Raw genomic sequence first — 49,831 nt, 5'->3', positions numbered from 1 at the left:
ACGAAGTAGGGCGAGAGATAGCCGCGGTCGAACTGCATGCCTTCGACGACTTCGAGTTCGGTCTCGGCGGTCTTGGCCTCCTCGACCGTGATGACGCCCTCATTGCCGACCTTCTGCATCGCTTCGGCAATCATCGAGCCGACCGAAGCATCGCCATTGCCGGCGATGGTACCGACCTGGGCAACCTCTTCCGAGGTCTTGATCTTCTTGGCATTCTTGATCAGCGTCGAGACGACGTCGCCAACCGCAAGGTCGATGCCGCGCTTCAGGTCCATCGGGTTCATGCCGGCGGCAACCGCCTTGTGGCCTTCCTGGACGATCGACTGCGCCAGAACGGTCGCGGTCGTGGTGCCGTCGCCGGCGATGTCGTTGGTCTTCGAAGCAACTTCGCGGACCATCTGCGCGCCCATGTTCTCGAACTTATCGGAAAGTTCGATTTCCTTGGCGACGGTGACGCCGTCCTTGGTGATGCGCGGTGCGCCGAACGACTTGTCGAGGACGACGTTGCGGCCCTTGGGGCCGAGCGTGACCTTCACAGCGTCGGCGAGGATGTTGACGCCGCGCAGCATGCGCTCACGGGCATCGCGAGAAAATTTTACGTCTTTGGCAGCCATTTTTAGCTCCTGGCAGGGGCTTGAATTGAGCCCGGGGTTTAAGCGATGGTGAGGCCGATATTCAGCCGATGATGCCCATGATGTCGGATTCCTTCATGATCAGAAGGTCTTCGCCATTGAGCTTGACTTCGGTGCCCGACCACTTGCCGAACAGGATGCGATCGCCGGCCTTGACGTCCAGCGGCACGAGCTTGCCGGCTTCGTCACGGGCGCCGGAACCAACGGCGATGATGTCGCCTTCCTGCGGCTTTTCCTTAGCCGTGTCGGGGATGATGATGCCGCCTGAGGTCTTGGATTCGGATTCAACCCGACGAACGACCACGCGGTCATGCAGCGGCCGGAAATTCGACTTTGCCATTTTGGATATCCCTGATGCGGAGGTTGAAAGGTTCTCCATTGCCGGAGCGTCGTTGGCACTCGCCAGTGGAGAGTGCTAACGTGGCAGTGAGATAGGCTGTGGGGTCGTGCTGGTCAAGACGGATGAGCGGACGGCCGAAGAGCCAAAAGATTTGGAATCGACACGGAAGCCTGGCCCCCATTACGGCGCATCCCACCGCCTAAGCGCGTTTCGGCCGTAAGCTCTGGGTCGACTTTTGTGTCTTATTTGGAATGTGAAATTATGTGAAATTAACGGCCGAGCAGTCGGCCGGAATCGACGGCCAGCCGAACAGTCTTGAGCTTTTTGCAATTCATCATAACCTGAGTGGCATCGCCAAAAGGAGCGCTTATCGCAATCGATGGTCTGCAAATGCCTGCCGAAGCGCCTGGCAATCCTAAAGCAAGGCGCTCGCAATTTGCTTGTTCGGTAGTTCCGATCAGCAGGTCGAGAGGAATGCTCGTTTTGAGGACGATGTTTGGGATTTCGTGATCGAGGTGGATTGTTTCCGTGGTGAGGTTTGCGTCGGCGATTAGATAGACAAGATGGCGCGCCCGTCCAGTGCGCCTACCGCGCGAATCTCTCCCTTCACGAATTCCGCCGTGAACGCAGCGCGTTGAGCCGCAACGGCACCGGAAAGCCTTCACGATCATGCCCGGTACTGGCGTGTGCTGCGATGTTGTAGGGTGGTCAGGCGGGCCTTGACGTCATTGCGACGGTAAATGAGCAGCGGGGACCGGGTGGGGGGGCTTGGGGTTAGTCCCCGCTGCTTTGAGCTGCCTTCGCAGGGTGCAGTGGCAGCACAACTAAATAGTGACTGAGCGATGACAGGACCCAGACAGCGGAGCCTTGGGCACCCTGTCAGTCTTACATCGGCTAGTGCCGCCCCCCAAGGCTACCCGGGCGGGTGTCTCAAGAGTGCGGCCGGCGACGGACCTTCAAAGATTGCGACTTCCGCGCCCCAGCCTACACTCCGGCCTGACGCGCGTGCCCACCCAATGACGAGTGCCCACCCAATTGACCCCAGCGTCAAGCGACAGGTCATTAGTAGCCGATAAAGATCGCCCCCAAATCGGCCCCTTGGGCTAGCTCGGATAAACAATTCGGGTGAGCGGGTTCAACGGGGTCAAAAGGAGGGGTCGGAATATCCGGGCCAAATTTTCTTACGACCCATCGGATAACAGGCTCATGCGTGGCACCCCCCGTGCCCCTTCGGTTTCACCACACAGGCCCGAGCGAGACGACCGCCAGACGCCGAGAGGCTGCCCGGTGGCGGTACCTCAGACCGACATGAGCACGCGCTGGCGGGGCAATCCTTGTCCAGCGGTTGGAGTGCGGAGTGTGCGTAGGGCATACCAATCGGGTCGCCTACTTGCGGCTGTCGTCAGTGCAACGTAGCTACCGGGCAACGAAATGGAGGGGTCTATGTTTCTATGGCCGCATTGCGCTCCTGGTCCTCAGGCCGCTCCCGGTAGCGCCCTTCCTGCTTGGCCTTCCGGATACCCTGGGCCTGCCGCCGCCGCCTGTCGTCATAGTCCTTGTGGGCAATCGCAGCGATCATGTCCAGCATCATCCCGTTGATGGCCTCCTGCATCCGGCCGGTGAACTCGTCGGTTCCGCTTGAAGCCATGCTCCAGGAGGTGGGGAGGTCGAGACTGGTCTTCGTCTGCGCGATGTGGATCACCGGCTTCGACGTGCCAACCTGCTCGACGATCCATCTCGACAAGCCAATGAAGAACCACACTCTGATGCAGACGATCACGCGCGCGAACCGAGTTGCGCCCGGCAAACAAGCGGGTCAGCGCGGATCGATCCGCTGCGCGACCAAACGCAGTCGTTGCGCGTGTGCAAGGTCGAGGAGGCGATCTTCAAGTTTACGGATCCCAACATTGCGGGGAAATCCAAGCTCACGCGGCGACTCGCGCCCGGTCGGCCGGACCATCCGCAGGAAACATCGCGGAGCGAACCGACGCCGGCAGACGACCAATGACAAGCGTCTGAATTGTGACGACCTGCTCGCGCCGATAGGCCCCTTCGGCGACATCCCGCCAACGAACGCGTCCGCGCTGGCGAACCCAACGGACCTCGGCGACGGTGATATGCATATAGTCGCCGGCAATGGCCAGGCCACGATCAGATCCATCGCAGCTTCGTTGCGCACCGGGACGACCGCGGCGACGGAGCACATAGCCTTCGGCCTGTTGGCCTTCGCGATACATCGGTTTTCGCGCGCAAGCGTCCACACCGCGTCTGCCGCTCCCTTCGCGCTGCTGTATTCCTCTATGAGCCTTTTCGCGATCGCCTTCCGCATGGCGTCGTCCATTGACGCTGCATGCTCTCTGCGTAGCCGAAAGGCCTCGAGGAATCGCTGGTGCAAGGAAGAGACTGCCATCCGGAACTCGTTCACAATGTCGTTGATCACTGCTTGTGCGACAGAGGGGTTGGCGGGCCTTCGCTCTTAATGATCTTGAGTGAAACGAAGCCGGGTCGGCTGCTTACGTCGACCGCTTAGGAAGAGGCGACCGTCGCGCGTTGGGCCGAGCAGTACGGAAATGGCTGCAGAGAGATAGCACGCGGGTATAGATATTGGGACATGCGAACAGCGTGTCGAAGGAGCGCCGTGTCGATGTCACCATCGGCATCGACGTAGATGCAGCGCATCAGCTTCACCAGTTTGCCTGTCTCTGCGTGTCTTCTCGATCGTTTCCCCGACCAGATGGAGAGGCATTCTAATTTTTCCGTACTTCAGTACGTACTGCGGAGAAAGCCTTTCTTGGGTCGTCTTCCGAAGCGGAAACGTTGAAGGACAGAGGATCATTGGGCCTATGTGTCCACGCTAGCACGGTGACTCATCCAAAAAAATGCACGACAAGCTCCATCGAACAGGAGATTTGTCGTCAACCTGCCAGCGTATTACGTGATGTTGCTAGCACCGAAGAATTTCAAGCATCAAAGACTTGCCAATGAACGACCTCAAAAAGGTGTGCCCACACAATGTCACAGCAGATGAGAATGCGAAGCTTTGGCCGATCGAGGATCGACAGGATTCGACACGACACCATCTCCTGCCAGCCCATTCCCGTCTACTCGACCTAGGGCTGTCGAGCATGAGCAAGACCGTCCTTGCCTTATGGTCTGTGAACTCCGGCTTTGACCTCGCCGAATGGCAGTCGTAAATAATGCAGTCAAAAGTGTGCATACCGCGACGGCGACCACATTGTTTTAGTCTTTTCAACAGTCTAAAAATCTGACGGTATTCTTGACGGCATTCCTTGGAAAGATGATGAGATTTTACAAATCAAAACAATCAGTTATAGATCTCATTGATCATTGAGTGGGAGTGAGGGAAAGACCTTAAATTCGGCGAAGCGGCTGTTTTTGAGTAGATTAGCGTAGGATCTTCGGCGGTCCGGAAGATCATCTGCCGCACATGATCAATGACGATCCTGATCGTTTTGTCACAGTAACGCCCGCCATAGTGATTCCACTGTTCACTCGATCGACCCGGATGTTTACCACGAAGGTTTCGCGTCCGACGCTGTGATGTCGCCCGGCATACTCTTCTGTCTCGAGGGGCCAGCCCTGGAGCAGGCGCTTGAACAAATGCAAGAGCGCCAGATTCGTCACCTTTCAGTGCTCAACCGGTAGAAGCGGACGACGGGCCTCATCTCGCTGAGTGATATCGCTCTGAAGAGCGAAAGTTCGATCCTCGCGCCGCTTACCAAAATCGTCGCACGCGACGCTGAACGGCACCTGCACGCCGCCTGGGGTTCAGGGACGCCTGCAAGAACTAGACGAGAGCGGCATGCGTTTAGAGGGAACCAGGCATGCGCCCCCGAGCCCGACGGAATTGGCTTCCGAATCCGTGACGGCGCTCTCGGCTGATCGATGAGCATCGGCGACGGCACGGCGACCCGTGTAGCAGGCGGCGGTTTGTGTGAGCCAATCATGAAGGCCTACCGCCAGGAAGCACTGGCGCCTGAGCACGCAAGTCGGGCTTGAAATATGAAGGCGCGCGGCGCACGATGGGCAGAAATGCACTGAGAGGGAGACGGGGCGGACGGCTGGAGCGTAGCAACGCTTGGAGGAAGCCATGAACGTCAAAGCGATTCTCGAGGACAAGGGTCGAGCAGTCGAGACGATCGGCCCGAACGAGGCGCTCGCCGTGGCGATCAACAGGCTCGCCGAGCACAGGATCGGCGCACTGGTCGTTACCAATGGCGATCGCAAGGTGGTCGGCATCGTGTCCGAGCGCGACGTCGTCTGCGCCTTGGACAAGCATGGGGCTGCGGCGCTGGAGCAGAGTGTCCGTCACGCAATGACCGCCAAGGTCAAGCTCTGCACCGAGAACCACACGATCAACCAGGTCATGGAGATTATGACCACAGGCCGCTTCCGCCACCTGCCCGTGGTGAAGAACGGCCAACTGGACGGCATCGTCTCGATCGGCGACGTGGTGAAGAAGCGCATCGAGGAGGTCGAGCACGAGGCCGAAGAGATTATTCACTACATCTGGGCGGGGTAAGCTCGCCAAAGGCCCGCCGTCTGGCCGCGGCAGCCTGAATAACGGATAAGCAGGCTGCGGGATCGCACACCGTATCAGATACTGAGACTTGGGCATAACGTAGCGCCAAACCATGCAATCTTGAGAAAAATCCGATACTAGGGCACAATTTGTAGACGCATCTGAAGTGCGCAGCTATCTCAAACCCGGCCGTCTCGCGCCGAGTGACGGATCGCGGCGGAGGGTTGGCGTCGATGGATCAGGCGTTCTTTCTTCTGTTCGCTGCGGCGTCCGTGATCACGGCACTGACCGTGGTCCTGGCGCGGAATCCGGTTCACAGCGCATTGGCGCTGATGGCGTGTTTCCTGCAGATCTCGGCAATCTTCGTCTTGCTCGAGGCATCGTTGCTCGCTGTCATCCAGATCTTCGTCTATGTCGGCGCAATCATGGTCCTGTTCCTGTTCGTGATCATGATGATCGATGTGCGCGAAGCGGTGTTGCAGCGGTTTTTGCCGGGCGGCAACCTGCCGGCTCTGGTGCTGCTCGTCCTGCTTGGGGTCGAGATGCTTGTACTGGTGCTCTGGAGCGACCGCTTTTCGGTCACGGAGCCCGTCGCGATGCGCGGCGGCGATCAGATCAGGCAGCTCAGCATGACACTTTTCGCCGACTATCTCCTACCGTTTGAAGCCGCCTCCGTGATCCTGCTGGCGGCCCTGGTCGGCGCCATCGTGCTGGCGCGGAAGGAGCAGGGGTGATGGTTCCGCTCTGGTGGTATATTTTGCTCGGAGTGGTCCTGTTCGTGATCGGAGCGGCGGGCGTGCTGCTCAGGCGCAACATCCTGGTCGTGCTGATGTCGCTGGAGTTGCTGCTCAACTCGGTCAACATCAATTTCATCGCTTTCGGGCGTTACTACGACGATTTCCGCGGGCAGATCTTCGCGATCTTCGTCATCGCAATCACCGCGGCGGAGGTTGCGGTCGCCCTCGGGATTCTGGTCGCCCTCGTGAGGAACAAGTCCACCCTCAAGGTCGACGACGTGACCATGATGAAAGGATAGCGGCTTGGACCCGGTGATATCGATCCGGCCGCTGCTTGCCGTCGCCGTCGCAGGCCTGGCGGCCCTTGCAGTTCTCGTTCTGAACAACCGCGAAAAACTCCGCGATCTCGTCTCGCCCTTAGCCGCGATCGCCATGTTCGCAATTGTCGCCTCGATGGCACCCACGGTGCTGGCCGGCGGGACGGTCGATTTGCGCCTGTTCGAGATTCTGCCGGGGATCGACTTCGCTTTCCGGGTCGATGCGCTCGGCATGGTGTTTGCCACCGTCTCGTCGCTCTTGTGGATCGTGGCGGCGATCTATTCCATCGGCTACATGCGCCACTTGAACGAGCACGCGCAGACCCGGTTCTTCGCCTGCTTCGCCACCAGTCTCGCGGCGGCCGTCGGGGGCGCCTTCGCCGCCAATCTGTTCACGCTGGTGATCTTCTACGAGGTGCTCAGCCTCGTTACCTATCCGCTCGTCTATCACCACGAGGACGAAGAGGGATGGACGGGTAGCCGCAAGTATCTCGTCTATTTGATGGGGGCGTCGAAAAGCGTGCTTCTCGCCGCGCTGGCGCTGACCTACCATCTGGCGGGGTCGCTCGACTTCGTGCCAGGCGGGCTGCTGGCCGGGGTCGATGCCTCGCCGGCGCTGCTGACCGTGGTCTACTTCTGCTATCTGTTCGGCTTCGCCAAGGCCGCGGTGATGCCGATGCACGCCTGGCTGCCTGCCGCGATGGTCGCGCCGACACCGGTCAGCGCTCTCTTGCATGCGGTGGCCGTGGTCAAGATGGGCGTGTTCTGCGTGCTGCGGGTGGTGTTCCATGTCTTCGGCACGGGGCTGGTGGACGGGCTGGGGCTCGGCATCGCAACGGCCTATCTGGTCTCGTTCACCATCCTGATGGCGTCCATCTACGCCCTGACGCGGGACGACCTGAAGGCGCGGCTCGCCTATTCGACGGTCAGCCAACTCTCCTACATCGTGCTGGGCGCGGTCCTGCTGTCGCCGGTCGCGATGGTCGGCGGGATCATCCACATTGCGGCGCATGCGTTCTCCAAGATCACGCTCTTTTTCTGCGCCGGGTCGATCTATTGCGCGTCCGGCAAGCGGAACATCAGCGACATGGCCGGCATCGGCCGCAGGCTGCCCTGGACGATGGGCGCGTTCTTCGTGGCCTCGCTCAGCATGATCGGGGTGCCGCCGACCGCGGGCTTCGTCAGCAAGTGGTATTTGGCGCTGGGCTCGGTGGAGGCGGGGGAGATTGCGTTCCTGGTCGTGCTCTTGGTGAGCTCGGTCCTGAATGCCGCCTACTTCCTGCCGGTCAGCTATGTCGCTTTTTTCGGGACGGAGACACAGGAAAGTCCGGCGACGGTCCGTGAAATTCCGATGGTGACGATCCCGCTGGTCGCGACCGCGATCCTGTCGGTGTCGATGGGTATTTTCCCCGGCTATTTTCTCACCCTGGCGGAAGGAGTGGTCAGATGATCAGGCGTGTCGTCGATTTCTTTGGTGAGGCGAGATACGCGGAGCAACGCCGCCGGCTGTTTTATCTGGCGCTCGTTCTGATCGTCATCGCCGATTTTCTGGTCCCCCGCGAACACGCTGAATTCCTGTGGGACCGCTTGCCGGGCTGGTCGGCCGTCTATGGCTTCTTGTCCTGCGTCCTGCTGATCTTCGTCTCCAAGTTCCTCGGCCATCAGGGCGGGTTGATGCGGCGCGAGGACTATTATGATTGACTTCGTCCATCCCGCCCTGCTGTTCATTCTTGGCGCCCTGCCGATCCCTTTCCTGAAAGGATCAATCCGCAAGGCCTATCTGATGTTGATTCCCGCGCTGGCGATCCTCGCCGTGCTCACCGTGCAGCCGGGCAGCTACGGCGCGGCGGAGTTCATCGGGCAGGAAATCCTGATTGCGAAGGTCGACAGGCTGAGCATCGTCTTCGCCACCGTTTTCACCATTATGGCGCTGATCGGCGTGGTCTATGCGCTGCACCTGACGGGCGCCGGAGAGCATGTGGCGGCGTTCGTCTATGTTGGCAGCGCGCTCGGCGTGGTGTTTGCAGGCGACTACCTGACCCTGTTCCTGTTCTGGGAAGGTATGGCGTTTGCCTCTGCCTATCTGGTCTTTGCCCAGCGCGGCAAGCAGGCGATCCGTGCGGGGTTCCGGTATCTCATGGTCCATATCACCGGCGGCGTCGCCCTGCTGGGTGGCGTCATTCTCCACGGGCTCGCCACAGGTTCGCTGCTCTTCGGCCCGATCGAGGGGGGGATGGGCGTCGCCGCCTACCTGATCCTTGCCGGGTTCATGCTCAACGCCGCGGTGCCGCCTCTCAACGCCTGGCTGACAGACGCCTACCCGGAGGCGACCGTCACCGGAGCGGTGTTCATGAGCGCCTTCACCACCAAGACCGCCGTCTATGTGCTGGCCCGGGCCTTTCCGGGCACCGAGCTTCTCGTTTGGCTCGGCACGGCAATGGCGCTTTACGGCGTCATCTACGCGGTGCTGGAGAACGACTGCCGTCGGCTCCTGGCCTATCACATCGTCAGCCAGGTGGGCTACATGGTGGCGGGCGTCGGCATCGGTACCGAGATGGCGGTGAACGGGGCCTCCAGCCATGCCTTCGCGCATATCCTCTACAAGGCGCTCCTGTTCATGGGTGCGGGGGCGGTGATCCACGTCACCGGGCGGCGCAAGCTCACCGAGCTCGGTGGGCTCTACAGGACCATGCCGCTGACCGTGGCGCTCTACATGGTCGGCGCCTTCGCGATCTCGGCATTTCCGTTCTTCTCGGGCTTCGTGACCAAATCGATGGTGGTGGCCGCCGCCGGACAGGATCACCGCGCGCTGGTGGTGCTGGCGCTGACGATGGCATCATCTGGGACCTTCCTGCACACTGGGCTCAAGCTCCCGTACTACATGTTCTTCGGCATGGACCGGAAGCTGGAGGCGCGGGAGCCGCCCCGCAATATGCTTGTTGCGATGGGAATGGCGGCGGTGCTGTGCATCGCGATCGGGGTGTTCCCCCAACCACTTTACGCGCTGCTGCCCCATCCAGTCGACTTCGAACCCTACACCGGCGTCCATATCACCGAGAGCCTCGGCATACTGATGTTCACCGCATTGGGCTTCGTGCTGTTCCTCAGGGCGCTCGACCCCGAGAACACGATCAGCATCGACACCGACTGGTTCTACCGCAAAGGCGCGCGGCATTTCATGTGGCTCGCCGAAAAACCGCTGGCGAGCTACGAGAAGGCGGTGAGCGAAGTGTCCGAGACCGTGGTGCTGCCCTTCCTGCACGGAACCGCACGGGCCGGACTGCGGATCGATCTCAACGGTGTGGACGCCGTTGTGAACGGCGTCGCCCGCTCAATCCTGCGCGGTGGCGGTGCGCTGCGCAAGCTGCAGACCGGCGTCGTGACCCATTACGCGCTGGCGATGATCGTCGGTGTGATCGCAGCCATCGCCGTCTTCGCTGTGGTGGGGCGGTAGGGGTGCGATGGCGTTCCCGCTGCTTAGCCTCATCGTGTTCATGCCCGCCGCCGGGGCAGCGGTTCTGATGCTTCTCCGCAGCGACGATGCGGTGCGGTGGACGGCGCTAGGTGTCACCGTCCTCGACCTCGCTCTCTGCATCGCTATGCTGGCCGGCTTTGACACCACTACCCACGAGATGCAGTTCACCGAGACGCGCCCGTGGGTGCCCGCGCTCGGAATCACTTACGCGCTCGGCATCGACGGAATTAGCGCGCTCTTTGTATTCCTGACTGCGTTATTGGGCTGGATCTGCGTGCTCGCCTCGTGGGTCGCGATCGACCGCAAGGTGAAGGAGTTCATGGTCAGCCTGCTGGCCATGCAGGCGCTGATGCTGGGGGTGTTCTGCGCGCTCGACCTGTTCCTGTTCTACGTCTTCTGGGAGGCGATGCTGATCCCGATGTACGTGATCATCGGCGTCTGGGGTGGCGACGGCCGGGTCTATGCGGCGTTCAAATTCTTCCTCTACACGCTGGCGGGCAGCCTTCTGTTCCTGATCGGTGTCATCGTGCTCTATTTCCACGGCGGCGAGACTTTCGACATCCTCGCCCTGACGGCGCAGGATTTGCCGTTCCGGGTTCAGTCCTGGCTGTTCTTTGCCTTCCTGATCGCCTTCGCAGTCAAGGTGCCGATGGTCCCGGTCCATACCTGGCTCCCGGACGCCCATGTGCAGGCGCCGACGGCGGGTAGCATCATCCTCGCCGGCGTTCTCCTGAAGATGGGCGCCTACGGCTTCCTGCGGTTCTCGCTGCCGATGCTGCCGGAGGCGTCGCTGTATTATTCGACGCTAATGCTTACGCTTTCGGCGCTCGCAATCGTCTATGGCGGGTTACTCGCGCTGGCGCAGGACGACCTCAAGAAGCTGGTGGCCTATTCCAGCATCAGCCACATGGGTTTCGTGACGCTGGGTATTTTCACGTTGAACCTCCGCGGGCTCGAGGGCGGCATCCTGCAAATGTTCAATCATGGCGTAACGACGGGCGCGTTGTTCCTGTTCGTCGGCCTGATCTACGAGCGGACCCATACCCGCAGCATCGCGGATTATGGCGGGCTAATGAAGGCGGCGCCGGTCTATACCGCGTTTCTTGCGCTGTTCACCCTGTCGTCGATGGCGCTGCCGGGAACGAATTCGTTCGTGGGCGAGTTGCTGGTGCTGTCGGGCGCGTTTGCGGCCAATCTGGCCGTCGGCGCGGCCGCCGTTTTGGGGGCACTGCTGGGCGCGGCCTATCTGCTTGGCATGTACAGGAAAGTCGCGCTTGGTCCAGCCAGCATCGGCGTGCGGTTCAAGATTCGCGACGTAAACGCCCGCGAGCTGGTGACGATCCTGCCGCTGGCGGTCTTCGTGCTCTGGGTCGGGCTCTATCCGAGACCTTTTCTCAACATCATCGGGCCATCGGTGAGGCATCTGCTCACGCAGGTGCATTCTAACGGGGGCGGCCAATGACCGCTGCCACGCTTTTCCAGTCGATCCTAGCGAGCCTGCCCGAGATCGTGGTGGTCACTGGGGCCTGCATCTTGCTGATTCTGGGACAGCTTGTGCCAAAGGGACAGGGGTATTTCCTCGTCTGGGCTTCCGCTGCAACCGTGCTGGTTGCGACCCTGGCGACACTGTTACTGGCGGGCGAGGTGCGGCCGGCCTATTCGGGCATGTTTATCGCCGACCGCTTCGCGGTCTTCTTCAAGATGGTGTTCTACCTTTCGACCATCCTGACGTTCCTCCTGTCGCGAAAATATGCCGAGATCGAGGAGATCGCGTTGAGCGAATACTATGTCCTGCTGCTCTTTGCGCTTTCCGGCATGATGATCATGGCCTCGGCAACCGATCTTCTGTCGATCTATGTCGGCCTCGAGCTGATGGCGCTCTCGACCTATGTGCTCACCGGCTTCCTCAGGAAGGAGCGGCGGTCGAACGAGGCGGCGCTGAAATACGTGGTTCTCGGCGGGGTCTCGACGGGAATCTTCCTCTACGGCGTCTCGCTGATCTACGGGATCACCGGCACGACGCAGCTGGACGGGATGGCTGCGGCGGTGACCGGCGACCCGCTCGATCCCGGATTGCTCCTGGCGGTGGTCTTCATCGTCGCGGGGCTGGTCTTCAAGGTCGGCGCGGTGCCGTTCCACATGTGGGTGCCGGACGTCTATGAAGGCGCGCCGACGACAATCACGGCCTTCATGTCGGTCGCCCCCAAGGCGGCGGGATTCGCGGTGATCCTGCGCGTGTTCCTCAACCCGCTGGTCGCCGCTTCCGACGCCTGGATCATCGTCGCGGTGATCGCGGTGGTGACGATGGCGCTCGGCAGCTTCGTGGCGCTGGTGCAGGACAATTTCAAGCGCCTGCTCGCCTATTCCAGCATCGCCCATGCGGGCTTCGCGCTCTTCGGCGTGGTGGCGGGTGGCGCCGACGGGATTGCCGGGGTGATGCTCTACCTGCTGATCTACGCCTTCATGAATCTCGGTATCTTCGGCATCGTCATCATGATGCGGAATGGCGATTTCTCCGGCGAGGTCATCGAGGACTACGCCGGCTTCGCCAAGTCGCATCGCGGGTTGGCGCTTCTGATGCTGCTCTACCTGTTCTCGCTCGCCGGCATTCCGCCGACAGCCGGGTTCTTCGCCAAGTTCTACGTGCTGGTGGCGCTCGTCGAGCGGGGTTTCGTCACGCTGGCGGTGATCGCGGTGCTGCTGAGCGCCGTCGCCGCCTACTTCTACATCCGCATCGTCATGGTGATCTACATGCGCGAGCCGGAGCGCGCGTTCGAGCCTGCCCTGACGCCGTCCGTCCGCGCCACGCTCGCCTTGACCGCCGCCGGCACCATCGGCATCGGACTGTTTCCGGCGTGGTTTCTGAGGCTTGCCCAGAGTTCCGTGTTCGGCGGTTGACCACGATTGGATTTGCAATGAACCGGCCAAGGGAATACTCTGGAGCGTACGAAAGGATGCCCTAGTCGCTGCACGAGGGCCAGCACCGCCGGCCTGAAGATTGGTCGGTCGCAGCTTGAGCAAGCCCTCGGTGGGTGACCAGGGCAGCGCGACATGACTGGAATGGAATTCCTGCCGGTTCTCTTCATGGTCGCCGGAATTGTCCTGGTGGCCGTGGCGACGCTGTTCGTCTCCTCGCTCCTGCGCCCGTCCAACCCCTATCCCGCGAAGAACATGCCCTATGAGTGCGGCATGGACCCGGCCGGCGAGGCCGCCGGGGGCCGCTTCAGGGTGCAGTTCTTCATCCTCGCAATCCTGCTGGTGGTGTTCGACGTCGAGGCGATGTTCCTGTTTCCCTGGGCGGTCGTGCTGAAGGAGATCGGGCTCGTCGGCTATGTCGAGATGTTTGTCTTCATGCTGCTGCTTATCGTGGGCTTCGCCTACGCCTGGCTGAAAGGAGCGCTGGAATGGGAGGAGTAGGCGAAACGATTCGCGACAGCGTGCTGTTCACCACCGCCGACAGCGTCATCAGTTGGAGCCGGCGGTCGGCGCTCTGGCCCGAGACCTTCGGGATTGCCTGCTGCGCCATAGAGATGATTTCGGCCGGCTGCGCCCGCTACGATCTCGACCGCTTCGGCGTGGTGTTTCGACCTTCGCCGCGCCAGTCCGACGTGATGATCATCGCCGGCACGGTGACGCGGAAGTTCGCTCCGGTCGTGCGCCGGCTCTTCGACCAGATGCCGGAGCCACGCTGGGTCATCGCCATGGGCACCTGCGCGATCTCGGGCGGGGTCTACAACACTTACGCCGTGGTGCAGGGGGCGGAGACTTTCGTGCCGGTGGACGTGCATGTGCCCGGCTGCCCGCCGCGGCCCGAGGCACTGATGCATGGCATCCTTCTGCTCCAAGAGAAGATCAAGAGGTCCCGCGCGCTGGCCGGGACGCCTCTGGATCGGGTTGCAGCCTCATGAGCGTGGAGACGTCCCTCATCCGCACCCTGATCGCGGAACGTTTCGGGGGGGAAATCGAGGAGCTTGGCTTCTCGCATGGGGTTCTCGCTTTCGCCTCACCGCCTGACATGATCGTCGAGCTTTGCCAATTCCTGAAGGGCCATCCGACGCTGCGGTTCGATTTCCTGTCCGACATCTGCGGGGTCGACCATTATCCCGAAACGCTGCGCTACGAGGCGGTGTACCACCTCTATTCGCTGCCGAACAAATGGCGCGTTCGGATCAAATGCCGCCTCGGCGATCCGCCGCGGGTCCCGTCGGTGACGGGGGTCTGGCGGACCGCCAACTGGCACGAGCGCGAGGCCTGGGACATGTATGGCATCCGGTTCGAGGGCCATCCCGACCTGCGCCGGATCTACATGTGGGAAGGCTTCGAGGGCTTTCCGCAGCGCAAGGACTTTCCGCTCCGGGGCTACAAGGACACGCTGAACCCGTTTGGCGCGGAAGGCCCGCGGCCGACGCAGCCCGATCTCGCCACCAAGGACATTCCATAAGGGAGGCCGTTCGACGCCGGGAAGTGAGATGACCGAAGTCACGGAACTGAGCAGGCCGGCAGGTGAAGCGCTCGACACAAAGGAGGTGCTTCTCAACCTCGGCCCGCAGCATCCCAGCACGCATGGGGTGCTGCGGCTCGTCCTTGAGCTGGACGGCGAGTATGTCGCGCGCGTGGACCCACACATCGGCTACCTCCACCGCGGCACCGAAAAGCTGGCCGAGAGCTTTACTTACACCCAGATTTTTCCGCTAACCGACCGGCTCGACTACCTCTGCCCGCCCTCGAACAACCTCGCTTTCGCGCTAGCGGTGGAGAAGCTCCTGGGCATCGAAGCGCCGATCCGCGCGCAATATATCCGCGTGCTGATGGCCGAACTCGCGCGGATCTCCGGTCACCTCCTGATCACCGGTGCGTTGCCGATGGACCTGGGCGCCATGACCGCGTTGGTTTACGCCATGCGCGAGCGTGAAATGATCATGGACCTATTGGAGATGATCAGCGGGGCGCGGATGCACACGTCCTTCTGCCGGGTCGGGGGTGTGCGCGAGGACCTGCCCGACGGGTTCTTTCCCAAGATCAGGGAGTTCTGCGACATCTTCCCGAACCGGATCCGCGACTATGAACGGCTGGTCGAGAACAACCGGGTGTTCCTGAAGCGCACGCAGGGGATCGGCGTGATCTCAGCCGAGGACGGCATCGACCTTGGCCTGAGTGGCCCGAATCTGCGGGCCTCGGGCGTCGACTGGGACATCCGCCGCGACGAGCCCTATGAGATCTACGACCGGTTGGCTTTCAACGTCATTACCCGCGATGAGGGTGATTGCTACGCGCGCTGGCAATGCCGCGTCGAGGAGATGCGCGAGAGCGTCCGGATCATCGAGCAATGCCTTGACCAGATGCCCGAGGGGCCGTTCCAGATCGATATGCCGACCATCGCTTTCCCAGTGGATAAGGATAGGGTGCACTGCTCGATGGAGGCGCTGATCCAGCATTTCGACCTGTCGGCTTATGGCTTCAAAGTGCCGAAGGGCGAGGTCTATTCGGCGATCGAGGCACCAAAGGGCGAACTCGGCTTTTACATCATCAGCGACGGGTCGCAAAAACCGTTCCGTATGAAGGTCCGGGCACCGTCGTTCGTCAACCTTCAGGGACTGTTCGGGGCAAGCAATGCGCGCTTCCTCGCGGACATGATCGCCGTGCTGGGCAGCCTCGACCCGGTGATGGCCGAGGTAGACAAGTAGCCGGGATCTGGACGCAATGAACATGCGCGAAAAGATAGAAGCGGCGGCGGCGCGGTATCCCGACCAGCGCTCGGCGATCATGCCCGCGCTTCTGATCGCGCAGAAGGAACATGGTCATCTGCCCGGCCCGGTGTTGGAAGAGGTCTCCGACATCCTGGGTGTCGAGCGGGTCTGGGTCTACGAATTGGCGACCTTCTACACCCTCTTCCATACCGAGCCGGTGGGTCTGTTCCACTTGCAACTCTGCGACAACCTATCCTGTATGCTGCGCCGATCCGAGGGCCTACTGAGGCATCTGGAGACTGTGCTGGGGATCGAAAAGGGCGGCACGACCCCGGACGGGCTGTTCACGCTTTCGACCGTCGAATGCCTCGGCGCTTGCGAGATGGCCCCGGTGATGCAGGTCGGCGACGACTATCACGGCGACCTCGACATTGCGCGGATCGACGCGCTCTTGGACAGGCTGCGCGCGGCGGCAGGGCAAGCGACTGGCGCCGAACTCGCCGCCGCAGGACCGCCGGGTGAATAGCCGCCATGTTCGAACCGGTCCTTCTCAGAAACATGGACGTGCCGGATGGCCATCTGCTTTCGAGCTATGAGGCCGGCGGCGGCTACCAGGCGCTGGCGAAGGCGCTGCGCGAGCACACGCCCGACGAGATCATCGACCTCGTCAAGCAATCGAACCTGCGCGGTCGCGGCGGCGCCGGATTCCCGACGGGGTTGAAATGGAGCTTCGTGCCAAAACGGGCCGACAAGCCGAAATACCTGTGCTGCAACGCCGATGAGGGCGAGCCCGGCACGTTCAAGGACCGGATCATCATGGAGCGTGATCCGCACCAGCTGATCGAGGGCATGGCGATCAGCGCCTACGCGATCGGGGCGGAAACCGCCTATGTCTACATCCGCGGGGAATACGTGCTGGCGATCCACCGGCTGGAGCAGGCGATCGCCGAGGCCCATGCGAAGGGGTATCTGGGGACACGGATTCTGGGCTTGGATTTCAATTTCGTCGTGCACATCCATTGCGGCGCCGGCGCATATATCTGCGGCGAGGAGACGGCGATGCTCGACTCGCTCGAAGGCAAGCGGGCGCAGCCCCGTCTGAAACCGCCATTTCCGGCGGTCGCGGGGCTCTACGCCAGCCCGACCGTGATCAACAATGTCGAGACGCTGGTCTGCGTGCCGCATATTGTGGCGCGGGGGCCGGACTGGTTTCGCGGCATCGGCCCTGACAAGAGCCCCGGTCCGAAGCTTTATTGCCTCAGCGGGCACGTGCGGAAACCGGGAATTTTCGAACTGCCGATGGGCATATCGCTGCGTGAACTGGTCGAGGACCGCGCGGGCGGGCCGCCGCCGGGGCGCAGGATCAAGGCGGTGATCCCCGGCGGGGTCTCGGCGCCGCTGATCCCGGAGCGCGGGCTGGATGTCGGGATGGACTTCGACTCACTGGCTGCGGTCGGCTCGATGCTTGGCTCGGCCGGGGTGATCGTGATCGACGACTCGACCTGCATGGTCAAGGTCGCCACCCGGATCATCGAGTTCTTCCACCACGAGTCCTGCGGCAAGTGCACGCCGTGCCGCGAAGGGCTCAACTGGGTTGTGAAAGTGCTGCGCCGGGTCGAGGCGGGACAGGGCGTGCCGGACGATCTGGAACAGCTGGAGGCGCTCTGCAAGGGCATTTTCGGCAACACGTTCTGCGCTCTGGGCGATGGCGCGGCTATGGGGCTGCGGGCGGCACTGGCGCATTTCGAGCATGAATTCGTCGCCCATATCGAGGAGGGCAGGTGCTCGTTTCACTAAGGAGCGCGCAGGGAGAAGGCCGCAAGAAAGTCATGGTTAGCGTCACGATCGATGAACAATCGCTGGAAGTGGAGGCAGGCTCTACGGTGCTGCAGGCTGCCGAGCGTTTGGGCATCGAAATCCCGACCTTCTGCTATCTCAAGCGGCTGCCGGCGCTGGCCTCCTGCCGCATGTGCCTGGTGGAGATCGAAGGGCAGCGGCGGCTGCAGCCTTCCTGCGCCACCGCGGTCACCGACGGCATGGTGGTGCGGACTAACACGCCGCTGATCGACGAAACGCGCTCTTCCATGCTCGACATGCTGCTTGCCAACCACCCCCTCGACTGCCCGATCTGTGACAAGGGCGGCGAGTGCGAGCTTCAGGACATGGTGATGGCATACGGGCCCCGGGAAAGCCGATTCCGCGATGCCAAACGTGTGTTCCACTCCGAGGACATCCGTCTCAGCCCCGTCATCATCATGAACGTCAACCGCTGCATCCAGTGCCAGCGCTGCGTCCGGATGTGCGAGGACGTGGTCGGAGCGGTCGCCTTGGGCACCATCGAAAAAGGCATGGATACCGCCGTCACCGGCTTCGAGGGCAGTCTCGCGAGTTGCGACCAGTGCGGCAATTGCGTCGAGGTCTGCCCGGTTGGCGCGCTGATGAGCTTCCCCTATCGCTACAAGGCGCGGCCCTGGGATCTGGTCGAGACCGACACGGTCTGTCCGCACTGCGGCACGGGCTGCCAGCTGACCGTCGGCACACGCAAGGGCGAGTTCATGCGGGTCCGCTCGAAGTGGGACGAGGGGCTCAACCGCGAAACGCTCTGCGTGCGGGGACGCTTCGGCCTCGATTTCGTAGAGAGCCAGGACCGGATCAAGCGGCCGATGATCCGTCGTGATGGTGCCTTGGTTCCGGTTTCCTGGGACGAAGCCGGGGACTACCTGCGCCTAGGCCTGTCGGCCGTCGAGAGCAAGGCTGCGGGCGGGCTGGCCTCGCCGCGCCTGCCCAACGAGGTGCTTTATCAGTTCCAGAAGCTGATGCGGACGGTATTCCGGACCAACAACATCGACTGCTCGTCGCGCTGGTCCACGCCCTTCGAGACGCTCGGCCCGTTGGTGGCGGGCTTCTACACCCGCGCGCCGCTGGAGGAGGTGATCGGCAACGACTGCGTGCTTGTCGTCGGTGGCAACGTGACCGACGAGAACCCGGTCACTGAATACCTGCTGCGAGACAGCGCCCGGCGGCGGCAGACCGGGTTGCTCATGCTCTCGGCGCGGCCATCCCGTCTGGACGCCGATGCCCGGGTGGTCGTTCGCGTTCGGCCGGGCGGTGAGGCAGCGAGCCTTGCCGCGGTAGTGGCCGGGCTGGTGGCGGCGGCTGGTCAGGCCTTGCCGCGTGACGTTTTTGCCGACATGGGCGCGACAAGCGGTGGGCCGGAAGCGACCGCAGAGAGTAACGGGCCGGACCGTCTGGTCGCCGCGCTGCTGGAAGGCCGCAGCGTCACCGTTCTTGTCAGCGCCGATCTCCTGAGATCACCCGAAGCGCGCGCGACGTTGCAGCAACTCAGAAACCTGTTGCAGCTTCTCCGCATACTCGGCAAGGACCTGGCGATGCAGTTCCTCTTCGACCGTGCCAACCAGTTGGGCGCCTGGGACATGGGGGTTTTGTCGGCGGCGCTGCCGGGGCTGCGCCCGGTCAACGATGATGCGGCGCGCACCGCTCTCGTACGGGCCTGGGGCGCCGAAATTCCGCCTGAGCCGGGCGCAGATCTCGACGCCATGCTGGCGCTTTGTAACGAGGGGCGGGTAGGCGCGCTTTATATCGCCGGAAGCGACCCTCTGATGGCCTATCCCGACCGGGGATTCGTCAAGCGGGCGCTTGATGCCACCGATCTCCTGATCGTGCAGGACACGTTCCTCACAGATACGGTGGGCGTGGCCGATGTCGTCCTGCCAGCGGCGGGTTATGGCGAGGAAACCGGCACCTTCACCAACAACGAGGGCCGGATCCAGAAGGTCTGCAAGTTCCGCGAACCCGCCTTCGAGGCGCGGGGCAATCTAGCGATCTTCGACTTCGTCGCAGCGCTCCGCAACCAGGCATTGCAACCGATGCAAGGCGAAATCTTCCGCGAGATTGCCCGGCTGGTTCCGGCCTACCAAGGGCTGACGGACGGGCTTGGAGCCGACGGAGCATTCACCACGGCGGACCCGACGCCGCCGGTTGGCGAGTTCTTCGCCCCTCCGCCTAACCCGAATGCGGCCGACCGGCTCATGTTGGTCACCGGCAACGGCCTGTTCCACAATGGATATCTTTCCGAACGCTCGGAGATCCTGAATACGGTGGCGGATGACCCATATGTTGAGATGAGCGCGTGGGACGCCGCGCAGCTTTGCCTTTCGGATCGCGATCAGGTGGTCGTGCGATCCGCCCAGGGCGAACTGAGGGCGCAGCTCAAGGTCAACAGGCATTTTCCCCCGGGCCTCGTGTTCGTGCCTGAAAACTATAGAGACCTGCGTCTCAACAGCCTTATGCGGCGGGGCGAATACCCTTGTCCGGTGGAGGTTCAAAAGGCGCACGCTGCCCTCGCCACCGGAGTCGGGGCGCGCCCTGAAAATCGCGGCCAAGGCATTGCCGAGCTTCCGGGCAGTTCACCCTAATCGGCTCCCCCGGGTTTGCATCCTCAGTGATAAGGGGTGCCGGCAATGTAATCGCTCAACGCTTGCTCGGTACGGAGCAATTCGTCGAGCCGGTGCTTGACCACGTCGCCGATGCTCACCACGCCGACAGAAGCGTCGCCATCCATGACCAACACATGGCGCGTGCGTCGGTCGGTCATGAGCGACATCACAAAGGGCAGCAAATCCTGTGTCGAACAGGTCACCACACTGCGGTTCATGATGTCGGCGACCCGCATTGTGGGCGCCTCGATTCCGTATTCAGCCACCGCATAGCAGCAGTCCCGCTCCGACAGCGTGCCCAGGCATTCCCCGGGCGAACGGCTGACGACCACGAATCCGATGTTGTTGTCCCGAAACAGCCGCAGGACTTCTACGACCGTCTGATCTGGTGTGACCGAGATGAGCTCGGGAGATTTGGTCTTCAAGATTTGGCGGACAAGCATCTGAGCCTCCTGTGCTCCGGCTTGACGGCTGCCGCGCGTTCACGTTCGGCGGATATTCCGCCACCAGTTGTATCCCTGAGGCTCGCTCGTCTCGACCAGCACGTCCTGTTCGGTGTTCAGGCGCGCGGCGACGACGCCGCCGCCGGTCGTCGCCTTGCCCGGTTTGCCGAGCAGGTCGTCGCGCCCGACCACCAGGTCACGCGAGGAAAAACTCGAGAATTCGTACTGTTGGCCAAGCGCGATCGCGTCGGCCGGGCAGGCGTCCTCGCACAGCCCGCAGAACAGGCAGCGGGCCATGTCGATCTCGAATTTAGCTGGATGCCGGTTGCCCTTCTCGTCCTCGTAGGGAATGACTTCGATACAGTCGCAGGGACAAATCCGCGCGCAGAGTTCGCAGGCCACGCACTTGATCTCGCCCTCTTCGTCGCGCGTCAGGAAGTGATGCCCGCGGTAACGCGAATAGGGCAACCATTTTTCCTTGTCAGGATACTGCATGGTCACGGATCTGGAGAACATGTAGCCGAAGGTCAGCGCCAAGGCGCCCGCTAGATCGGCGAAGAATGCCCAGCCGATCCATGTTCCACTTATGTGCAGTGCGCGCGACATCGCCGCCTCGCTTGGGGTGGCCCTCAAAGGAAAGCAACACCTGTTACTATTATGTTCGCCAGTGACAGTGGAAGCAAGACTTTCCAGCCGATCGCCATCAGTTGGTCGTATCGATAGCGCGGGAAGGTGAAGCGGAACCACATAAACACATAGAGAAAGAACGCGACCTTGAGCGCGAACCAGAGGAGCGGCGGCAACGGGATCAGCACGCCGTTCCAGCCGCCGAAGAACAGGATGACCGACAGGACCGACACCAGCAGCATGACGGCGTATTCGCTGACCATGAAGAACGCAAAGCGGATGCCGCTGTATTCGGTATGGAACCCGGCCCCCAGATCGCCTTCCGCCTCCGCTAAGTCAAAAGGTATGCGCTGGGCTTCGGCCAGCCCGGCGACGAAGAATACGAAAAACCCGACCGGTTGGTAGACGATGTTCCAGACATCGGCCTGCGCCCGCACGATCTCGAGCAGGCTCATGGATTGCGCCAGCATGACCACGCCGATGACCGCGAACCCCATCGGGATCTCGTAGCTGATCATCTGCGCGCAAGTCCTGAGGCTGCCCAGGACCGCGTATTTGCTGTTCGCGGCCCAGCCGCCGAAGATGACGCCATAGACCTCGATCCCGATCACCGCGAAGACGAAAAGGAGCGCCACGTTCATGTTGGAGACGTAGAGCGTGATCTCGGCGCCGAGGACCGAGACGCTTTCGCCGAAGGGGATCGCGACGAACACCACGAAGGGCGGGGCGAGCGCCAGGATCGGCGCCAGTTTGAACAGGAAGCGGTCGGCTTCGGCCGGGATGTGGTCCTCTTTGGTCAAGAGCTTGATGCCGTCCGCCACCGGCTGCAGCAGCCCGTGCCACCCCACCCGCATCGGCCCCATCCGCTGCTGGATGTGCCCGGCGATCTTGCGTTCGAGCCACGTCAGCGGCAAAGGCAGCAGCAGCAGGATCGCAATCAGCAACGCGACCTTGAAGGCGATCAGGCCAAGGGCGACGACAAGTTCCATAATCCGCGGCTACTTGTTCATCGGGTTGAGACTTACGATACTGAGCACTGCGCTTGTCCGGCTTCGCGGAAACGACAGTCTGCCGGCGGCGACGCAACTTGTGCAATGGTATCACAGTCTTACCGTTGCTGGCCATGGTGTGTGTCGCTTGGCGCTCAAACGCGCCCGCACATCGAGCAATGGCACGCAATGACGGGACCAGATGGCCCCAGCGCCTAATACTGGACGCCTCCACAAACAGCCCCCTTCTTACCGTTCAACAACGGCATTCGGCACGAGACACATTCCTAAGGGCCAGAAGGCAGGGCACTGAACCGCTTAATCGGTGCGTTGACGCTCCCCCACTAAAGGGCAATCCGAACGAGTTGCCGCCCGCCCGGCCAGAAAAGAGACCGACAACGCAGACGAGAAATGGGGAAATCTCGGCAGCGCCATCGGTCCAACGGACCAAAGGCGAGGAGGGTTTGGTGCATTGTCAATGCTATCGGTCATTTCGTGACTGACGACCCGCTTCCTCAGCCGCGATGGGAACAAAAGACGCGCTACAGCCCATCGACCCGTCATGGTGTCGGCGCGTCTTTCGCTTGACCCGATCGCGGCCGAGCCCGTGCTCGGCCACGCTAGTGGTCGGAAACCACCTGCATTAGCATCGCAGGAACGACGATACGATGAAATGGCTTCACCAACGCGAGATAGCTGCTGCCCACCAAATTGTGGGTTTTGACTACGGTCGAGACCGAGATCTCATGCTGGGTCGATGTGCGTTCCTTGACTTCCAATAACACGCGGAAATCGAGATGCCAGTCATCGAGACCGAACACGACACAATTGGAGGACTGCCTGACAACTGGCAAGAAGCCAAGATGGGGGTCAGATTTACTTCGCCGCTCCGGTCCAGTTTTCAAGCCGAAAGGCGTCACAATGCCATTTCGCAACGCCAGCAGCCACTTGATCCAACTTGGCTGCCTCCCGAATACCTGCTGCGAAACGCCGACCGCGTCCAAGGCGAGACCTGTTATAACCAATGCATAAGTGTCGCCGAAGTTTGCGCCGGGAAGAAGCCTGTCAGCGTGCGCAAACGGCCTGGCAAAAGGTTTCGCCACAACTTGTGGCCGAGGAGGGCGATGCCTGGCGGTGCACATCATTGGGCCTTAGTCCCCGCACGCCAAAGCACAGGCCGATCAGAACAAGCACGAGTAGCGGAAAGCCGCTTGGCAGCATGATCAGCGTAGCAACAGTTCCCCATCCCAACAATGCCAAGCCGACGAACCGTGGCACGACGATGCCCCTGCGCGTCATCCAGAGGAGGAGCAGGCCCAGGACGATCAATGGGATTGCAAAGCTGCCGACCGTCGACCAGAAGGCGAATCCGCTGAGGATCAGGCCGGGACGCTGATCAGCCAGCGGCCCCCAGTGGTCCCATGTCCACAATGCTCCCCCGAGCCAACCTGGCGCCTGGATCAAGGCGTCGCCGCCCAGAACGAACAGGTGGGCGATTCCAGGGCTGCAGCGGGTCGATGCGGCTCGTATTGATCACGTGACCAAAGAGTTTGCTCTAGCGGGCGCTACACAGCCATTGGCCGGACGGTTGGCGAGATCGGTCTACGTTGCCCTTCTCGAGCTCTATATGCTTCGCCAATACACTCCGGAATTGGCGGACGACGAATCATTCTTAACCGCGGTTGAGACCGCTTTGGACGTCGCCGAGGCCGCATTCGAGCGCGGGGCGGGTGATATCTGAGTGCTCAGACGATAAGGTGGGCTGCCTGGCTGGTCGTGCAGTAGGCTTCCGCGCCTGGCTTCCTCAGCAATCCAAACGCCGTGCAGTCGGCTCGGGCGCGTTGCTTGGTCCGTTCGGCGCCATTCGGCTTCCGCTTCTCCGAGAATGCCTGATGGGCGGGATGAGAGGGCTCGGATCATGCCAGAAACTGTGTCGCCACGCCGAGCAACGGTCCAGCATCGGCGAGCTTTTGGTCGAGCGTATGCACCGTGGAAGCTGCGCCGGATCCTGCTCCGCCAACCAGTTCTGAACGCGCGGCGTCATCGCTTCATTTGAAAGGCGACGACGATCAGCGACGTGTCGAGATAGTGCATCAGTAGCGGTCGCCATCCCGCACCGACCTTACCAGATCGGCAGAACTCTCGGCCTGATGCGGCATGGTCGCGGTCAAGGATTGCAGGAGGGTCGCGTCGATCCGTTGCCGCGGTCGCGTCACGGCGGTGAGCCGTGCGACCGGTTTACCCCGCCGGGTGATGTCGATCGAACCTCCCGCCTCGACCCGATCCACTAGTTCGCTCAGGTGGGCTTTGGCATCTGCGAGGTTGATCATGTCACCCTCCTGGCCATGTAGATGGTCATATAGCGTGGACGGCCATATAGCGTATTGTGCTTAGCACTTCGAGTGAGAGGTTTTCATGCGTCACGTTCTGACCGGCAGCAGCTCAATGACATGAATCTGGAACGTGCCGCGTCCGAAGTGGCGCCGGAGCTCGGCATTTCCGACGTGGCGCTGCGCAAGCACTGCGTGAAACACGCCGTACGTTTGCCAGTTGCCACCTATTGGGGCGTCCCGTCAAGCGCAGCCGTTTAGATTAGGTCAACGGCAAGGACGGTGCGAAACTTTCTTGCTCGTGCCCGCGCGATGTTACAGCAATGTGATCCCAGAGTTTGGCAATCGCGCTGTTCGGGTTGGCCCCCGCCCGCAATCCGCGACGCATCCGCGTTGGCGCTCCGCACTGAATCAGGAGATCAACATCCATCATATGCGGCTGAAGTGCGATTTCGTAGGCCGCCAGTGCATTCTCGAGATGCAGAAAGATGCGTACGCCGCCCGCGTCCATATCGCCCCAGTGAAATGTCGGTGCATGCGCTTGCGCGGCAAGGCGGACGATCTGCTTGAGGATCGGGCGAGCTGGAAAGCCACCTGTATAGAAGATTAGACCAGTCCGATCCGCGTTTATTTCGCGGACGTGGCGGACGAAGGGCGCGTAGTTCTCGATTGTCAGCACATAGTCGACGGGCTGGGCAATACCGAGCCGATCACCTTCTTCAGGCGGAACACCCACATAGCCAGTGCTCGGCAACGCTGCACTATCAAGCATGAGCGGTCCGCTGAGCAGCAAGGGCTGCGGTAAGCGCGTGACGCCGAACGTAGCCAGAGCGTCTGCCGCATCAAGACCGGGCTCCAGCATGCCAGAATAGAAGCGCTCGAATATCGCAACTACGGAGGCGGTACGCTGTTCTAGGGCCTTGCTCCGTACCCCTGCCGTTCGCGAGAATGTTCGATAGTCCAGCAGGATCGAAGCATGATCGGATGCGCGGCGATGCAGGGCGAGAACGAGCGCCACTACCTCCGCCAGTCCCTCGGCATCGCCCGCGCTCAGCATGAACCGGGAAACGCCGCGCGCCCAAGCACTCGCTAGATCGTCGAGTGCCGCCGCCGCTGATGGCGGCAGGTCACTGCGCGAACGCAAGTGGAGCAGCGCTTTACCGACGCCAATCGCAGAAGGCTGTCGATTCAGATGACGATATAGGACTTGGGGATCGACGAGGCGCACATGCGCGATGCTATCAATCCCGTCGACGCGCTTGCCTCGCATGGCGACGCCGCCTTCGCGCTCAACGACCTCCAGCGCGCGGATCATTCGATCCTGATGTGAGATGCTGGTGAACCCGTCATAATCGACATAGGCTAGATGACGGTTGACTGCGGGCTTGGCTTCAAATCGATCGAGCAAGTCGTGGAGCAACGCTGCACTGTCGGTGAACCCACGCCGAATCATTCAGCGGCGTCCGATTGCAGTGGTTCAAGCTTACGGGCCAAATCTTCGTCGGTCAGATGCTGGGGATTTGCCGCGCGCATTTCTGCGCGCGCATGCTCCTTGATCCAAGCGCTTTCGGCCGTGACATCGTCTCCGGATCGGAAAACGTCGATGATACAGTCCAAATTTTCCAGGACGACCGCGCGCTTTTCCGAAGGAGCTGCGATCAGGACCTGCAGCCCAATCTCGTGATAAAAATCGAGGAGGGTGCGCTGGTTGGGACCATCCATCTTGCTGAAGGCTTCGTCGAAAACAGCGAGCCCCAGGCCGAGCTGGGCATCGGGTTGCAGGCGGCGTGTCCCGTGATAGATACTGGAAAGCGCAGCTCCGATGATGACATAATAGGGTACTTGGCGTTCTGCGCCGCTCGCCACGCCGCGCCGCCGGTCAAAGCTCGTCTTTCTCCCCGAACTGATGTCTTGCATTTGCAGGTCGAAAGAGAAATATTTCCGGTAATCCTGATAAATCGAAAAATCGAGCGTCTGGTCGCTCAGCAATTCCTCGACTTCGCGCAATGCCCGCGCCTGGATCTCGTCGCGCGGCGCGCCACGGCCGAATAGCGCGCCCAACGTACTTTCATCCTCCTCGCTCTCGCGAGCTAGACGATAAAGTGCTTCGAACTCCGGCTTTACATGTGCGTGGAGCGTATAGGTCTCGTTGTGGAGCGGGCGCGACTTCAGCGCCTTGCCCAAATTGTCCAGCTCGGTTCGCAAGATGCTGAAGCGGCTGTTGAGTTCGTGCACAAACGCAGTGCGGAACAGGCGGCCAATCTGATCGGCCGCCTCATCGGCCTGCCGCCGATATTGTATCAGTTCGTTCTCTTCGAGCGCCCTGACACTGTCCGCGACCCACGGCTTGATCTCGCCGATGATCCGCACGTGCGCCCCGGAAGGTCCGTCGCCGCCGAAAGACACCCGGTATCGGCCGAGTGCCTCGCGAACCTGTGCCTCCATGTCGCGATGTTCTGCCTGTGCCTGATCGGCTTGCTTGGCCTGTTGCTGGATCATCCGCGCCAACGACAAGGGGCGAAGCTCCTCATAGGCCTTACGCACCGGCGCGAACTGCGCCAGCTGCCGGACCCGCTCGCGAAACAGGCGGTGGCGAGCAGATAGGCTCGCCCTAGATCCCAGCTGACCTTCTCCGCTGCCAAGCCGGACCGCCACTTCCTTGACAGCATTGAGCAATCCGCCTCGAACCTCTACCAGCGCCTGCTTGTCCTCGCCAGCACCCCTCAGCCGGGACCGGACATTCGCCAATGCGACTTGCAACCCCGGATCGCCCGTGGCTGCGATCTTGTCGAGACGGTGTTGCAGATCTGCCCGCTGTTCATCAAAGCGGTCGATGTCGGAGGCAAGGCGGTCGAGTTTATCCTCCTCGGCGACCGGCGCGATCATGGCTTCAAGCCGTTTGGCCACGTCATCGTGGAGCTGTTCGGCTGCCCTGTGGATCGCGAGCAGGCCCTGCTGCTCGTCGATGGCCTTTGACAACTCGGCGAGCATGAGAGGCGCCGCCGCACGTCCAACTTTGAAGTCCTGTACGCGAAGAACTTCAACGACGATGCCGCTATTATAGGCGCCATCACGCATGATCGCGCGCCCGCCGCCGAGCAACTCCTCTTGGGTGTCGGCCAGCGCTACGCCACCAGCGCGAAATACGATAAAAGCCATCGCCAGCGGATCGTCGCTGCGCAGCACGCTGGCAAGCGTCCCCGCGACTGCGTCGCGTGGCAGCTCGGCCAGCCGGCGGGTATTCGCGATACGGCAGAACCGGTACGTATCGCGACTGCCGCGGAGGATCGATACCGCGCGCGCGGCATGTTCGGGGTCGACCAGAATCGCTTCGCGGTCACGGCCGAGCAAGGCCTCGGTAGCCGCGCGCCAGTCCTCGTTCACGACCTCGGCAACTTGGCAGAGCGCGCGGGGTCGCATGCCCTCCTGGGTCAAGGTATCCATCAGCCGCTGGGTGCGGTCGTCGAGTGCGACACTGCCCCCACGCGCCTGCTCGCGCTTCGCCAAAAGCGCGCGGATTTCATCTTCGATATCGCCACGCCAGCGAATAGCCTCATTCCGCCGAGCGATGACCTTTGGCAACTGCACCACTGCGATTGTGGCTGCACTGTCCAGCAAACGATCCATCTCGAAGGGATCTTTGGGCCAGCGGGGGGGTGCCAAGTCGAGGCTCTTGACTTTGATCGTGTCGAGCACCTGCATCAGATCACCCATCTTGAGCGGTACCAATGTATTGCGTTGATCGAGCAAGGTGGTGGCGCGTGCAGCGCATACGAACCGGGCTTGTAGGCGCGCCGCCACGGCATTGCGCGCTTGTTCCGCGACCTTCAGCTGGCCGGATACGATCGCGCGCTGACTGGCTTGGTCCTGCGCGTGAAGCTGCGCATCGAGGCTTTCCAGTTCCTCCTGAAGGGTTGCGATCTCCGCATCGTAACGCGAAATCTCCGCATTGGTCGCAGTCAAGGATGCTGTCTTTGCGCGCTGATCGGACAGGTTGACGAGAAGCGCTGCACCGGCTTCGATCAGGCCAGCGAGCCGGACGACGCCGCGTGCGACCTCCTCGCGTTCGAGCATCTCGGCAAACTCAGCGATCAGCGCCTGGATCGCTGTCAACGCGTCGAGGCGTTGTTCCAACTCCTGGATGTCCCGCTGGATCTCGCGATAACGCTGGATCGACTCCCTGAGTTCGCCGATATCGATGTCGTTGCGCTCAAGCAGGTAGTTGTGAACGAAATGCTCGACCGAACGCATGTCTTCAAACGACAGCGCGAGCACGAACGCACGCACGAACCGCTCGGGATCGCTCGCTCGCCGGCCCGTGAACAGTAGCCGCATATAGTCGCGGATATGGTTGCGGGCGTTGTCGGTGTGGAGAACCTCCCTACCGGCGGCTTTGCAGGCCGTTTCCAGCCGCTCTCGGACCAAGGTCCAGGGTGCTGAAATAAGCTGCCCACTGTCGAGCGTCTCGACGAACATGCTGGTATCGACGCGAACACCAGGAGCGATATAGCGCCCCACGATCTGGACCTCGTCCTGGACGGTCGCTTCAATGCAGAGCCCCATGGTGACGGGCTGTCTGGCACCTTCCGGATCGTCGAAGACCAGTGCGATATGAGTGATCGCCTGTTGTCTCAGGCATTCATGCTCGTTGAGTTGCCCGAGACAATAGCCTCGCAACGTGCGCTCAGAGCGCCCGCCGCTCTCGCCTGCCGAGCGATTGAAGCGATAGAACCGGGCCGAGCCACCAGTCATGACCGACTGGATGAGATCGATTAGCGTCGATTTTCCCGAGCGGTTCTTGCCGAGGATCGCCGTGTCGCCCCACAGGTCGAGATCAGCGCGTCCCAGCAAATGCCATTGGACGAGCGAGATGCGACGAACCTGCATCATGCGTAGGGCTCCTCTCCAGCGTCAGCGCCGGGATCGGCCGCAACTTCAATGACGTCCGGGCGCGCCAGCCATTGTTCGAGGCTGGCGACGAAGTCGTCGCCGGCAACCGCAGCGATCAACGCGCGGATGGTAAGCTCCATATCCTGCGCATCGTCATCGTAGTCCCCCAGATGCACGATCGCTCGCCGCTCCAGCAGTCGGACGACATCACGAAATTCGCTGACCGACAGCGATGCCTTGCGCGAGCGCGCGACGACATCTTGATATGCGTCGAACGCCTCGTTGAGTGTGAGCAGCACGCTACCGTGCTGCAGGATGTCGCCATCCTGGATGCGTTCCTCCCACAAACGGCGCAAGAGCAGCGTCACCAGCGTCTCATCGACGCGCATGCGCGGCGGGCTGATCCTCTCGGTATCGGGCAAGATGCCGGCCCACCCCTCGGTGTCGCGCACCACCAGCCTATATCCGGCGACATCGAAATAGGCTTCCACCAGCTTGATCAGGGCTGGACGGCGCAGGGTCTCCATCAAGACCGGCGATCCGCGATCGTCGGTGTGCAGGAACTGGAACCGCAGCAGATGGCTGATCACCTGGGTAACCCGCAGCATCTGGCGCGGATCGCGCTCATCGAGCTGCGCGAATTCAATCAGCATTGGCGGCATCCATGGTCACGTGGTCGCCTTTGCGGCGTACCATGAAACCGCTGCAGGCAATCCACGGATTATCTACGTTTAGACCACCGTCCGCGGCGAACTCGAAATCCCGTGCCAACTGGGCCGTAAGCGGATGCGTCTGCAAATCCCCTTCGCCAGCAGCGACGATTAAGCGAAGCGCTTCGAACGCGAGGAAATCGTCGACGCTTTCCAACCTGAAACTCGCCGCCTGTGTTACCCCAAAGGGCGGCACGCGTCTTTCCAGAAAGCGGCTCACCTGCCGAGGCGTGACTACCAGCCGATCCAGATACTCGCGCTCCAGACGCTTTCGCAATTCCCGAACCGGGTCGTTCCGGGGCAATGTCAGCACGCCCCCGACCAGCGGCAAGCGGCTGTTTCGAGGACGCGCCAACAATAGCGGAGACACAAGCTCCCGACGAATCTCCAGGGCGCCGGGGACAGCCAACTGAGTTCGATGCTCCGCGCTATGAAACCGATCGAGTTGCAACAGCATCGGTTCACTGCGCTGGAGGAAGCTTCCGCTTCGCCGACCTGCGTAGCGCACTGTATTGCGCAGCCGGGTTTCGAGCCGGGCGCGGTGTTGCTGAATGCGGGCGAACGCTTCCTCGATCCGATCGAAAACACGGCGGATCCTGAAGAGGTCATCGATCACAACATCGCGCGCCTCTGCGATATCCCTGCCCAAATGCGCTTCGAGATACGTCTCTGCCAGCGCGCCTATATCAACTGCGGAGTCTTCGATCGTATCGAGCGCGGCGAAGATCCTGTGTCGAAAGCGATAGGGATGGGAGGTTGTGGCGATCGCGGCATAGTCCTTCAGCAGCACGCGTTCGACGAAATCCTCGAAATAATGGCGCAGCCGGCGCTTGACGCTGTCGCTCGCAAGGACCTGCCGATCAATATCGCGCAGGGCCGAGAGCACGCTTCGCAAATAGCGTCCGAAAGCGGCTGCGTCGCGCCCGGCCTTGTTGAGCCCCAGCGCGTTTTCGCGCGCGTTGAGCTGAACCGCTTCGAGCGCGTTCTTCACTTCGATGACTAGGCCACCGAGTGGTTCCGAGACACTTTCGCGAAGCGAGCAGAGAAACTCGGCGAGGCGCATGGCGCCTGACGGCATGTCAACGGTGACCTTGAGCCCGTAGCGGCTCTCTTCGAGCCACCCGGTCTGGATCAGCCGGGCATAGATGTGCCGTGCCCGTTGAATGGCCTCGCTGGTCGCTTGATGATCGGCGACGTCAAGGCGTCGCCGCCTCAGCCGCCGTCCATTGGGCGCCCGGAGTTGATCGAAGGTAACGGGCGCTTCTTCTTCGTGCCAAAGATTGGCATGGGCGCTGAGGCAGGCATAAATCGAAGCGATCACCTCTGTCTGAGCCGGGAAATGAAGGTCGGCGCGGAAGTAATTCTCATACACCGTGATGAGCACACGCTCATAGAGGTGACGATTGGACCCAGAAAATAGAGTGAATATATCCGAATTAAGCTGTCCGAACAGCATCGCCACCCCTCAAAAGGCCCCCAAGCAATCTACGCGATTGCCCGCTTTGTACAACGCCAAAGTACCCGCGGTCGGTCGAGCCACTTAGAGACCTGCCATCAGGGTTCCGAGAACAGTCCCCAGCCTTCCTGATGGCGTCATCAGAGTGTATACGCGACTTGGCCTCTTGGTCATATCTATCCTCCGGTGGGATTGGGAGGGGGCCAGTTATAGCATTTCTGACGGTGCTTTTTCTGAGGATGAACCGCGCTGAGGACGGGCATTGGAGTGCGTCGAAAACACCGATAGCAGGCGTAGATAAGCCGTACCGATTGGACGGTGCCCCCGCTCGGCGAAAAGTCAAATCATTGCAGCCGGCTGTTGTGGCGCAGCACCAGGCCGACCGCGCCGAGCAAGGCATCGTTCTGCGTGTGCTTGCCAACGATTATCCGCGTGCGCAGTGCGGGCGCGATATCGCGGGACTTGATGAGCGTGTGGCGTTCATATGACGCGATCAGCGGTGCCAGGAGAATGTCGCCTGCCAACGCCATGCGGCCACCGATGATGATGAGCGGCGGATTGATCACCGAGCCGATCAGACCAAGACCGCGGCCGGCGAAGTCCGCGGTGTCCTCGATCATCCGTAGCGCCCCGACGTCGCCCTGCTCAGCCATCATGATCACCTCGTCCATCGTCACCGGCCGCCGCACGATGCGCGAAATCTGCTCCAGCGGCCGGGCAAAACTCGCATAGAGCTCCAGGCATCCGCGATTACCGCACCGGCAAAGATCGCCGCCGGGATCGATGCTGATATGCCCGAATTCGCCGGCGCCGCCGGCGATGCCCGTCACCAGCCGGCCATGCTGTACTATGGCCCCGCCGACGCCGAGATCGATCTTGAACAGGACGAAATCGTCTTGGCCGACGGCCGCGCCCCACATCAGCTCGGCAATGGCCGAGCAGTTGCTCTCGTTGTCGGCGAAAATCGGCTGTTCGAGAACCGGCCCGAACACATCGCGGATGTTGACCCCAGCCCAGGTCGGAACAATACTCGCACGCTGCACCACGCCCTCGCGGCTGACAGGGCCCGAGACGGAAACCCCAACCCCCAGGAGCCCCGCCATCGGCAGACCGTTCTCTACGTAGCATTGGGCAATTGCTGACTTGGCGAGCTCGGCCGCCTGTTGTGGCTGGTAGTCCAGGCCCATGGCGATAGTTTGTTCGGCAATGACAGAATGCGAGACGTCGCCGATGAGGCACCGCATCTCATCGAGGCCTAGGTGGATTCCGACGCAGGTGCCCGCAGCGGGATTGAGCGTCAAGGTCGCGGCAGGCCTGCCAATGCCCCTGGTCCCGTCATGGTGGGCCGAGGATTCGATCACCATTCCGGACTTTTTCAAGCCGTTGAGCGCCGTTGAAACTGTCGACCGCGCCAAACCCGTGATGTGCGCGATTTGCGAGGCAGAAAGCACGCCGCGCTCCCGCAGGCATCGCACGATCAGGCTCTCCGGTGATGCGGAGGGCTTGTCGATCAGCCAATTTCTAAGCGAAGGTTTGTTCATGGTGAGCACAAAGGACGTTGACTGATAGCTCAAATATGTCATCTTGGAAAGAACGGAGATGCTGCATCTCCCTCTGCGACGAACTCGAATTGCGTCACAAGCGGTCGATACGAACCGTACATCACATGGGAGTGAAACGATGGAATATCTGAGAACGGCCGTTGCGGCCGCTACGGCGTACACCCTTGTTGCGGGAGCCGCGCTCGCAGAGCCCAAGACCAACCTGTTGCATCAATGGGCGACCGGATCGGACGCCCAGGCCATTGCCAAGCTCGGCGAGATGTTCACCGCCAAGGGTGGCACCTGGCAGCAGACCTCCATCGCAGGCCACACGGCCAACACGCTGGCGAAACTGCGCGCCGACGTGATCGCCGGCAATGCACCGCCAGCGGTGCAGCTCAAGGGACCCGAGATCGCCGAATGGAACGAGACCGGCATGACAGCCAATCTCGACGAACTGGCGACAGCGGAAAATTGGGAGAAGGTCGTCGCTCCCGAATTGCTGCCGGTGATGAAGCCGACCGGCAGCTGGGTGGCGGCGCCGATGAATATCCATCGCATCAACTGGCTGTGGGCATCGCCGAAGGTCATGCAGGAAGCAGGCGTGGCCGAGGTGCCGAAGACGTGGGCAGACTTCAACGCCGCCTGCGACAAGATCGTGGCGTCAGGCAAAATCTGCATCTCGCACTCGACTGCCGACTGGACCGATTCGACGGTCTTCGAGGTGGTGGTCTACGGAATGGATCTCGATCTTTTCAAGAAGGCCTTCGTCGAGGGTGACGTCGAGGCGATGCGCAGCGACGGCATGGTCAAGGCCTTCGAACAGTTCCGCACCATGACGACCAAATATATGGACCCCGGCATGAACGGGCGCGACTGGGATAGCATGTCGCATCTGGTCGGCCGCGGCGAGGCCGCCTTCCACATCATGGGCGACTGGACGCTCGGCCTGCTCACGGCCGGCGGCTTCAAGCAGGGCACCGACTATGTCTGCGCCCAGGCGCCGACTGATTGGGGCAAGCCGGGCTTCCTCCTGAATTCCGACTCGGTCGTGTTCTTCCAGCAGAAGGATCCGGACTACGTCGAGGGCCAGAAACTGCTCGCCAGCACCATCCTGTCGCCCGAGTTCCAGACGATTTTCAATCAGACCAAGGGCTCGATCCCGGCCCGTCTCGACGTCGACCTTTCGAACGGCTTCAATCCCTGCCAGCAGCTTTCCCAGAAGGACCTGCAGGCGTCGATCGATGGCGGCACGCTTGTCCGTTCGATGGCGCACAACATGACGATCCCGCAGAAGGTGCGCGGCGCGATCATGGATACCGTCACCGAATTCGTGGCGACGCCGGACATGACCGCGCAGGACGCAGCCAGCGCGATGGCCGATGCGGCCGAAGCGCAGATGTGAAGACGCTGCCGATGATGGCTTGTCGCGCGTCGCCCGGCCCCGACTTCGCCGGAGCAGAAGATGTCAACGCGTGACCTGACCGTGCCGGTTGCGGCTACCGCAACCCCGTGGCGGCAGCGCCTGGGCACGATGGTGCCCATTCTGGTGCTGGCGCCGTCGCTTGCGGCGAGTTTCATCTACGTCTTCGTCTTCACGCTCTGGACGCTCTATCTCTCGCTCTCCAGTTCGTCGCTGATGCCGACCTATGGGTTCGTCGGTCTGGACAATTACGCTTCGCTCTGGGCGAACCGGCGCTGGAACATCGCCTACACCAACCTCTTTCTGTTCAGCGGCTTCTATATCGTCGGCTCGATGGCCATCGGACTGCTTCTGGCGATCCTGATCGACCAGCGCGTTCGCGGCGAGGCGGTCTGGCGCACGATCTTCCTCTATCCGCTGGCAGTCTCCTTCATCGTCACCGGCACGGTGTGGAGTTGGCTCTATAATCCCGTCGACGGCATCCAGGCCTTCGTGCGGGGGCTCGGCTGGACCGACTTCAGCTTCGCCCTGACGGCCAACCGCAACACCGCAATCTATGCGGTGATCATAACCGGTATCTGGCAGTCGTCCGGCTTCGCAATGGCGCTTTTCCTGGCTGGCCTGCGGTCGGTCGATCCGGATCTCATCAAAGCAGCGCAGATCGACGGTGCGTCGGTTTCCCGCACCTATCGGAAGGTCATCCTGCCGACGATCGCCCCGATTTTTCTGGCGGTGGCGGTCATCCAGATCCAGTTCGCCATCAAGACGTTCGACCTGGTGGCGGCGTTGACGCGGGGTGGGCCAGGTGTGTCGACTACCTTCCCGGCGATCTATGTCTACGACCTGATGTTCCAGCGTGGGCAGATCGGCGAGGGTGCCGCCGCGGCGATGATGATGCTCGCGGCCCTCGCGGTTGTGCTGGTGCCCTATTCCTTGTGGATCGTTTGGCGCAGGCGGGCGGAGGGCCGCAATGGCTGAAATTGTCACCAACGCCCGGCATGATCCCGAAGCGGCCGCGGCTAAGCGGCGATATTTCTGGGGTCGCTTCCTTGTCTATGCGGTGCTGACGCTTTTCGCCGTCATCTACCTTGCACCGCTGCTGGTCGTCGTCTTCAACTCGTTGCGGGAGCAGTCCGACATTGCCCGTAACGGCCTCCTCTCGCTGCCGCGCAGCTTCCGCCTCGACGCGTGGGCGCAGGCTTGGGGCACTTATTGCGTCAGCGGCACCTGCGAAGGCATGAAGCGCAATTTCTTCAACTCGCTCTGGATGACGATCCCCGCAACGCTCATCTCCACCCTCCTCGGCGCCATGAACGGCTACGTGCTGTCGAAATGGCGCTTCAAGGGCTCGGAAATTCTGTTCAACCTGATGCTCCTCGGCGTCTTCATGCCCGGCCAGATCTCGCTGATGCCGTGGGCGTTCCTGCTCGGCAAACTCGGCCTGACCAATTCGACCTACGGGCTGGTCTTGATTCATGTCGTCCAGGGCATCTCGTTCACCACCCTGTTCTGCCGCAACTTCTACGTCAGCATACCGGACGACCTTATCAAGGCGGCACGCATCGACGGCGCCGGCTTCTGGCGGATTTTCCGCAAGATCATCCTGCCGCTGTCGCCGCCGATTTTGATCGTCACCGTCATCTGGCAATTCACCGGCATCTGGAACGAGTATCTGTTCGGCGTCGTCTTCACCTCGGGCCAGCAGCAGCCGATTACGGCGGCTTTGGTCGCGCTTACTGCCGGCGGCACGACCGCCCGCGCTTACGATGTGATGAGCGCAGCCGTGCTGATCGGCGCGCTGCCGCCACTGCTGATCTACCTGTTCGGTGGAAAATACTTCGTGCGCGGCCTGACACAAGGCGCCATCAAATGAGGCGCCATCAAATGAGGCATCGCCCATGTCCGCGCTGATGATCCGCGACCTTCACAAGAGCTATGGCGGGCTCGAGATTCTGGCCGGCATCAATCTCGAGGCGCGAACCGGGGAGTTTGTCGCCCTCGTCGGCCCGTCGGGATGCGGCAAGTCAACCTTGCTCGCCATGATCGCCGGCCTGGAGACCGTCACCTCGGGCGAGATCTGGATCGGCGACCGGCTGGTCAACTCCGTGCAGCCCAAGGACCGCGACATAGCGATGGTGTTCCAGTCCTACGCCCTCTACCCGACCATGACGGTGCGCCAGAACATCACCTTCGGCATGGAGAGCCGGAGCGTGCCCAAAGCGGAGCAGGCGGAAGCCGTAAAGCGGGTTGCCGCGCTCCTGCAGATCGAGCAGCTGCTCAACCGCAAGCCCGGGCAATTGTCAGGTGGCCAGCGGCAGCGCGTTGCGATGGGACGCGCCCTGGTACGCGACCCAAAACTGTTTTTGTTCGACGAGCCGCTGTCCAATCTCGACGCTAAGCTGCGCGTCGACATGCGCACCGAAATCAAGAAGCTGCACCATCGCGTCGGCAAGACGACGGTGTACGTCACCCACGATCAGGTCGAGGCGATGACGCTTGCGTCCCGCATTGCGGTGATGAACCAGGGCTCGGTGCAGCAGTTCGACACGCCGAAGCGGATCTATGACCGGCCGACCAACATATTCGTGGCCGGTTTCATGGGATCGCCGGCGATGAATTTCATCCCCGCCCGGCTTACCGGCTCAACCAGCATCTCGGTGCGCGCCGCTGACGGCAGCGACGCTACTCTTGCCCTTGCCGCGCCTTTGCCCGCCGGTGCGCCAAAGGACGTGGTGCTCGGTGTTCGGCCCGAACACATCTACCGTTTCACAGCGGACCTGAAGTCGCGCAAACCTGCTGTCGAGTCCATGAAGGCGCCGGTCGAACTGGTCGAGCCGACCGGGGCCGAGACGCTTGCCGTCCTCAGGCTGGGCGACCTGGAGATCACCGGCCGATTCGAGCCGGATGACGCCCCCGTCATGGGCGAGACGATAACACTCGGCATCGACATGTCGCGCGCCTGTCTGTTCGATCCAGCAACCAGGGCGCTTCTGTGATCTGATGTCCATGCAATTCGCGACTTACCCGAGCTTGACCGATCGCGTCGTGCTGATCTCCGGCGGCGCCTCCGGGATCGGCGCCGATATGGTCCGCGCCTTTGCTTCGAATGGCGCCCGCGTATGCTTTCTTGATGTGCAGGATGGGTCCGCGGAAGCGCTGGTGCGCGAGCTTGGTGGCGTCGCCAGGCAGGCCCCGGTGTACCTCCATTGCGATGTCACTGACATCGCTGCGCTGCAGGCGTCGGTAGAAGACGTGCGCGCGCGTCTTGGTCCGGTCGCCGTCCTGGTGAACAACGCTGCCGATGATCAGCGCCAACCCGTTGACGCGGTGACAGCCGAATATTGGGACCGCAGCTTCGACGTCAATCTCCGGCATCACTTCTTCGCCGCGCAGGCGGTGCATCCGCATATGAAGGAACTCGGCTTCGGCTCGATCATAAACTTCTCTTCCATCGCCTGGCGTTTCGGCGCGGACCAGATGGTGGCCTATGCCACCGCCAAGGGGGCTGTGGTGGCGCTGACGCGCGCATTGGCGCGGTCGTTTGGATCCGACAACATCCGCGTCAATGCAGTCGAACCCGGCGCCGTCATCACCGAGCGGCAGCGCCAGCTGTGGTTCAAGACCCAGGACGCAATCGACCAGACGGTGCAGCGGCAATTGATCCGCCGCGTCCTGCTGGGCGAGGAGATTGCGCGGACCGTGCTCTTCCTTGCCGCCGATGACAGCCGCATGATCACGAAGCAGTCCATCGCCGTCGATGCCGGTCTGCGCTGATGCGATCGCTCCCACATCTTTCAACGGGACTGCCAAGCTGATGCTTCGCCTCGGCCTCAACCCTTACGGATTGACCTACACTCTCGGCCTGCAGGGACGCGGTACGCCGCGGCACAATCCGGACGGGACGGGGCTGGAAGGCTTCATGGCGCTTGCGCAGGAACTGGGCGCACGCACGCTCGAGATCTATGAACCATGGCTGACCGACTTGCCGGACGCCGAAATCGTCGAGCTGCGCAGGCGTCTGGCCGCGCTCGACATCGTCCCGGTGGTCAGTGGCGGACTTCTGGTGGCCGGTCCGTTGGACAGCGCGTTTCGGGCGGCGCGCCTGCTCGAGGCGACAACGATCCGTATCGCACTGACCCCCGTCCTGTGCGGCGACCGCAACCTGTGGGGCCCGAAATGGAGCGAGTTCGACGCGACGATCCGCGCTGCCTTGACGGAATGGGGGCCGCGTGCGGCGGCTGAGGGCCGGGTGCTCGGCATCGAAAACCATCAGGACTTCGGCAGCGACGAACTGGTCGCGTTCTGCGAACTCGGTGGGCCGGGCGTCGGCATCACCTACGACACCGGCAACACCTTCCCTGTCGGCGAGGCGCCGCTTGCCTTCACGCGGCGCATCGCACCGCACGTCCGCCATGTCCACCTCAAGGACTATCGCGTGCAGTTCACCGATGAGGGCTATCGTCTGGTCCGCTGCGCGATCGGCGACGGCGCCGTGCCCTTCGCCGGACTGGCAGCCATCCTCGCCGAGCATCACGACACGCTGACCGCCGTGCTCGAGCCGGGCGCGCTGGAAGCCCGCCACGTTCGCTGTCTCAGCGACGACTGGTGGAACGGGTATGCGCCGAAGACTGCGCGCGAGTTCGCCGCCTGCCTGAGTGCTGCCCGCGTAAACCGCCTTGCGGACGACGTCGACTACCGGACGCCATGGGAGCGCGACGATGACGGCGCGCTGGTTTCGTATGAGCTCGACATGATCCGGCGCAGCGCCGCCAACATGAAGAAGTTCGATTTCATTGCAATGGAGAAATCAGCATGACTGCCCGAGAACTCAGCGGCCTGACCGCCTTCGTGACCGGCTCGGGACGCGGCCTTGGTCGCGTCATGGCCGAACGCCTGGCCGAACTTGGCGCAAACGTCGCGATCCACGATCTCGATTGGACCCGGCCGTCGCAATATGGCGAATTCGCAGACCTCGGCGAATCCGCCAGGGGTTTGGAAAAGCATGGGACACGGGTAACCGCGGTTACGGGCAACATCGGTGACAGGCAAGCCGTTGCCGAAATCAAGAGGAAGATCGAAGCGGAGCTCGGCGATGTGCATGTTCTGGTCAACTGCGCCGGCGGCGACATCGGCGCCAAGGGGGTAAAGCCCAGTCCCAACAACGCGCTCGACATCGACTGTGAAGACATCAAGGTGCTGACCGAGAACAATCTCATCGGCACGATGCTGGTCTGCCAGGCGTTCATTCCGCCCATGGTCAAACGCGGCTCAGGCTCGGTGATCAACATTGCCTCAGCGGCAGCGCATATCGGATGCTCGCCGGAGGTGGTCTACTCCACGCTCAAGGCGGCCGTCGTGCATTATACGCGTTGCCTCGCCAAGGAACTGATCGACGATGGCGTGCGCATCAATGCGGTGAGCCCCGGCGCCACCAAGACGGCACGGTTCCAGGCGAGCCGCGTCGTCGATCCGGAGCGCATGGACTCGAGCAAAAAATCGCTGAACCGCTATGCCGAGCCTGAAGAGATCGCCGAAGCGGTGGCCTTCCTCGCCGGTCCGCGCGCGCGTTTCATCAACGGGCAGGTCATTCGCGTCGATGGCGGCTTCACCATCTTCCCAGGTTGAATCGCGGCCGGCACGCGAACTGTCGGGCTGAGCGCACCCCAATGAGCAGGGCCGCGACGGCCCATTTGCCGACCTTACTTCGTTGATGAGTTGCGACGTGCTCGCAGAGCTCGGGAATCGACGGTGAAGTTTCGGCAACACGTCAATTCTCTTGGCGACACGCTGACGTTACAACCCGCCTATATGCACCCACGCAATGGCTCAGATTTGTCTGGGTCAGTCTACTCGGCGCCCCGAGAAGGCGAAGATTCCGGATCGAGGCGCTTAGGCCACCGTGCGCCTGGGCAGAGCGAACCGGTTCCGTCTATAAGCTCAGAGGCGCAACATTAGAGGTTGGGGGAACAGATGAGGGAAGAGAACGACATTGAGAAGTTGGTGCGCACGCTGCGTGCTCGAGCCCCTGACGACGCGGCTGAATTGCTAGCCCGAGAGTCTCCCGAGTTCATCCGCGACGCACTAAAGTTGTTACCGGATAGGCACGCCCGGAAGGTGGCGGAGCATTTTCCCTCGCAAAGGAGGCCCATCAAATCTCATACCGACGGCAAGGATCTCGCGATCCCCGAGGCCATCGTTGAGCTGATGGATCCGATCCCCGCCAGCGTTGCTGTCGGGACGACGGTAGCCGCCGCGGTCGAGGCCGTCAGGCGCGCGCAGGTGCCGACCGAGTTGACTTACCTCTACATCACGGACGAGGGCGATAGACTGGTTGGCCTAGTGGTCTTGCGCGATCTGATGCTGAGCGGGGCCGACGCGACGGTGGATCAGATTATGCTGGCAAGTCCGTTCGCCCTTCACGTCGATATGCCTTTGAGCGAAGCCTGCAAGGCGGCGGTACGCCGTCACTACCCTGTCTATCCCGTGGTGGACGCGGAGAACCGGCTGCTCGGGCAGGTTCGCGGCTGGCGGCTGTTCGAGCAGCAAATCATCGAGATTTCTGCCCAGCCTGGCCAGATGGTGGGTGTCCAGAAGGAGGAGCGTTCTTTCACTCCGCTGTTTTCAGCCTTTTTGAAACGTCATCCGTGGCTGCAGCTCAACCTGCTGACGGCCTTCATAGCCGCTTTCGTGGTCGGCTCGTTCACAGGCACGATCGAGAAGATCGTCGCGTTGGCGGCGTTCCTCCCGGTGTTGGCCGGACAGAGCGGAAACACCGGCTGCCAGGCGCTGGCTATTACGCTGCGTGGCCTCGCCCTAGGGGATGTGGACAAACGACCGAAGCTGCACTTGGTGCTGAGGGAGGGAGCGCTCGGGATCGCCAACGGCTTGCTCGTCGGTCTGGTGGCGGCTGCGGCCATGTGGTTCTACGCTTCACGGCAGCCGGAGTCGGCATCCCAGGCGCCCATGCTGGCGCTTGTGATCCTGCTCGCCATGTCCGGATCGTGCCTCATGTCCGGGATCTCCGGCGTGCTGATCCCGTTGGGCCTGCGGCGGGTCGGCGCCGATCCGGCCGTGGCTTCCGCGATCTTCCTCACGACGGTGACCGATATTGTAGGCATGGGCCTGATGCTGGGACTGGCCACCATGCTCGTGCTGTAGGGCACGCTCGACGGACGTGATCGCGGACGAGGACGTTGTTGCCTATGAAGTGACCTCGTCGGCGTTCAACAAGATAACAAAGGCTAAGCCGCACATCGCGCAGGCCGTCCTGAGAAGCATCGCCCGCTAGCTCTCCGAGCGCTTGCGCAACGCGGCGGAGGACCTTCGGAGGAGCTCCATGTGACCCTGATGCGTCGTGCGGCGACCAGGTACGTGGAGAATCGCGCAAACAATGTTGATCTTGTCGGCTGCGCAATCCGCCGCTGATTATGATTTGGATTAGTTGCCGTTTGTAGGGAATACTTGCTGGAAGCCAAGCAACGCTGAGAAGATGTTTGGCCAACCAGCGTAGGCGAAATGCGATTGAACGCGATAGTTTGTTGCGCAGCTGCAACAGCTGCTGAAGACTCGGAGGTTTCCTGACAGTTCTGTCGCTTTTTTTCGTGCAGGCGTGCTAGATCCGCTGCACTAGTCGGGTTGGGGTGGGTTCTCGGCATGCATTCCTCGTTTTCAATGATCCTCGGCTTCGCCGCGGCGCTGCTTTGTACCGGCATATTGCCGGCCGGCGCACAAGGTCTCTATCCGGCCTATGACGATGCGTTTTCGGCCCGCATTGCCAATCCGACCGACAACGGAGCGCTAGCTCAATTCGTCACAGTTGCCGTCAACGCAGGGCAGTACGATCAGGCGATCTCGTCGATCGAGCAGTATCTCATCAAACATCCTCGCGATGCGCGCGCCCGGCTCTCGGCCAGCCGGTTGTATTATCATGTCGGCTCCTATGAATTGGCCCGGCGGCAGGCGCAGTACGGCCTCGAGGTCGGGGACCTGTCCGCGGATGAGCAGCAGGAAGCCGTTCGCCTGCTCGCCCGCATCGAGCGCGCGTTACGTGGCGTCACCTGGGAAATCGCTCTGACTGGCGGCATGTTCAGCGCATCCACCGATTTTGAGCCGGGCGGGGCCGAAGACGACCGCACCTTGGTCTCGCCCTATGGGCGGGCGGAAGGCTTTATCCGATGGGATCTCGGGACGCCAAGTGCTGATGCACTTGTCCTCTCGGGCTCGCTGGCAGCGACAGAGCGCTTTTTCACCAAAGACCTGTCGGTTCCCGGTGCCGAGGAGACTTTTATCCACGGGAACGCCGCCATTACCTTGGACAAGGGACTGCCCAACAGCGGGATCGATTCGCTACGGCTGCTACTTTCCGCGTTCGCCGTCACAGATCGCTTCGACAGCGACGTTCACGAGAGCGGCGTCGGTCTAAGTGGGCGCTTCCTCGTGCGCCCCACCGTCGAGACGACGCTTTTTGCAGGTGCCGGCTACATCGATCTAAGCAGCTCGAAAGGCATCTTCGCCGATAGCAGGGCCTTCTATGAGGCAGGCGGCAGCTACCGCTTCCGCAATGGCCAGGCGCTCGGACTGCGCCTAGTCGGCTCGACTGACTTCGCCTCCGGAGCTGGCGAAATCGGCCGCAGCTACATTGGAGAGGTCCGCTACGGCGGCGTGGTGATGGAAGTACCGGACCTTTTCGCATGGTCTCACCAGGTCGCCGTCTCGGCCGGCCACAGCGACACTCCCGACTTGTCCGTCGGCATCGGCACGAACATCCAGAGCGACTTCTGGCGCATTGCCTCGGAAAGCGATTTTCAGCTCACTGAATGGCAGAAGGTCAGTGTCGATCTCGCCTATCGCGAAACCGACTTCGAGATCGCCAGCGGCGACCGAGATTCATTCGAATTGCTCGTGAGCTACACGTTGACACTCAACTGAAAGAGGCCGCGATGAGGACCCTGTATCGTCAGATAGCCACTTGTATCGCCTGCCTTGCCTTTGCGGCACCATCTGGCGCTGAAACGGTTGGGTCCATGACGGCCTACCAGACCAACATCATCCGCAATCACGGCGAGGCGATGAACGTCGGCGCTGGCGTCGAACTCGGCGACCAGCTGCGCAGCAATATCACCGGTCTCGGAATGCTCGTGTTCCGGGACGAGTCGAGCGCCAAGATTGGTCCGAACACCAGCCTGACGATCGATGAATTCGTCTACAATCCGGGGTCCCGATCAGGAAAGATCGACATCAGGATGAACAGCGGCCTGGCCCGTTTCTACGGCGGCCAGGTTTCGAAAGGCGGCGACATGCAAGTTGCGACGCCACACATGGTGCTCGGAGCCAGAGGTGGCATCATTGAGGTGCTTGTGATTGCTGGTCAGACCGTCGGCATACTGCGCGCCGGCCGCATGACCTGCATGATGAATGGTCGCAAGCTCGTGATCACAAACCCGGGCCACGCCTGCACGTCGGACAATGACAAACTGCTGACCGGCTACGGCGGTATCGACGCGTTCCCGATTTTGGACAGCATCGATCGAATAGCCGGCACCGGCCTGCCAGGCGAACCGGGTCCGGGGCTGAACGTAAGCGCGATTTGTGCGTCAGCACTCGGCAATTCGCTCAAAGCCTGCAAGTCCACCGACGGCGCATTGCCCGGCGTGGCCATGGAGTTCCCTGACAGCCCAACGCCCCCTGTAGGCAGCGGGGTGGATGATGAGGATGATGACTGCTTTCCCGACTGCCGGTAAGGCTGGCCGAGCGGCATGAGCCCCTCGCTTGATTGGCGGCGGGCTGCCAGGCGGAAAATACCTGGTCTTGCGGTCGTACTCTTGCTGCTCGCTTGCCATTTTGCTTTCGACGGGCCGCTGTCGCGCCTGCGCGAGCGCACGTACGACCTCTACCAGTCCCTCGCCCCGCGCCAGGCGACGAGCAATCCTGTTGTCATTGTCTCGATAGACGACGCGAGCCTTAAGGCATATGGGCGATGGCCTTGGAACCGTGGCCTTTTGGCCGATCTGGTCGATGGTGTCGCCGAGTCCGGTGCCGCGGTGATCGGGCTTGCGCTGGTGCTGCCCGAGGCTGATATCTCTCCTGATGGCATCGCCGGAGACAAGCGCCTCGCCAGCGCACTGGCGAAAAATCGAACGGCGCTCGCCGTTAGCCTGGGCAACGAGGTGACGGTTTCAGAAGCAGAGCCCAAAGCCGGCTGGTCGATCGTCGGGCAGCTACCCGAGACGCTTCCTGGCTTCACCGGTCTGACAGGCTCCCTTCCTGATTTCTCGAGCGCCGCTGCAGGCCTCGGCGTAATTCGCACTGTGCCCGATCCCGACGGCGTACTACGCCATGTGCCGCTGCTCTGGCTCCGAAATACGCTTCAAGGCGTGCAGCTCTGGCCGTCGTTCGCGCTCGAACTCCTGCGCCTCTACGCCGGAGAGAACGGCTACGTAGCCCGGATGAATGTCGCCGGGTTTGACGCGCTCAGGATGGCCGGGACCATTGTGCCACTTGAGCCGCAGGGCAGCATCCGCCTCTGGGAGACCGACACCAATACGCCGCGCATATCTGCCAGTAATATCCTTTCGGGTCGCGGCGATCCGCTGCTGCGGAACGCGATCGCCATTGTTGATCTGTCAGCCGTGGGATTGACACAGTATCTGTCCACCCCGGCGCGTCCGGCGCGACCAGGCGTGGACATCCACGCTGATGCAATCGGCCAGATGCTTGCCGCGAGCTATCTTGTAGAGCCAACGCAAGCGCGGACGCTGGAGCGGCTGTGGTTGGTCCTCAGTGGCATCGTTTTCATCGGGCTTTCTGGAGTGCTCGCCGAGCGGGTCGTGATTGGCGCATTCGCTCTGGCGCTCCTGGCTGCCACGCCCTTCGTGTTTGGCGCTCTCGAATACAGCCTGCAGGGTGCGCTCTATGACCCACTGCAGCCGGCGCTTGCGACGATCCTCGTAGCTGGCTTCGAGGGCTATGCCCTCTACAGGCGCAGCGAGCAGCGCCGGTCCACCCTGGCCCGGCAGTTTTCCCAATATCTGTCGCCCTCTGTGGTGCAGCGCCTGGCAAATTCGGATACCGAAGCGATCCTGTCCGGAGAGAAGCGCGAGATCACAATCCTGCTGAGTGACATACGCGGCTTCACGGCGATGAGCGAACAACTCGATGCCCAAGAAATCGGAAAGGTGGTCAACCACTTCCTCGGCCTTGCGACCGATGAGATACTCAAGCGCGACGGGACCATCGATAAGTTCATGGGCGATGCCGTGCTAGCCTTCTGGAACGCGCCGCTTGACCAGCCAGATCATCGCGAGCGCGCGCTCGAAGCGGGGCTCGCCCTGATCGAACGGGTCAAGCGCGAAAACGCCGCGCTTACCGCGCGCGGGCATCCCTCTATCGAAATCGGCGTCGCCATCGATACTGGCATCTGCTCCGTCGGGAATTTCGGCTCCGAACGGCGCTTCGATTACACCGCGATCGGCTCGCCGGTGAACCGCACGGCACGGCTCGAGTCAACGACCAAAAAGCTGAGCATCCCCCTGGTGCTTGGTCCCGGATTTGCCCAAGGAGCATCGATGCCGGTTGTCCAGGCGGGCGCCTTCGAACTCCAAGGCTTCAAGGGCGAGGTGCCGGTTTTCACCGTTCCGGAGATACATCCCTCGTCGCAATCTGCCGAGGCAGTCGTGTGATATTTGGCACCGGTTCAACTCGCTATCTCATTGGCAGCCGGCGAGCGGAAGCCAAGGGCGGCAGAAATACGATGGGCGGCCCGGGCCACCATGTCGCCCAGTTCGCTTATACGCTCTTCCGGCACCCGATTTTCCGGGGCAGCGATGTTCAGCGCCGCGATTATCTTACCCGGCGCCACGAACACCGGTGCGGTGATCGAAATCAGATCGTCGTTGATCTCGCCGCGACTGACGAAAAACTTCGCCTTGCGGATTTGCTCGAGCCCGCCCCTAAGAAGCCGAGGATCGGTCACCGTTTTCTTGGTGAAGCGCTTCAACGGGCCGGAAAGAATGGCCTCGCGCTCCTCATCACCCATATGGGCCAGGAACGCCTTGCTCGAACCGGCATGTAGCGGACGCCGCCGGCCGACAATCGCATTGACGCGAAGGTCCCGCTTCGGCTCCCATTTGGCGACGCAAAGGCTTTCCTGGTCATCGCGGATCCGCAACTGGGTGGTTTCGCCGATCTTCTGACCGAGTTCTTCCAGAACAGGGTTTGCTATGCGGATCAGATCCATCTGTTCGCTGGCGGCGTGGCCCAGCATCAATGCAGCGAGGCCGAGGCGATAGCCTTTTCCATCCGATGATCGCGCCAGCAAGCCGCGCCGCACCAGCGTCTGCAAAAGCCGGAAAGCGCGCGCCTTGCTGTCGCCGGAACGCCGCGCGATTTCGGAAACGCCAAGATCTGCCTCGCCGGCCACAGTCTGCAACAAACTGATCGCGCGATCGACGGAATCGACCGTGTACCGGGTATCTGCTTGATCGGTCATTTCTCACTTCCTCGCCAAAGCGTCTCGTGCAGGAGGTTAAACGAGAAAATTTGTATCGTCTAGTGAAACGATGGTTTATCTGTGTTGACAAATCGTGAAGCTTTCGTTTCACTCGCTGTCAGGAAGGAGGCCGGCACCATCAGCGGATCCCAAGCTGGGCTCGATCATGGCAAGCGGCAGCGGAAAAGAACTCCTCCGATGGAACTATCCAGAGTGGACACGGAGAAAACCAATGATGAACCGGACAATATCGCGCCGTGCGCTGATGCAATGGGCGCTCGGCGGTGCCGCCGTCTTGCAAGGCATTGGCTGGACGGGGCTTGCCCACGCCGCGGCAAATGGCCAGCTGCGGATCGGCATGGCTGCTCCGCCGACGACGCTAGACCCGCATCTGAAGAGCAATGCGCCGAACAACGCGCTTGCCACCCACATCTACGACACGCTTGTCATCAACGACGAAAAATCGATCTCCAGACCGGGGCTCGCGACGGCCTGGCGCGTGGTCGACGACACCCATTGGGAGTTCGACCTGCGGCCGGACGTGCGCTTCAGCGACGGTGAGCCGCTCACTGTAGACGACATCGTCGTCTCATTCGACCGGGCCAACACCATCGACAGCACGGCGTCGTTCCGGACCTACACGCGCAACATCAAGTCGATCACCTCGCCCCAAACCGGCAAGCTTCTCATCGAAACCAAGCAGCCGGAGCCGCTTCTGCCCAATTCGCTCAGTCGCATTCGCATCATCCGCGCCAAGTTCAAGGATACCCCGAGCGATCAGTTCAACAACGGCACCGCGGCGATCGGAACTGGCCCCTATGTGCTGAAGGAATATGTTTCCGGCAACCGTGTCGCGCTTTCCGCCAATCCCAACTACTGGGGACCGAGGCCTGCTTTGCCGGACGTCGAGCTCCGCATCGTCACCGATGCCGGCGCGCGGCTTGCCAACCTGCTCGCCGGCGATCTCGATCTCGTCGAACAGGTGCCCTACGAGGGTGTTGCCCGCGTCGAACAAGACGAGCGCTTTCACATCATCCGCGGCGTATCGAGCCGGGTGGTCTTCTTCTCGCTGGACACGTTCAGGGACGTGACGCCCTTCATCAGCGGCAAGGATGGCAAGCCGCTCGACCGCAACCCGCTGAAGGATCTGCGTGTGCGGCAGGCGCTGTCCATGGCGATCGACCGCAGCGCCATCGTCGAGCGCTTGATGCAGGGCAATGCCATTGTCGCTTCACAGTTTCTGCCCGCCGGCGCCCCGGGCACCTCGGCTGCTATCAAACCCGTTCCATTCGACGCTGCAAAAGCCACGGCCCTGCTTGCCGAGGCCGGCTACCCCGATGGCTTCCGCCTGACGATCCACGGGCCCAATGATCGTATCGTCAACGATTCGAAGATCGTGCAGGCCGTGGCCCAGATGTTCTCTCGCATCGGCCTGGAAGTCAGCGTCGAGGTCATGCCCTGGTCGGTTTATGCCGACAAGGCGGATGCCCATGAGTTCAGCGTCAATCTGGACTCCTGGGGCGTCAACACAGGCGAAACCTCGAACCCGATGACAGCTCTGGTCGCGACGCAGAATCCGGACGCCGGTATGGGCATCGCCAATTCGGGCCGCTACTCCAATCCCGATCTCGATGCCAAACTGGCTGTGGCGAAGCGGACGCTGGACGACACCAAACGCGAAATGATGCTCTCGGAGCTCAGCGACATCGTCTTCAACGACGTCGCCCTGATTCCGCTGCACCATGAGGTTCTCGTCGTGGCTGCCCGAAAGGACCTTCAGTTCACGACGCGGGCCGACCAGTATACGCTGGCCATGAACGCCAAGATTGTCTGAGGAGGTGTAGACTTGACGAGCATCGCCACGGGATCTGTTGCGGATCGCGGTCGCGCTACATACGATCTTGGCGCGACCGCCATCTTTGCTTCCAAATCGGACCCACGCTTCCACTATTGCCTGTATGTACCGCCCGCGGTTGGGGAAGGCGCCCAAGTCGACCTGCTGGTGGCCGTCCATGGTACCGGCCGCACCTCGTTCCTGGGTTTCCGTGATGCGTTCGCCGAGTTCGGACGCTGGAACGACTGCGCCATTTTGTGCCCGGTGTTTCCAATGGGCGTTCTCGGCGACGATGCCCGCAGCGGATACAAATACATGATCGAGAGCGACATCCGCTACGATCAGGTGCTGCTCGCGATAGTCGAGGAAGTCGTCGCGAAATACCGTCAGGACTGGACCCGCTTCGCTATGTTCGGATTTTCCGGCGGCGGGCATTTCACCCATCGCTTCGCCATCCTTCATCCCGACAGGCTATGGGCGGCGTCGATCGGCGCACCGGGATCGGTGACCCTGCTCGATCCCACGCGGGACTGGTGGGTGGGCATTCGCGACCTGCCGGAGAAGTTCGGCATCACCTTCGACGCCGCAGCGCTGGCAAAAGTGCCTGTCCAGATGATCGTCGGCGATGCCGACCTGGAGACCTGGGAAATCACGCATGTCCAAGGCAGCGCGCATTGGATGCCGGGCGCCAACGATGCAGGACAAACGAGGCCGGAACGCCTCAGCACGTTGTGTCGATCGTTCGAGGAAGCGGGTGCGCGCGTACGCTTTGATTTGCTGCCCGGGGTAGCCCACGAACGTGACGCGGTTCTCGATCCGGTCAAGGATTTCCTGGCCCAGGCGCTCAAGGAACGACGGAACGCATCAAGATGAATGCAATGATCGTTGCGCCGCAGCCGGAGGCGGTCGAGGC

Annotated in this window: 45 protein-coding genes and 2 pseudogenes (1 of these 47 running past the window's edge); 31 read left to right on the top strand and 16 right to left on the bottom strand. The window is 61.8% G+C overall.

The genetic code is table 11. The annotated features are described in order from the left end of the window. The 3 genes and pseudogenes from AC0L3O_RS05100 to AC0L3O_RS05090 all read right to left on the bottom strand — a co-directional run. Positions 1 to 614 (bottom strand): TCP-1/cpn60 chaperonin family protein (locus AC0L3O_RS05100; protein ID WP_473614999.1); only part of this gene is annotated, 614 nt, incomplete at its 3' end. A gap of 61 nt (positions 615 to 675) precedes the next feature. Then, entirely contained in the window at positions 676 to 972 is a 297-nt protein-coding gene (gene groES / locus AC0L3O_RS05095; protein WP_008871949.1) for a co-chaperone GroES, read from the bottom strand. A 1,450-nt stretch (positions 973 to 2,422) separates the two neighbouring features. Beyond that, positions 2,423 to 2,647, bottom strand: a pseudogene (locus AC0L3O_RS05090) (recombinase family protein); the annotation flags it as partial. On the opposite strand from AC0L3O_RS05090, the gene AC0L3O_RS05085 reads away from it, so the two are divergent. From AC0L3O_RS05085 to nuoG, 16 genes are all read left to right on the top strand, one after another. Further along, positions 2,550 to 3,452, top strand: coding sequence for a type I restriction enzyme subunit R domain-containing protein (locus AC0L3O_RS05085; protein ID WP_473614998.1), 903 nt, complete (start codon positions 2,550 to 2,552; stop codon positions 3,450 to 3,452). The pseudogene AC0L3O_RS05090 and the gene AC0L3O_RS05085 sit on opposite strands and share 98 nt — an antisense overlap. A 1,631-nt stretch (positions 3,453 to 5,083) precedes the next feature. After that, complete coding sequence (locus AC0L3O_RS05080; protein ID WP_077376492.1) at positions 5,084 to 5,515, top strand: CBS domain-containing protein; 432 nt, start codon at positions 5,084 to 5,086, stop codon at positions 5,513 to 5,515. 233 nt (positions 5,516 to 5,748) lie between these two features. Further along, on the top strand, positions 5,749 to 6,249 hold the full coding sequence (locus AC0L3O_RS05075) for an NADH-quinone oxidoreductase subunit J (protein WP_473614997.1): 501 nt from the start codon (positions 5,749 to 5,751) through the stop codon (positions 6,247 to 6,249). Beyond that, positions 6,249 to 6,551 carry an NADH-quinone oxidoreductase subunit NuoK gene (gene nuoK / locus AC0L3O_RS05070; protein ID WP_023800378.1) on the top strand — a complete coding sequence of 101 codons (303 nt, stop codon included), beginning with the start codon at positions 6,249 to 6,251 and terminating at the stop codon, positions 6,549 to 6,551. Before AC0L3O_RS05075 ends, nuoK begins: the two co-directional genes overlap by 1 nt. Positions 6,552 to 6,555: 4 nt before the next feature. Then, positions 6,556 to 8,019, top strand: a complete 1,464-nt coding sequence (locus AC0L3O_RS05065) for a monovalent cation/H+ antiporter subunit D family protein (protein ID WP_473534970.1) — start codon at positions 6,556 to 6,558, stop codon at positions 8,017 to 8,019. Continuing rightward, a complete protein-coding gene (locus AC0L3O_RS05060; RefSeq protein WP_023800380.1) occupies positions 8,016 to 8,270 on the top strand; it encodes a hypothetical protein in 255 nt (84 codons plus the stop codon). The genes AC0L3O_RS05065 and AC0L3O_RS05060 overlap by 4 nt, the downstream gene beginning before the upstream one ends. Then, positions 8,263 to 10,023 (top strand): Na(+)/H(+) antiporter subunit D, encoded by a 1,761-nt coding sequence (locus AC0L3O_RS05055; protein ID WP_473614995.1) that lies wholly within the window; start codon positions 8,263 to 8,265, stop codon positions 10,021 to 10,023. The genes AC0L3O_RS05060 and AC0L3O_RS05055 overlap by 8 nt, the downstream gene beginning before the upstream one ends. 7 nt (positions 10,024 to 10,030) lie before the next feature. Further along, positions 10,031 to 11,506 carry an NADH-quinone oxidoreductase subunit M gene (locus tag AC0L3O_RS05050; RefSeq protein WP_027152447.1) on the top strand — a complete coding sequence of 492 codons (1,476 nt, stop codon included), beginning with the start codon at positions 10,031 to 10,033 and terminating at the stop codon, positions 11,504 to 11,506. Next, complete coding sequence (locus AC0L3O_RS05045; protein ID WP_023800383.1) at positions 11,503 to 12,942, top strand: NADH-quinone oxidoreductase subunit N; 1,440 nt, start codon at positions 11,503 to 11,505, stop codon at positions 12,940 to 12,942. The genes AC0L3O_RS05050 and AC0L3O_RS05045 overlap by 4 nt, the downstream gene beginning before the upstream one ends. Before the next feature lie 153 nt (positions 12,943 to 13,095). Then, positions 13,096 to 13,461 carry an NADH-quinone oxidoreductase subunit A gene (locus tag AC0L3O_RS05040; protein ID WP_023800384.1) on the top strand — a complete coding sequence of 122 codons (366 nt, stop codon included), beginning with the start codon at positions 13,096 to 13,098 and terminating at the stop codon, positions 13,459 to 13,461. Then, positions 13,449 to 13,952 (top strand): NuoB/complex I 20 kDa subunit family protein, encoded by a 504-nt coding sequence (locus AC0L3O_RS05035; protein ID WP_027152448.1) that lies wholly within the window; start codon positions 13,449 to 13,451, stop codon positions 13,950 to 13,952. Before AC0L3O_RS05040 ends, AC0L3O_RS05035 begins: the two co-directional genes overlap by 13 nt. Beyond that, positions 13,949 to 14,485: an NADH-quinone oxidoreductase subunit C gene (locus AC0L3O_RS05030; RefSeq protein ID WP_473614994.1), complete on the top strand. Its 537-nt coding sequence runs from the start codon at positions 13,949 to 13,951 to the stop codon at positions 14,483 to 14,485. Before AC0L3O_RS05035 ends, AC0L3O_RS05030 begins: the two co-directional genes overlap by 4 nt. Positions 14,486 to 14,513: 28 nt before the next feature. After that, positions 14,514 to 15,728, top strand: a complete 1,215-nt coding sequence (gene nuoD, locus AC0L3O_RS05025; protein WP_027152450.1) for an NADH dehydrogenase (quinone) subunit D — start codon at positions 14,514 to 14,516, stop codon at positions 15,726 to 15,728. Between the two features lie 16 nt (positions 15,729 to 15,744). Continuing rightward, positions 15,745 to 16,257, top strand: a complete 513-nt coding sequence (locus tag AC0L3O_RS05020) for an NADH-quinone oxidoreductase subunit NuoE (RefSeq protein ID WP_473614993.1) — start codon at positions 15,745 to 15,747, stop codon at positions 16,255 to 16,257. Between the two features lie 5 nt (positions 16,258 to 16,262). Continuing rightward, the gene (gene nuoF / locus AC0L3O_RS05015) at positions 16,263 to 17,528 is read left to right on the top strand and encodes an NADH-quinone oxidoreductase subunit NuoF (protein WP_473614991.1); all 1,266 of its coding nucleotides are present in this window, start codon (positions 16,263 to 16,265) and stop codon (positions 17,526 to 17,528) included. 32 nt (positions 17,529 to 17,560) lie between these two features. Then, positions 17,561 to 20,167, top strand: a complete 2,607-nt coding sequence (gene nuoG, locus AC0L3O_RS05010; protein WP_473615021.1) for an NADH-quinone oxidoreductase subunit NuoG — start codon at positions 17,561 to 17,563, stop codon at positions 20,165 to 20,167. A gap of 23 nt (positions 20,168 to 20,190) precedes the next feature. Here nuoG and AC0L3O_RS05005 read toward each other — a convergent pair whose 3' ends face one another. The 7 genes and pseudogenes from AC0L3O_RS05005 to AC0L3O_RS04975 all read right to left on the bottom strand — a co-directional run bounded on the left by AC0L3O_RS05005 (position 20,191) and on the right by AC0L3O_RS04975 (position 24,577). Then, on the bottom strand, positions 20,191 to 20,631 hold the full coding sequence (locus AC0L3O_RS05005; protein ID WP_023800391.1) for a CBS domain-containing protein: 441 nt from the start codon (positions 20,629 to 20,631) through the stop codon (positions 20,191 to 20,193). 39 nt (positions 20,632 to 20,670) lie between these two features. Next, on the bottom strand, positions 20,671 to 21,237 hold the full coding sequence (locus AC0L3O_RS05000; RefSeq protein WP_023800392.1) for an NADH-quinone oxidoreductase subunit I: 567 nt from the start codon (positions 21,235 to 21,237) through the stop codon (positions 20,671 to 20,673). Between the two features lie 23 nt (positions 21,238 to 21,260). Continuing rightward, entirely contained in the window at positions 21,261 to 22,247 is a 987-nt protein-coding gene (gene nuoH / locus AC0L3O_RS04995) for an NADH-quinone oxidoreductase subunit NuoH (protein WP_473524255.1), read from the bottom strand. Positions 22,248 to 22,867: 620 nt separating this feature from the next. Next, positions 22,868 to 23,350 carry a DUF2867 domain-containing protein gene (locus AC0L3O_RS04990; RefSeq protein WP_473614990.1) on the bottom strand — a complete coding sequence of 161 codons (483 nt, stop codon included), beginning with the start codon at positions 23,348 to 23,350 and terminating at the stop codon, positions 22,868 to 22,870. After that, positions 23,313 to 23,711, bottom strand: a complete 399-nt coding sequence (locus tag AC0L3O_RS04985) for a hypothetical protein (RefSeq protein ID WP_473614989.1) — start codon at positions 23,709 to 23,711, stop codon at positions 23,313 to 23,315. Before AC0L3O_RS04985 ends, AC0L3O_RS04990 begins: the two co-directional genes overlap by 38 nt. Before the next feature lie 529 nt (positions 23,712 to 24,240). Then, positions 24,241 to 24,341: pseudogene (locus AC0L3O_RS04980) on the bottom strand (VapC toxin family PIN domain ribonuclease); the annotation flags it as partial. Next, entirely contained in the window at positions 24,341 to 24,577 is a 237-nt protein-coding gene (locus AC0L3O_RS04975; protein WP_473614987.1) for a type II toxin-antitoxin system Phd/YefM family antitoxin, read from the bottom strand. The gene AC0L3O_RS04975 and the pseudogene AC0L3O_RS04980, both read right to left, overlap by 1 nt. A gap of 120 nt (positions 24,578 to 24,697) precedes the next feature. On the opposite strand from AC0L3O_RS04975, the gene AC0L3O_RS04970 reads away from it, so the two are divergent. Then, positions 24,698 to 24,838, top strand: coding sequence for a hypothetical protein (locus AC0L3O_RS04970; protein WP_473614985.1), 141 nt, complete (start codon positions 24,698 to 24,700; stop codon positions 24,836 to 24,838). A 1-nt stretch (position 24,839) separates the two neighbouring features. Here AC0L3O_RS04970 and AC0L3O_RS04965 read toward each other — a convergent pair whose 3' ends face one another. The 5 genes from AC0L3O_RS04965 to AC0L3O_RS04945 form a co-directional block, all read right to left on the bottom strand. Continuing rightward, positions 24,840 to 26,030, bottom strand: a complete 1,191-nt coding sequence (locus tag AC0L3O_RS04965; RefSeq protein WP_473614984.1) for a Wadjet anti-phage system protein JetD domain-containing protein — start codon at positions 26,028 to 26,030, stop codon at positions 24,840 to 24,842. After that, positions 26,027 to 29,467, bottom strand: coding sequence for an SbcC/MukB-like Walker B domain-containing protein (locus tag AC0L3O_RS04960; protein ID WP_473614983.1), 3,441 nt, complete (start codon positions 29,465 to 29,467; stop codon positions 26,027 to 26,029). The genes AC0L3O_RS04965 and AC0L3O_RS04960 overlap by 4 nt, the downstream gene beginning before the upstream one ends. After that, positions 29,464 to 30,120, bottom strand: a complete 657-nt coding sequence (locus tag AC0L3O_RS04955; protein WP_473614981.1) for a DUF4194 domain-containing protein — start codon at positions 30,118 to 30,120, stop codon at positions 29,464 to 29,466. Before AC0L3O_RS04955 ends, AC0L3O_RS04960 begins: the two co-directional genes overlap by 4 nt. Continuing rightward, the gene (locus AC0L3O_RS04950; RefSeq protein ID WP_473614979.1) at positions 30,110 to 31,633 is read right to left on the bottom strand and encodes a Wadjet anti-phage system protein JetA family protein; all 1,524 of its coding nucleotides are present in this window, start codon (positions 31,631 to 31,633) and stop codon (positions 30,110 to 30,112) included. Before AC0L3O_RS04950 ends, AC0L3O_RS04955 begins: the two co-directional genes overlap by 11 nt. Positions 31,634 to 31,977: 344 nt before the next feature. Next, positions 31,978 to 33,174, bottom strand: coding sequence for an ROK family transcriptional regulator (locus AC0L3O_RS04945; RefSeq protein ID WP_473614978.1), 1,197 nt, complete (start codon positions 33,172 to 33,174; stop codon positions 31,978 to 31,980). A gap of 139 nt (positions 33,175 to 33,313) precedes the next feature. On the opposite strand from AC0L3O_RS04945, the gene AC0L3O_RS04940 reads away from it, so the two are divergent. The 11 genes from AC0L3O_RS04940 (at position 33,314) to AC0L3O_RS04890 (ending at position 46,275) form a co-directional block, all read left to right on the top strand. Further along, positions 33,314 to 34,579 carry an ABC transporter substrate-binding protein gene (locus AC0L3O_RS04940; RefSeq protein ID WP_473614977.1) on the top strand — a complete coding sequence of 422 codons (1,266 nt, stop codon included), beginning with the start codon at positions 33,314 to 33,316 and terminating at the stop codon, positions 34,577 to 34,579. A 60-nt stretch (positions 34,580 to 34,639) separates the two neighbouring features. Further along, entirely contained in the window at positions 34,640 to 35,575 is a 936-nt protein-coding gene (locus AC0L3O_RS04935; protein WP_091597534.1) for a carbohydrate ABC transporter permease, read from the top strand. Continuing rightward, entirely contained in the window at positions 35,568 to 36,470 is a 903-nt protein-coding gene (locus AC0L3O_RS04930) for a carbohydrate ABC transporter permease (RefSeq protein WP_473614976.1), read from the top strand. The genes AC0L3O_RS04935 and AC0L3O_RS04930 overlap by 8 nt, the downstream gene beginning before the upstream one ends. A gap of 25 nt (positions 36,471 to 36,495) precedes the next feature. Next, positions 36,496 to 37,593 carry an ABC transporter ATP-binding protein gene (locus AC0L3O_RS04925; protein ID WP_473614975.1) on the top strand — a complete coding sequence of 366 codons (1,098 nt, stop codon included), beginning with the start codon at positions 36,496 to 36,498 and terminating at the stop codon, positions 37,591 to 37,593. 4 nt (positions 37,594 to 37,597) lie between these two features. After that, positions 37,598 to 38,371, top strand: a complete 774-nt coding sequence (locus tag AC0L3O_RS04920) for an SDR family NAD(P)-dependent oxidoreductase (protein WP_473614973.1) — start codon at positions 37,598 to 37,600, stop codon at positions 38,369 to 38,371. Positions 38,372 to 38,411: 40 nt separating this feature from the next. Continuing rightward, the gene (locus AC0L3O_RS04915) at positions 38,412 to 39,413 is read left to right on the top strand and encodes a sugar phosphate isomerase/epimerase family protein (protein WP_473614972.1); all 1,002 of its coding nucleotides are present in this window, start codon (positions 38,412 to 38,414) and stop codon (positions 39,411 to 39,413) included. Then, entirely contained in the window at positions 39,410 to 40,222 is an 813-nt protein-coding gene (locus AC0L3O_RS04910; protein ID WP_473614970.1) for an SDR family NAD(P)-dependent oxidoreductase, read from the top strand. The genes AC0L3O_RS04915 and AC0L3O_RS04910 overlap by 4 nt, the downstream gene beginning before the upstream one ends. 345 nt (positions 40,223 to 40,567) lie before the next feature. Then, on the top strand, positions 40,568 to 41,755 hold the full coding sequence (locus AC0L3O_RS04905; RefSeq protein WP_473614968.1) for a magnesium transporter: 1,188 nt from the start codon (positions 40,568 to 40,570) through the stop codon (positions 41,753 to 41,755). A gap of 555 nt (positions 41,756 to 42,310) precedes the next feature. Continuing rightward, entirely contained in the window at positions 42,311 to 43,525 is a 1,215-nt protein-coding gene (locus AC0L3O_RS04900; RefSeq protein WP_473614967.1) for a tetratricopeptide repeat protein, read from the top strand. 95 nt (positions 43,526 to 43,620) lie between these two features. Further along, a complete protein-coding gene (locus AC0L3O_RS04895; protein ID WP_027152473.1) occupies positions 43,621 to 44,337 on the top strand; it encodes a FecR domain-containing protein in 717 nt (238 codons plus the stop codon). An 81-nt stretch (positions 44,338 to 44,418) separates the two neighbouring features. After that, positions 44,419 to 46,275, top strand: coding sequence for a CHASE2 domain-containing protein (locus AC0L3O_RS04890; protein ID WP_473614966.1), 1,857 nt, complete (start codon positions 44,419 to 44,421; stop codon positions 46,273 to 46,275). 14 nt (positions 46,276 to 46,289) lie between these two features. Here the strand turns inward: AC0L3O_RS04890 and AC0L3O_RS04885 are convergent, their stop codons facing one another. Further along, complete coding sequence (locus tag AC0L3O_RS04885; protein ID WP_287218170.1) at positions 46,290 to 47,084, bottom strand: IclR family transcriptional regulator; 795 nt, start codon at positions 47,082 to 47,084, stop codon at positions 46,290 to 46,292. A 232-nt stretch (positions 47,085 to 47,316) separates the two neighbouring features. Between AC0L3O_RS04885 and AC0L3O_RS04880 the strand changes: the two genes are divergently transcribed. The 3 genes in view from AC0L3O_RS04880 to ggt are tightly spaced (at most 12 nt apart) and all read left to right on the top strand, a layout consistent with a single transcriptional unit that may run on beyond the window. Then, entirely contained in the window at positions 47,317 to 48,918 is a 1,602-nt protein-coding gene (locus AC0L3O_RS04880; protein WP_473614964.1) for an ABC transporter substrate-binding protein, read from the top strand. A gap of 12 nt (positions 48,919 to 48,930) precedes the next feature. After that, positions 48,931 to 49,791, top strand: a complete 861-nt coding sequence (locus AC0L3O_RS04875; protein WP_287218167.1) for an alpha/beta hydrolase — start codon at positions 48,931 to 48,933, stop codon at positions 49,789 to 49,791. Continuing rightward, on the top strand, positions 49,788 to 49,831 hold the 5' end (the start) of the coding sequence (ggt, locus tag AC0L3O_RS04870; protein WP_023800417.1) for a gamma-glutamyltransferase. Its footprint extends 1,567 nt past the window's final position; only the first 44 of its 1,611 coding nucleotides appear in the window; its start codon is at positions 49,788 to 49,790; the stop codon falls past the right edge of the window. Before AC0L3O_RS04875 ends, ggt begins: the two co-directional genes overlap by 4 nt.

Source organism: Mesorhizobium sp. WSM4810, from assembly GCF_055811235.1.
Note: the sequence above shows the minus strand (reverse complement) of the source record. Positions and strands in the feature narration are given on the sequence as shown.

Bases quoted from the DNA above. Each gene is read 5' to 3' on its own strand.
- groES (WP_008871949.1), bottom strand. From the start codon at position 972: ATGGCAAAGTCGAATTTCCGGCCGCTGCATGACCGCGTGGTCGTTCGT.
- AC0L3O_RS05085 (WP_473614998.1), top strand. From the start codon at position 2,550: ATGTCCAGCATCATCCCGTTGATGGCCTCCTGCATCCGGCCGGTGAAC.
- AC0L3O_RS05080 (WP_077376492.1), top strand. From the start codon at position 5,084: ATGAACGTCAAAGCGATTCTCGAGGACAAGGGTCGAGCAGTCGAGACG.
- AC0L3O_RS05075 (WP_473614997.1), top strand. From the start codon at position 5,749: ATGGATCAGGCGTTCTTTCTTCTGTTCGCTGCGGCGTCCGTGATCACG.
- nuoK (WP_023800378.1), top strand. From the start codon at position 6,249: ATGGTTCCGCTCTGGTGGTATATTTTGCTCGGAGTGGTCCTGTTCGTG.
- AC0L3O_RS05060 (WP_023800380.1), top strand. From the start codon at position 8,016: ATGATCAGGCGTGTCGTCGATTTCTTTGGTGAGGCGAGATACGCGGAG.
- AC0L3O_RS05055 (WP_473614995.1), top strand. From the start codon at position 8,263: ATGATTGACTTCGTCCATCCCGCCCTGCTGTTCATTCTTGGCGCCCTG.
- AC0L3O_RS05050 (WP_027152447.1), top strand. From the start codon at position 10,031: ATGGCGTTCCCGCTGCTTAGCCTCATCGTGTTCATGCCCGCCGCCGGG.
- AC0L3O_RS05045 (WP_023800383.1), top strand. From the start codon at position 11,503: ATGACCGCTGCCACGCTTTTCCAGTCGATCCTAGCGAGCCTGCCCGAG.
- AC0L3O_RS05040 (WP_023800384.1), top strand. From the start codon at position 13,096: ATGACTGGAATGGAATTCCTGCCGGTTCTCTTCATGGTCGCCGGAATT.
- AC0L3O_RS05035 (WP_027152448.1), top strand. From the start codon at position 13,449: ATGGGAGGAGTAGGCGAAACGATTCGCGACAGCGTGCTGTTCACCACC.
- AC0L3O_RS05030 (WP_473614994.1), top strand. From the start codon at position 13,949: ATGAGCGTGGAGACGTCCCTCATCCGCACCCTGATCGCGGAACGTTTC.
- nuoD (WP_027152450.1), top strand. From the start codon at position 14,514: ATGACCGAAGTCACGGAACTGAGCAGGCCGGCAGGTGAAGCGCTCGAC.
- AC0L3O_RS05020 (WP_473614993.1), top strand. From the start codon at position 15,745: ATGAACATGCGCGAAAAGATAGAAGCGGCGGCGGCGCGGTATCCCGAC.
- nuoF (WP_473614991.1), top strand. From the start codon at position 16,263: ATGTTCGAACCGGTCCTTCTCAGAAACATGGACGTGCCGGATGGCCAT.
- nuoG (WP_473615021.1), top strand. From the start codon at position 17,561: ATGGTTAGCGTCACGATCGATGAACAATCGCTGGAAGTGGAGGCAGGC.
- AC0L3O_RS05005 (WP_023800391.1), bottom strand. From the start codon at position 20,631: ATGCTTGTCCGCCAAATCTTGAAGACCAAATCTCCCGAGCTCATCTCG.
- AC0L3O_RS05000 (WP_023800392.1), bottom strand. From the start codon at position 21,237: ATGTCGCGCGCACTGCACATAAGTGGAACATGGATCGGCTGGGCATTC.
- nuoH (WP_473524255.1), bottom strand. From the start codon at position 22,247: ATGGAACTTGTCGTCGCCCTTGGCCTGATCGCCTTCAAGGTCGCGTTG.
- AC0L3O_RS04975 (WP_473614987.1), bottom strand. From the start codon at position 24,577: ATGATCAACCTCGCAGATGCCAAAGCCCACCTGAGCGAACTAGTGGAT.
- AC0L3O_RS04970 (WP_473614985.1), top strand. From the start codon at position 24,698: ATGAATCTGGAACGTGCCGCGTCCGAAGTGGCGCCGGAGCTCGGCATT.
- AC0L3O_RS04965 (WP_473614984.1), bottom strand. From the start codon at position 26,030: ATGATTCGGCGTGGGTTCACCGACAGTGCAGCGTTGCTCCACGACTTG.
- AC0L3O_RS04960 (WP_473614983.1), bottom strand. From the start codon at position 29,467: ATGATGCAGGTTCGTCGCATCTCGCTCGTCCAATGGCATTTGCTGGGA.
- AC0L3O_RS04955 (WP_473614981.1), bottom strand. From the start codon at position 30,120: ATGCTGATTGAATTCGCGCAGCTCGATGAGCGCGATCCGCGCCAGATG.
- AC0L3O_RS04950 (WP_473614979.1), bottom strand. From the start codon at position 31,633: ATGCTGTTCGGACAGCTTAATTCGGATATATTCACTCTATTTTCTGGG.
- AC0L3O_RS04945 (WP_473614978.1), bottom strand. From the start codon at position 33,174: ATGAACAAACCTTCGCTTAGAAATTGGCTGATCGACAAGCCCTCCGCA.
- AC0L3O_RS04940 (WP_473614977.1), top strand. From the start codon at position 33,314: ATGGAATATCTGAGAACGGCCGTTGCGGCCGCTACGGCGTACACCCTT.
- AC0L3O_RS04935 (WP_091597534.1), top strand. From the start codon at position 34,640: ATGTCAACGCGTGACCTGACCGTGCCGGTTGCGGCTACCGCAACCCCG.
- AC0L3O_RS04930 (WP_473614976.1), top strand. From the start codon at position 35,568: ATGGCTGAAATTGTCACCAACGCCCGGCATGATCCCGAAGCGGCCGCG.
- AC0L3O_RS04925 (WP_473614975.1), top strand. From the start codon at position 36,496: ATGTCCGCGCTGATGATCCGCGACCTTCACAAGAGCTATGGCGGGCTC.
- AC0L3O_RS04920 (WP_473614973.1), top strand. From the start codon at position 37,598: ATGTCCATGCAATTCGCGACTTACCCGAGCTTGACCGATCGCGTCGTG.
- AC0L3O_RS04915 (WP_473614972.1), top strand. From the start codon at position 38,412: ATGCTTCGCCTCGGCCTCAACCCTTACGGATTGACCTACACTCTCGGC.
- AC0L3O_RS04910 (WP_473614970.1), top strand. From the start codon at position 39,410: ATGACTGCCCGAGAACTCAGCGGCCTGACCGCCTTCGTGACCGGCTCG.
- AC0L3O_RS04905 (WP_473614968.1), top strand. From the start codon at position 40,568: ATGAGGGAAGAGAACGACATTGAGAAGTTGGTGCGCACGCTGCGTGCT.
- AC0L3O_RS04895 (WP_027152473.1), top strand. From the start codon at position 43,621: ATGACGGCCTACCAGACCAACATCATCCGCAATCACGGCGAGGCGATG.
- AC0L3O_RS04885 (WP_287218170.1), bottom strand. From the start codon at position 47,084: ATGACCGATCAAGCAGATACCCGGTACACGGTCGATTCCGTCGATCGC.
- AC0L3O_RS04880 (WP_473614964.1), top strand. From the start codon at position 47,317: ATGATGAACCGGACAATATCGCGCCGTGCGCTGATGCAATGGGCGCTC.